This window comes from Haematobacter missouriensis, from assembly GCF_000740775.1.
GTDB lineage: Bacteria > Pseudomonadota > Alphaproteobacteria > Rhodobacterales > Rhodobacteraceae > Haematobacter > Haematobacter missouriensis.
In genome coordinates this window covers 1-51118 of sequence record NZ_JFGS01000029.1, presented here as the reverse complement: position 1 = coordinate 51118, position 51118 = coordinate 1, and the positions used below count along the sequence as shown (strand labels likewise).

The following is a 51118-nucleotide window of genomic DNA, read 5'->3' as shown; positions in this document are numbered from 1 at the left end:
CCTGGCCGGATAACCTCGGAATCTGCAAGCCAAACGAGCCATCGCCAATCCTCGTCTGGATCAAGCTGAAAAGGCCCGCCCACAGGCGCTCGTCAATGACATCGATTGTTGCAGGACGTGCCCCGTACTCACGATCCGTAAAATAGGTCGTCACCTTTTTCCCCCTCACTTCACAGAGCGGTTCACCCGATCGGCAATGCCTGCGCATCGCTCGATCAGAACCTCGAACGACTCCGCGTCCTCAAGCAATAACCCGTCCTCAATCATTTGCGCATAATCGGAGGCGAGTGCCGTGCGCGCTTCGCCGCCCGGCACGAGCTGCAACAATCCATTTACAGCAGCCTCATAGTCGACGGACGCGCCATCAGCCGCCTTCTCGGCGAAAAACATACTCTGTCTGGCCACTGCTTGGGCAAGATCTCGATCCGCCGATGCTGCTGCCGCAATCCCGGAACCATCCAAACGGACAATGTCATGCCAATGGCGTGCAAAGCGCTCCCCGCGAAGCCGCTCCTGTAAGCAGAAGACATGGATCGCGGTCGCTTTCTCCCAGAACGTTCGCTCGGCATGCATCACCCGCGGTGTCGCTGTCGGAAATGTCACACCGTCAACCAGACCGGCTGCATCGCAGATCACATCGCGCAGGCTGGCCGGTTCGCCCGTCGAGCGAGCTCCGAATTCCAACATGACGCTGGGCGCGACATAACCGGAACCGGCGGAGGTCGCCTCATAGTCGATGAAGAGCTTTTCACCCTCGACCCGCGTCACAGCCGAAACACCCTGCGCGCCAATGACGTCGGCGATCAATGGCTGCACTGTAGCTGAAATCCATTCCGGCAGCCGGTGGCGCACTGCTTTGGACCAGCGCCTTTCTTCGCTACGTGTTGTCGGCAGGCCCTCACCATTATCGCCGACCAGATCAGGCGCTATTGCCCGGATGTCATAGGTCAGATCGACATCTTCCGAGAAGCGCTGGATGATGCCATAGGCCTTTGAAAGCGAGGTTCCACCCTTGAAGGCAAGATGGTCGCCGAAGGCAGAACCGAAAATTGTCTGAAGCGCCCAGACGACCCAGACATCCTTTTCAAGCAGATGGGCGGGCCGTCCCGAGCGATCGGCGGCTACGCCCAATGCGTCGCGACGATCCTGGGCTGTCAAAGACAAAAAGGGCTCAGCCATGAGCAGCCTTGCTGACGCTTCGAGCCAGCCATGTCGGAAACTGAGGTGCAGCCGTCACCAATTCGCCAAACGCTGTTGGGGGCAATTTTCCTTTCAGGGTCTTAAGCGCCGTTTCTGCCTTCTCAGGGCCGAGCCAGGCCAAAGCGCGAACCGCTTGTCCTGCCGGTCGATCGGCCAGAGCGAGCTGCCAGCGCGGTGCATGCCGCAACTCCACAAGCTGCTTGCCCAGGGTCATGGTGCGGCTACGACCTGATGTCAGATAGACGGAGCGAACCGGGACCTGCGTCGTCAGCCCGAGCGCGTTTGCCGCAGCCGCGCCATTCGGTACGATAATCTCACCTCGTTGTGCCGCCAGAGCCTCGACCGCCTGCTCTATCGAAGGAGCGCGCGTGCCAAACCGACTCTTGATGGGGTGCAGATAAACGCCTCGTCCGGCGCGGATCAGTTGTCCGCGTACGGCAAGACGCGACAAGGCTTGATCCACCCCCGCGCGGTTGCCGAGATGGAGCAGGCTCTTCGCGGCCAGCGGCGTTCCTTCCGGAAGTCGCTCGGCATAGGCCAGTATCTGTTCGGTCAAATGTTGCACAGCAAAACTCCTGTCAGAAAGATAGGCAGTTTTCTGACAGTTTTCAATATGGAGTGTCCGACAAGGGAAACCTTGAGGGGAAAGCCTTCCCCTGCGGACGAGCCAATGTCTCGGCCGACCCCTTCTGCGGGGAGACCCCGCAACGCCCCCTTCAGAGTGAGAGTGCGGACGGATTTTCCGTGACGGGTTGATGGCTGGAGGAGAGGCTTCCGGCGCCCGTCGCGGAGATCATCCCGATGGCCAGACAGGGTCGTAACCTCGCGGAAGGTGGCGCGCGCAGCAACCTTTACGACGACATCACCAACAAGATCATCGCCGAGCTGGAGCAAGGGCGGTTGCCATGGGTCCAGCCTTGGGGTGCGTCGCCTGATACCGCCCCGCTGGGCCTGCCGAGAAATGCTTCAACCGGCCGGTCCTATTCCGGTATTAATATTCTGATCCTTTGGGGCGCTGTCATCCAGCACGGCTTCCCCGGTCAGGCGTGGCTGACTTTCCGCCAGGCCCTTTCGCTTGGCGGCAATGTCAGAAAGGGCGAACGTGGCACCACCGTCGTTTATGCAGATCGTTTCACCCCCGAGGACGAGAAACGCCGTGCCCGCGAGACGGGTGAAGATGCGCATGCCATACCGTTTCTGAAGCGGTTCACAGTCTTCAATGCCGCACAATGCGATGGTCTGCCCGATGACATCACGGCAGTCGCGCCGCCACCGCCGCCGGGCCTGATCGAACCTCGGGTCGAGGCGCTGATCCATGCCACCGGCATCGACTTCCGCATTGGCGGCGATCGCGCCTTCTACATGCCCTCGCTCGACTATGTGCAGGTGCCGCCTCCGCAAGCCTATTTCGAGCCGATCAACTGGCACAGAACGGCCCTGCACGAGCTGGGTCACGCCAGCGGCCATCATAGCCGTCTCAACCGCGATCTGACCGGCTCGTTCGGCTCGAAGAAATACGCCTTCGAGGAAATGATTGCCGAGCAAACCGCGGCTTTCAGCTGCGCCGCGCTCGGGATCGTGCCGACCGTCCGCCATGCCGATTACATCGGGTCGTGGCTGGAAGTCATGCGCGAGGATTCCCGCGCCATTGTCCGCGCGGCCTCGCAGGCCAGCAAGGCGGCGGACTGGTTGCTGTCGCATCTCCCTGCCGAGGACACCGGGGAGTCGGATGCGAGCGTAACCGACCGGAGGGCTGCGGCATGATCCTTCTGACCGGCGCACAGCGCGACCGCCTGTTGGCGAATGGACGCCAGCGCGATCAGGATCACATCCCGGTCGTGAAGTTCTTCAACCCCCTCGGCGAGGGCGTCTGGCTTGCCACCGAACTGGATGAGGATGGCGACATCATGTTCGGTCTGGCCGATCTCGGCTATCCCGAACTGGGGTCGTGGAGCCTGAGCGAGATTCAGTCAGTCCGGCTGCCCTTCGGCATGGAGATCGAGCGCGATCTGCTGTTCACCGGCGATTTCCCGATCTCGGTCTGGGCCGAGGCCGCCCGCGAGACCGGCAGCATCCGCGCCGCTGAACGTCTGCTCTACCGCGTCGGTGCGAGCTTTTCCCGTACATCCGCCGATACAGAAAACCGGAGTGCCTGATTTCCGGGTTTCAGGTTCTGCGGCTGGCGTCGCTCTCTTCAGAGGAAGAGGGCGGCGCTTCGCTTCGTGACGGGCTGATAGCCGGAGAGAGAGGCTCCCCGGCGTCCGTCATGGAGTAACTATGATGGCTACTGCCGCTCAGAAGATCACCCTGTCGTCCTCGCGCGATATTCCCTTCAACAAGCTGGTGCTTTCCCAGTCCAACGTCCGGCGCGTCAAGGCCGGGATCTCGGTCGAGGAGTTGGCCGAGTCCATCGCCCGTCGCGGCCTGATCCAGTCCCTGCATGTCCGCCCGGTGGTGGATGCCGAGGGCAAGGAAACCGGCATTTTTGAGGTGCCCGCCGGCGGTCGCCGCTTCCGGGCGCTGGAACTGCTGGTCAAGCAGAAGCGCCTCGCCAAGATCGCGCCGGTCCCCTGCGTGGTGTCGAAAGCCAGCGCCGATGTGCTGATCGACGAGATGTCGCTTGCCGAGAATATCGAACGCGCGCCGCTGCATCCGCTGGACCAGTTCCGCGCCTTCCAGGCCATGCGCGACAAGGGCATGTCCGAGGAAGCCATCGCCGCCGCCTTCTTCCTGGATGCCAAGGTGGTGAAACAGCGCCTGCGGCTCATTTCTGTCTCACCCGCGTTGCTCGAAATCTATGCCGAGGACGGCATGACGCTCGAACAACTCATGGCTTTCAGCGTCAGTTCTGACCATGCCCGTCAGGAGCAGGTCTGGGAGGCGATCAAGGATGGCTGGCAGAAAGAACCCTACCACATCCGGCGCCTACTGACCGAAACCACGGTGCGCGCCGCCGATAAGCGGGCGCTCTACGTCGGCATCGATGCCTATGAGGACGCTGGCGGCTGTGTGCTGCGCGATCTTTTCCAGCAGGACGATGGCGGTTGGCTCCAGGATCCGGTGCTGCTGGACCGGTTGGTCGGCGAAAAGCTGAAGGCCGAGGCCGAAACCATCGCCGCCGAGGGATGGAAATGGATCGAGGTCGCCATCACCTTTCCCTATGGTCACGACCATGGCCTTCGCCAGATTGTCGGCACCACGGTCGATTTGAGCGAAGAGGAGCGCGCCACCCGCGAGGCATTGCGCGACGAATATGACCGCCTTGAAGCCGAATATGGCGAGGCCGACGAACTGCCTGACGAGATCGACGCCCGCCTCGGTGAGATCGAACAGGCGCTGGAAACCTTCGAGCGCCGTCCGATGACCTTCGAGCCGGACCAGATCGGCATGGCGGGTGTCTTCATCAGCATCGACGCCGATGGCGCATTGCTGATCGAACGCGGCTATGTTCGCGCCGAGGACGAAACGCCTGCGGAACCGGAGGCCGAGATCGTTGACCCGGAAACTGGCGAGGTGATCCAGCGCGCCGAACCGGAGGCGAGCCGCATGCATGCGGTTATCACGCTGGGCGGCCAGCCGGTCGAAACCGAGGAGGAAGACGAGGCCGACACCATCAAGCCGCTGCCCGATCGTCTGGTCAGCGAGCTGACCGCGCATCGCACATTGGCGCTGCGGGATGCGGTGGCGGTGAACCCGCATGTCGCCATGACGGCACTGCTGCACCGGCTGGTCATGGATCGCTTCATGCCTCATTCCAGCAAGGGCTGCCTGGAAGCGCAGGTCCGAAAAGTGGATCTGCCCACACAGGCCGAAGATCTGCGCGATAGCGCCTCAGCCAAGGCCATTGCAGACCGGCACGAACGCTGGGGCGATCATGTCCCGGCAGACGATGCCGCCCTCTGGGATTGGCTGACCGATCTAGATGATGGGTCGCGCATGGATCTGCTCGCCCATTGCGTCAGCTACGGTGTCAACGCGCTCTATGAAAAACCCAACCCCTATAGCGGCGCGGGCGTCAGCCAGCATGGGCTGGACATCCGCCTGTCGCAGGCTGACCGGCTGGCCCGTTCGACCGGCCTCGACATGGTGGCCATGGGCTGGCGGCCGACGGTTCGCAATTATCTCGGCCGCGTGACCAAGCCGCGTATCCTTGAGGCCGTGCGCGAAGGGGCCAGCGACCGGGCCGCCGATCTGATCGGACACCTCAAGAAGGGCGACATGGCCAAGGAAGCCGAACGCCTGCTGGCCGATACCGGTTGGCTGCCTGAGCCGCTGCGCATGGTGGACGAAGGTATCGAAGTCGATCCGGCATCGGGCGTTGCGGCGGAAGCCGACGATCTGCCCGATTTCCTCTCCGGCGATGGCGAGGACGACCCGGCTGACGACGAGGAAGAACAGCATATGGTCGCTGCTGAATAGCACGCATGCGGGGCGGCCTCGGTCGCCCCGTTTATCACCCTCCGTTTCCGCAACTCGCCTGGTCCTCGTGATCGGGCTTTTTCTTTGGAGAGCCGCCATGGCTGCCAGCATCAGCATTGACGAAATCTTTGCGCAGGATCGGGAGAACCGTCCGATGGAGCGCACGCTGCCCTGGGAGGAAACCCGCGACGGCATCACCGTTGTCGTGGAACCAAAACCCCATTGGGCCGAAGACATGCGCGTGTTCCGCCTCGATGCACGTGAATATTGCCGCTACGCCGAATGGACCGCCCATGGCGGCCGTACGCGGTTCTATGGTCATATCGACACATCGGGCGACGATCTGATGATGAAAGCACGCGCGATGATCGCCCGAGAAATTGCCGATGGGCTTTGGAGCTGAAGACCCGATCACAGGGTATCGGGCCGTGAGGATGGGAGGTCTGCACCGGACGGGGCCATTCCGGCTTCACCATGCAATCCGCCGTCTCCTTCAGGACAAGCGGCAGCCATCTCTGGCCTGAAGGGAACACAATCCTGATGCCAGCATGGTGGCAAGGCTGGCGCGGCAGAGCATCTGCGACGGGTATCCGGCATCCAGTCGGATACGAAAAACCACCCCCGCTTCCATTCGCGAACCTTGGTCCGATCCGTCTCTTTGACATTCAACCCCAAAGGGGTCGGCTTACGCGCGCGTGCCGCCCTCGGGGATTCGGAAAAAGTCCGAACGCCCTCAGGTGATTGCAGATCCGGTCAGACACTTCGGGCGCCTGTCGCGCGGGGGATGGTCCCCCGCCTCCTAAGACAGGAGCCGGAACCCATGTCCTATGCAGATGCCACTGCCTTCGCCGCCAGCCTCGCCACCACGCTGATGGTTTCGATCGTTGTGTTCCAGGCCGGAGACGGCACCCACGCCGCTTGCCCTGCCGCCGAGTTCGACGGCGACGACGACATGGTGAAGCTGGAACTGGACCCGTGGGAATAAGGCGCGAAAGCGTCTCACCCCCGACGGCCCGAACGCGGCAGCCCGCGCTTCGGGCCTCCAGCCTTGCGATGATCCCCATCGCCGACAGCGGAACCGGGGGCGCGCGCCGGTCAGAGAGGAAGAGTGCGGGCCGTTCGGCCGTGACGGGTTGATGGCTGGAGAGAGAGGCTCACCGGCGCCCGTCATGGAGTGAGCCCGATGACCTTTGCCCGTTCCGAAACCTTCCGTTCCATCGGTCATATTCTGGCTGTCGATGTTCTGCCCGCGCTTTATCGGTCGCAGAAGCTGCCGCTGCGCATCTCGTGCCTCGGCGTCGCCAGCTATGACGCCAGTGACGTGGCGAACAGTTTCGACCGCATGATCCCGCTTGGCGAATGCCCGTCACCGGAAGAGGCCATCCTGGCCGCAGCCTTGCGCCTGTCGCGCGGTGATATTTGCACGGGGCCGGACGGCTTCCCGTATTTTCAGCCGCGCATCATGCTCATTCAGGACCAAGATCAACGTCTGGTCCTCGCTGGCGAAATCCGCGCCGGCATTATTCTCTGGCAACAGCCAGTCGCATCCGATGCCGAGGCACGCAGGATGGTGACCGAGGCCAGCCGCCTGCGCGGTATGGCGTTCCGGGCCTTGGACCCCGGTGATGCGAGACGGCTGCGTTACCGTGCCGCTGCGCTGGAGGCCCGGTTGGTCGATCCCTTCTGGCGCGAAACCTCGGCCGATCTGCTCCGCCTGCCGCAGGACGCCTGAGCTTTACCCATTTCATCCCATTCGGCTCGGCCATACGCCGGGCCATGTCATGTCCGGAGACCGTCATGGCCGATTATTACACGCACTTTTCCTGCCTGCTTGACGTGGGCACCCCCGAAAACGCCGCCCGTGCGCTCGAACTCTACAACGCGCTGGCGGATGATAATGCCACTGAGGCCCCACCATCGGACGGGTTCCTGCTGTCGATCCAACCCGAGCACGGCGGCACACAACTATGGATGCGCGATGACGTCACCGGCGATCCCGAGCATGTCGTTCAGTTTGTCAAACGCTGCGCTGCCGAGTTTGGCCTGAGCGGATTATGGGGTTTCCAGTACGCAAACAGCTGCTCGAAACCGCGTATCGACGGATTTGGTGGCGGCGCGCATGTCCTCGATCTCGCCACCGGCGAAACGGTGGACTGGATCTATACCGATGGCTGGCTTTCCACCGTGCTGGAGGGAGGCGATCCCTATGCCTGAGATCATCGAAACCACCGTCTATCGCTTGGACGAATTGTCCGAAGCGGCGAAGGACAAGGCGCGTGCTTGGTACCGCGAAGGCGGATTCGACTATGACTGGTACGATGCCGTCTATGAGGATTTCCAGCGCATCGCGGAAATCCTCGGGCTGAACCTCAAGACCCGCACCGTCCGATTGATGGGCGGCGGCACCCGGCAGGAACCCTGCATCTGGTTCCGCGGCTTCTGTTCACAAGGTGACGGTGCGTGCTTTGAATCGTGGTATTCCTACCGCAAACAGGCGCCGCACCTGATCCGAGAATACGCCCCGCAGGACACCGAACTGCACCGCATCGCCGATGCCCTTCAGGCGATCCAGCGCCGCAACTTCTATCAGATTCGCGCAGAGGCCAGCCATCGCGGCCATTATTATCACGAATACTGCATGTCGATCACGGTCGAGCGCGACAGCCCGACCTGGCAGGACATGACCGCTGATGCCGAGGAGTCGGTCATCGAGGCGCTGCGCGATCTGGCCCGCTGGCTCTACCGCCAGCTTGAGCGCGAGTATGATTATCTGTCCTCGGACGAGGCTGTCGATGAAACCATTGCCGCCAATGAATACACCTTCACCGCAGCTGGTCGCCGCTTCGGATGATCCCGAGAAGACACTGACAAGCGCCCCACCGTTCGGTCGGGGCGCTTTTTTTATGCTGCGCTTTGAGAGTCAGAGGCGGGCCGGAAGGGGTTAAGTCCGGGCGGTCGAGAGAGAGCGCTGTTCGGACTCTTCCATTTCTGCTCTCCTGAGGTTTCCGACATGAACATGGTGTTTCCCGTGGCCGATCCGGTCACGCCACTGGCGGCTGCGCCCGCGATTCTGGCTGCGGCTAATCTTTTGGTTCCGTCTCTCGAACGCGGTGAACGCATCGATGCCGCCACCTTGCGCCGTGCTATGGAAACGGCCTTCGGCGCGTCCGATGCCACAGGCGCCTGGGACTGGAAGCTGGCCTATGAGGCGTGCGAAGTCGCTACCGTCCTTTTCTTACGCAAATACGGAAAGGCGCTTTTCCGTAAAGCCGCGTCTCCGGCTGCACGGATTTCCGTGCTGGCAAAAATCGCGGGGCTGTTGCCCACGCAGACCCGGCGTTCCGAGGAAAGCCAGAACTTCCAGCAATTCTCGACGCCGATCCCGCTCGGTCTCGCCGCTCTGACGGCTGCCGCGATTACGCCCGATGACAGGGTGCTGGAACCATCGGCGGGCACCGGCCTTCTGGCGATCCTGGCGCAGACCATCGGTGGCTCGCTGATCCTCAACGAACTGGCCGAGACCCGCGCCGATCTGCTTGCCCAGATCTTTCCGGCTTTTGCCGTCACCCGCTTCGACGCCGCCCAGATCGATGATCATCTGGCTCCGGATGCTGTGCCGTCCGTGGTGCTGATGAACCCGCCATTTTCGGTCATGGCCAATGTCAGCGGGCGTGTCGCGGATGCGGCCTACCGCCATGTTGCCTCGGCGCTGGCCCGCCTTGCTCCCGGCGGCCGCCTCGTGACGATCACCGGCGCTGGCTTTGGCCCCGAAGCTCCGGCATGGCGGGACGCTTTCATCCGCTTGCAGGCCCGTGGCCGAGTGGTGTTCAGCGCCGCCGTCGATGGCGCGGTCTATGCAAAGCACGGAACCACAATCGATACGCGGCTGACCGTGATCGACAAACTGCCCGCCGACGATCCGGCCAGTTTCCCAGCCTCGCCGGGGATCGCGCCTGATGTTGCCACGCTGATCGAATGGATCGAGGCGCATGTCCCGCAGCGTTCGCCGGTATCATTGCCGAAGATCACGGTACCCGCTTCAACTGCCGCGCCGAAGACCGTGCGAGGTTATCTGGCCCGCGCGACAGCTGCGCGGCCTGCCGCGGCTACCGCCAATGATCCCGAGGGCGTCGAACTTGCCTATGACACCGTGGACTGGACGCCACCGGAAGGCACTCGCCTGTCCGATGCGATCTATGAGGAATATGCGCTGCAGTCGCTGCGCATCCCCGGTGCTGAGCCGCATCCGACCAAGCTGGTGCAATCCGCCGCCATGGCCTCGGTCACACCGCCCAAGCCTTCCTATCGGCCGATGCTGCCCGGCGACATCCGCCAGCATCTGTCCGATGCCCAGCTCGAGACGGTGATCTATGCCGGAGAAGCCCATGCCGATCATCTCGCGGATGCCTGGACCGTGGACGAGCATTTCGACAATGTGAGCGCCGCGCCCGAGGATGCTGTCGGATCGATCCGCTTTCGTCGGGGCTTCATGCTCGGTGACGGAACCGGCGCTGGCAAGGGCCGTCAGTCCGCCGCCATCATCCTAGACAATTGGCTGCGCGGACGCCGCAAGGCAGTCTGGATCTCCAAATCCGACAAGCTGATCGAGGACGCACAGCGCGACTGGTCGGCTCTCGGCATGGAGCGTCTGCTTGTGACGCCACTGTCACGCTTCCCGCAAGGCAAGCCGATCACGCTGTCTGAAGGCATCCTTTTTACCACCTACGCCACGCTACGCTCCGACGACAGGGGTGAGAAGGTTTCGCGCGTCAAACAGATCGTCGAATGGTTGGGGGCCGATTTCGATGGGGTCATCATCTTCGACGAGAGCCATTCCATGCAGAACGCCGGAGGCGGAAAGGGAGAACGCGGCGATGTCGCCGCTTCGCAGCAGGGACGCGCGGGGCTAAGGCTCCAGCACGCACTGCCCGACGCCCGCGTGGTCTATGTCTCGGCAACCGGTGCCACCACCGTTCACAATCTCGCTTATGCGCAGCGCCTCGGCCTCTGGGGTGGCGAGGACTTTCCGTTCCAGACCCGCGCCGAGTTCGTCGAAGCAATCGAGGCCGGAGGCGTTGCGGCCATGGAGGTCTTGGCCCGCGACCTGCGATCTCTCGGCCTCTATACCGCCCGCTCACTCTGCTATGATGGCGTCGAATATGAACTGATCGAGCATCAGCTCACGGACGAACAGCGGCATATCTACGACTCATATGCTGCCGCCTTCGCTGTCATTCATGGGAATCTGGACGCGGCCATGGAAGCCGCCAACATCACCGGCAGCGAGGGGACGCTGAACCGGCAGGCGAAGTCTGCTGCCCGTTCGGCGTTCGAGAGCACAAAGCAGCGCTTCTTCGGCCATCTGCTGACCTCCATGAAAACCCCGACCCTGATCCGGTCCATCGATGCCGATCTGGAAGCGGGCCATGCCGCCGTCATCCAGATCGTCTCTACTGGCGAAGCCCTGATGGAACGGCGGCTGTCCGAGATCCCGACCGAGGAATGGAACGATATTTCCGTCGATGTCACGCCGAGGGAATATGTCGGCTCGTATTTGCAGCATTCCTTTCCGGTGCAGCTCTACGAACCGTTCACCGATGGCGAAGGCAACCTCTCATCACGGCCGGTATTCCGTGACGGTCAGCCGGTGATATGCCGCGAAGCCGTAGCCCGGCGAGACGAAATGCTGGAGCAGCTTGGTTCGCTTCCACCCGTTCCGGGGGCGCTCGACCAGATCGTGCAGCGCTTCGGCACGGATATGGTGGCGGAAGTGACAGGCCGCTCGCGTCGCATCGTGCGGAAGGGCGATGGTGCATCGGCGCGTCTGGCGGTCGAAAACCGTGCACCGTCCGCAAATCTGGCGGAAACCTCCGCCTTCATGGATGATCAGAAGCGCATTCTGGTCTTTTCCGATGCCGGTGGTACCGGGCGCAGCTATCACGCCGAACTCTCGGCACGAAACCAGCGGCTGCGTGTGCATTACCTCCTAGAGCCGGGCTGGAAGGCAGATGCCGCCATTCAGGGGCTGGGCCGCACCAATCGCACCAATCAGGCGCAGCCGCCGCTGTTCCGGCCCATCGCCACGGATGTCAAAGCCGAGAAGCGCTTCCTTTCGACCATCGCCCGTCGCCTCGATACGCTGGGCGCCATCACACGCGGCCAGCGCCAGACCGGCGGTCAGGGGCTGTTCCGTCCCGAGGATAATCTGGAATCTGCCTATGCCCGCGATGCGTTGCGCCAGCTCTATCTGCTGATCGTGCGCGGCAAGGTCGAGGCTGCTCGCTCGAACGGTTTGAATCCGCCACTGGCCTGAAGCTGATGGACAGCAATGGTGTGAAGGACGAACTGCCGCCGATCACCACCTTCCTCAACCGCCTGCTGGCGCTGACCATCGAGTTGCAGAGCATCCTGTTCTCGGCCTTCGAACAGCTTCTGCAGGCGCGGATCGACGGGGCCATTGCATCCGGCACCTATGACATGGGGCTGGAAACGCTGAAGGCCGAAAGTTTCATCGTCAAAGACCGGCAGGTCATCCACACCCATCCCGGCACAGGGGCAGAAACCCGGCTTCTGACGCTCACCGAGCGCAAACGCAATCAGCCGGTCACGCTCAATGCAGCCCTAGCGGAACTGGATGATCCACGCGCAAGATTGCTCATCAACGAGCGATCCGGTCGTGCCGCCGTGCAGATCCCGGCCACCAGCGTCATGCTGGATGATGGCGAGATCGAACGGCGCGTGCGGCTGATCCGGCCCATGGAGGCGATGAACATTCCGGTTCGGGCGATGGGCGAGACCCACTGGATCGAGGCCGACCGTGCCGACTTCACCGTGGCCTGGAAGGCAGAACTGGCCGAGGTGCCGGAGTTCACCGACAGCATTCTGCATATGGTGACTGGGCTGCTTCTGCCGATCTGGAAACGGCTGCCGCAGGACTCCTCCCGCGTCTATCGGCTCCTGACCGACGAGGGCGAACGCATCATCGGTCGCCGGGTATCGCCGGCATGGGCCGCCAATGCCTCGGCCAGTGGCGTCACCAGCAGCCTGACACCGGATGCCGCCTATGCCGCGCTGATCGAAGGTCGCACGATCCTCGACCTTGCCGAAGGGCTGCAACTGCGCCGCGTCCGCGTCATGGGGGCCAACCGGATCGAGGTGACAGGGTTCTCGGAAGCGATGCGCGACCGGCTGCGGGCCTATGGCCTCTTCAGCGAGATCATCTCGTGGAAACTGCGCTTCTTCGTGCCCGTCGATGCAACGGGACCGAAGATCACCGGCAAACTGCTTGACCGCTTCCCGGCTCTGCGCATCGGTGAGCGGGAGGCCGCATAATGGCGCGTCTCAACGCTTCCGAACTGGCGCAGCGTCTCGGCCGACAGGCCGAGGCGGTGTGCCGCCACTACCTGTCGAATGGCCGCAAACAGGGCAATTACTGGCAGGTTGGCGATGTCCGAAACACGGCTGGCCGTTCCATGTTCGTCCGGTTGCACGACAGCGTGAAAGGCATTGCCGGTAAATGGCAGGACTCGGCCACGGGTGAATATGGCGATCTGCTGGACGTGATCCGGGATTCGCTCGGTCTGATCGACTTCGCAGACGTTGCCCATGAGGCCTGGCGCTTCCTCAGCCTGCCGCATCCTGAACCGCAGCCACCATCCCGCCCGTCCCGAACGCCAGCACCATCGGGATCATCCGAGGCCGCACGCCGCCTCTGGCGCATGACGCAGCCGCTGATAGGCAGTATCGCAGAAGCGTATTTACGCGGACGCGGCATTACGGATTTACGCCAGACCGCAAATCTGCGCTTCCACCCCAACTGCTACTGGCGGCCCGAGGACGATGGCCCGACCGAAACATGGCCCGCCATGATCGCCGCCGTCACCGACCTCGATGGCAGGATCACCGGCGTGCACCGCACATGGTTGGCCCCCGACGGCTCCGGCAAGGCACCTGTCGATCCGTCAAGGAAGGCAATGGGCGACCTGCTCAGACATGCAGTTCGTTTTGGGGATGCGCAGGATGTCATGGCAGCGGGGGAAGGTATCGAAACCATCCTGTCGCTACGTCAGGCTCTGCCCACCATGCCGATGGTTTCAGCACTCTCGGCCGGACACCTCGCTGCCATCCTGTTCCCGCCGCAACTGCGCAGGCTCTATATCGTCCGCGACAACGATCCGGCAGGTGACAGCGCCCGTGATAGCCTGGTGGGCCGGGCGCACGAGGCCGGGATCGAGGCTATCACGCTCTCAGCCATGATGGGGGACTTCAACGAAGATCTCGCAACTTACGGGCTGGATGCCGTTCGGGCAGAGATCCGGCTGCAAATCGCTCCCGAGGACGTCAGCCGCTTCATGGCTTCAATGGCATAGCCGGTGCAGTGCCGTGATCGGGGCGTTCCGACCCTGTCATGCGCATAGGCTGCATCCTGTCATCAGCAGAGGACCGCGCCTTGGCCTTCTGAGAGGGCGATCGGCCCACAAACGCTCCGGTCAGGCAATGGCGGCGCCCGACTGATTTCCGTCGGCGGGCAAGCCCGCCTTTACAGCGCGAAACAAATCAGCCGGGCTTTGCCATCAAGGCACTCGCCAGAGGCTCGCGCTGCCAGACCGGAGCGCCCGTGAGCTTTCGTCGCCATGAAGGCCGCGACGGTCGCGGTCCAACTGACGGAAGCATCCCATGTCCGCGCACGACGATTTCGAACCCGATCACAGCACGTCCCCGACCGGCCATGCCATCGAAGAACTCGAACTCTACGGCTACCGCCCCTCGGAAGACGAGACCGATCCCCGGATCACACCCGAAGATCATGTCATCCAGGGCGCAGTCTCCGACATCTTCGACGCCCTGATTTCCACCATGGCCGACACCAGCCTCGATTTCGACCTCGACGAGATCCTCTGGTCCACCGTCAACACCTTCCACCGCGCTGTCGAGCGGATCGAGACCAAACTCGACGATAACGAGCAGGCACAGAAGCGCCTTCAGCGCGAGCAGGACGGCAGCGAGGTCAAATCTGTCCAGCTCGAAACCCTGATCGGCGCGGGACAAAGCCTGATCGAGCGCCGCGACAGCATGGAAACCTTCTGCGATACCGCCGCCGACGTCTATCTGCGCACCACCGGAACGCCCTGGTCGCAACGCTCCGGCTCACGGGTCAACCATCGCCAGATGACCTCGGCCATGATCGACAGCCGCGACTTCATCGCCGCAAAACGCCGGGCCGACAACGAGGTGCTGCTGCCCGCCGGACCGAAAATCGCTTTCTCGGGCGGTGACACCACCGATCACCGGACGATCTGGGCCAAGCTCGATCAGGTCCACGCCAAGCACCCGGACATGGTGCTGATGCATGGCGGATCGCCCAAGGGCGCGGAACGCATCGCGGCCACATGGGCTAATAACCGCAAGGTCGCACAGGTCGCCTTCAAACCTGACTGGGCGAAACATGCCAAGGCAGCACCGTTCAAGCGCAACGACCAGATGCTCGACATCATGCCGATCGGGGTCATCATCTTCCCCGGCACCGGCATTCAGGACAACCTTGCCGACAAGGCCCGCAAGATGGGCATCCCAGTCTATCGCTTCGGGACCGGCAGCGCGTGAGCGCTGCCGGTTCGGCATAACGCCATTGCGCACTACTGCAAGAGCGCCAGGTCCTCCCAGCGAATCCGGAGATAACGGCCTGAGCGCTTTGGCAATTGCTTGCGGCTGACCATTCGCCCGGAGACCTGGAACTCCGCATTTATTTTGACCACGAGCAACTTGTTGAAATGCCTCGATGTATCCACCATCACTACGTCCTTGGTCTTGAAAGGTGTGATGGTTTTGATTTCGACATGATCGTTTTCGAGCCTGCCGTCCGAACCCTGCGCGTAGGTCTTGTTCAACTTGATGCCGTAGGTGATGGCACCGAACAGCTCACCGATGTCGCCATACACGGACAAATGCAGGCCCGTCTCCAGATGGTAGCTCTCAGCGAGTGAGATCAGGTCCTCAAAATACGGGATCATTGATCGGATGGCGTTTGGATACTTCGCTTCCCATTCCTTGTGGCGAAGCTGTTCGTCAATGTCTGACCAGCTTACCCATTCGCCATCGTCGTAAAATGCCCCATCTGACCAATCGACTTCTGCCATAAAGTTTAACCCGCATCCTTCCGCCCAACGATATGGTCATCGTAGAGGTGCAGCAGATACTGGTCCACCAGACGCATAAGGTTTCTCATTCAACCTGCTAGTTTTCGGACAGGCCTGGCCTCGAAAGCCATCGCTTCTCGCGCGGTGAGAGGAATGCTGCTATGCTGTGATTGCGCCATGGTGGTGGTGGAAGGCGCAGCCGTCCGACCTTTTGCACGGAGTCACCACCATGATCGTTCTCGGAATTATTGTTTCCATTGCAGCCATCGGGACCATGTGCTGGCTGCTGTTCAATCTCGCCGTTTTTGCCCTGCCGTTCTTTATCGGCCTGAACGCAGGCATATGGGCCTATGGCACGGGCGCTGGCTGGCTTGGCGGCATCCTCATCGGTCTTATCGCTGCGGGTCTGACAGTGGCGGTCGGTCAGGGCCTGCTCATGCTGGTTCGTCCGATCTGGGCACGGCTGCTGATCGCTTTGACCTTCGTTGCCCCGGCGGGCGTGGCAGGGTTTTACGCTACGCTCGGGATCGTCAAACACATGATGCCGTCCGAGACGTGGCAGATCATCTTTTCGGTAGTCGGTGCGGTCGCGGTGGGCGTGACGGCGTTCCTGCGCGTTGCAGGCATGGCGGCAACCGGCCCTGCGGACGGGAACCTTGCACGCACCTGAACTGGAGTGACCCGTAGAGGCAGTACTAGAAGCGGATACGGATCATCTGCCGTCTTCGTCAGGAGGCGGGTGGGTAGATAGCGTGTGGATCCCAGGGCAGCGTGAGGCACAGGCACGGTCCATAGGAGCGCAGGACGGTCAGTGCCAGCATTCGAGGACTGACCGAAAACCGGTTGGGGCAATGCCGATAGCACAGGCCGGAGAAAAGGATGTGCACGACCTGAAACGCGGGGGACCAGACAAGCCGGTGCGCCGGTCTGGTCATCCTGATGGAGCCTCGAGGTTGCCACCGTCCCCGTTCACCCCCGTGTCTCGACCGCTCCAAACGGCCTCTTCAATGGCCTGATCTGGCCGAAGAACAGCGCGATGCGCTTCGACCGCTTTAGCGCAACAGCGTCGTCACAACTTTCTTCCCCTGCCGGCAAAGCCGCCATTCCGCGCGGAACAAGAAAGTTCCTCCTGTGCTGTCCAGCCCCTTTGGGGTGCGCCAGCGTTCGTCTCCGGCCGGTCGATCGCCATAGAGGCCGCAATGGTGCGGGCTCGGAAACGGAAAGCGGAGACTTAAAATGGCAACCATCGGCACCTTCAAGAAGACCGGCTCGAACGAATTCACCGGCGAAATCGTCACCCTCAGCGTCCAGGCCAAGGGCGTGCGCATCATCCCCGACCTGCGCGCCACCGGCGAGAATGCCCCCAGCCACCGCGTTCTGGTCGGTCGCGCTGAAATCGGCGCCGCCTGGTCCAAGCGCTCCAACGAGGGCCGCGACTATCTGGGCCTCAAGCTGGACGATCCAAGCTTCAACGCTCCGATCTACGCCAACCTCTTCGACGAAGAAGACGGCGAAACCTTCTCCCTCATCTGGTCCCGCCCCAACGGTCGCCGCGGCGACTGAGGCGCGGAACAAAGGCTCCGACCGCAAGGTCGGGGCCTTTCCCGTGCCCGCGGGAAAGCCGCCAGGCCCGGTGACCTGACCGGGCTGGAACTGCTCAGCCGGGCAGGATCGGGATCATGGTTTTCACATGGGCGTCGATCCGTTCCAGCACGGGCGGGGGGACCACCTCGCGTTCCGGCAGTGTCCACCATTTCGCATCGATGCGTTTCACCGTCTCGACAACGGCCTTGAGCACGGCAGGCTCGGGAAGCCTTGCCCGATTGGCAAACGTCTTCCAGCGGGCCGGGGCCAGGCCCTTGAAGGCCCGCTCGCCGCCCAGAGACAGCGCCAGCCCATCTGCCGGAATATAGGGAATGGTCGAAAGCATGTCGTAGATCGGTGCAAGAGCGGGCGTGTCGCCGTCGCCCGGATAGATCAGTGACCAGTTCTTGAGGTGCATGTCGCCATTGCCCATGACCACCGAGAAGGTCAGCCGCCGGACAAACTCCAGCGCGGCGAACGGCGAGATTGCCACATTCAGTACAGAGGCGATGTCGTGGGAGGCGGCGCCATCATATTTGCGCGCCGGGTACAGGCCGAAAACCTGCGCGAAATCCTCGATATGGATGCGCTGCCCGTCTGCCCCGCGATCAAAACGCCGCACGAGCAGGACCAGCCCCTCGGCAAGTGTTTCGAACTCTTCGGGAATCCCCTCGAACTGCCCTCGGCTGACCAGTTCCCGCTCGGGCACGTCCATGCCGATGGCTTCGGCAAGCGCGAGGTTCGCGAACTCGTTTTCCGACACACCCGGAAAGGCGGTCGAGGGGAATTTTGCAATATACTTGCCCTCGTCATCCCCGAGCGGCAAGGTCAGCCCCCCGCCTTTGCCCGTGTTCTTCATTACCGAGAGCTTCATCTGCACGCCCGCCAGCGAGAAGCGGGCTTTGGGCCGCCCTTGGGCGGGCGCCGCCCCGATGCCCGGTTGACCGTCACTGGGCAGCACCCGAACGGCACCCGGCAGGTCCGCGCCCAGAGCTGCCAGGAGATCGAAATCATTCCCCGGCCGCACATTGCCCGCATGGTGTCTTTCCATCGCCTCGCGCAGCCGGTCTTCGGGCAGCAGGTTGGCAAAGAAGGGCGGCAGGCTGCCTGCGACAGGTCGCGGATCCTTGCGTAGCCCCCCTGATGCCGCGCGCAGCGACAGGCTCAGAACCGGAATGCCGCCGGTCGCGCGATAGGCCGGATCAAGGCTGAAGGCGTTGAAATCACCCGGCGTCCTGACGATCATGCCAACCTTCGCACTGTTCAGGAACACGTCCAGCGCGGTGATGGTCTCAGCGGTACGGACGGCTGTCATCGTCGCTCTCCGGTTGCGGGCTGAAGGCCGGATGATCATCCTCGGCCTCTGGGCGCAAAAGCGCCTCGATGGCGGGCACCATCGCCTGCGGGACCAGCATCATTTCCAGCCCAAGCGCCCTGGCAATGTTGATCAATGTCGTGGTGCGCGCAGCCGCCGCCCCCGTCTCGATGTCGCGGTAGCGCGGGCGCGAAATGCCCGCAAGATCGGCCACCTGCTCCTGGGTCAACCCCGCTGCAAGACGCGCGCGGCGAAAATGGTCGCCGATCAGCCTCAGTGTTTCTTCTTCCGCCTTCATGTGATGCCTTTACGGATCATTACTGTCGCATTGATCTGAATAGGTATCATATCCAGTGTAGAATGCAACGACAATGATCTCCAAACATATCACGATCATTTCCCGTGGAGCGTTTGGAGATCATCTTGCGCTGGTCGGCGCTACGGCCAGCACAAGCGCTGCAATTGTGACATACAGGCGAATCAGTCGGCTGCATGCTCAGCCGTGCAGATAACGCCCTGGCCAGATTCGACGATTTCGTATGGCGTATCAGGCGAAGGCGACTAAAATAGCCGTAGTTCTGGAATGCGCGCCGGTCGCGATGGGAGGTGATCATGCATGATCACCGCTCGACAGTCGCGGGCCGCACGCGCGTTGCTGGGTTGGACGCAGGAGACGCTCGCTGACAAGGCCCGAATATCGCTGACTGCCCTGAAACGCCTTGAGTCCGAGAACCGGCTCGAGGTGTATGAGACAACGCGGGATCAGGTGCGCCGGGCGCTTGAAGCAGCAGGGATTGTTCTCCTGTCCACGGATCGCGGGCAAGGAGTATTGCTGGTTCATGACCAAGACGAGAAGAGATACCGACAGATCCGTGACGCCTGACCGGCGCCGGCGACATCATCAATCCGCTGCGGCGGCCTATGCTCTGTGGCGACCCGCGACATGACATCTCCGGTTCCTCCCTTCGACGATATTGCACCTGTTAGCGACGAGCTGACCAAATATGATCGCGCGCATATCAAGCTCTATATGCGGCTGCTCGATGCCGCCGGTGATGGGGCGGAATGGACCGAAGCCGTCAATGTGCTGTTCGGAATTGACCCTGTTCGGGAACCTGAACGCGCCCGGCAGGTCCATGACGGCCATCTGGCACGGGCGCGCTGGATGACACAGAGCGGCTATCGTCAGCTGCTGCGTCATCCGACAGATCGGACCTGACCTCGCCGCCGTCGCACCAGTGATGCCTTCAGAGCATCACCCCATGTCTTTGTCCCGGCTTCCATCTCGGTAGAGGCGCCGCAATTCTTTCACGCTCCACCTGTGCAGTTTCAACCAGGACCGGAGCAATGAAGCCGGATACATCCCGCTGGCGAGACCAGAACCAGTATGAATTCTACGATGCGCTGCCCGTTGAGGGTGTCGCCTGGGAATGCCTGCGGCGTAACGCCTCCTACCAGGCCAGTTTCGATGATCTTGTAGCGCAAGGCGCCGGGCATCTTCCCTTTGCGGATGATGTCCAACATCGCTGGGGGTTGCGATTTCCCGGCAGACCCCGGCTTTTCCGCGCTCGACCAACCGGTCATCTGGTCGCCTGTTGCCAATCCGGACATGCTGATGCTCGGGGCAGCGCCCGATTTTCTTCCGCCTTCTCCGTCCGCCTTATCGGTAGATCTTGCTGATGCCATCTGCGGACCAGAGGGGACATATGGTGTCTGCGACGCCAGAGACGGCGTTCAATATCTGATCCTCGCCGACACCGATGCCAATTCGCAGCCGGCGATCATTCTGCCACTTGACGAAAATCTGCCGGATCGGCTCGAAGCCATTCTCAGGCTCTGGCACATGCTGGCCGGGAAACCCGCGCGCCGCGACCCCAGGATGACGCCGTATCAGCGCCGGCGGTTTCGCCTGATGATGCAAGCTGCCGACGGAAACGCCAACCACGCGACCTATCGTGAGATTGCCATCGCCATCTACGGAGAGGCGCGCGTTCGCGCTGAGCCGTGGAAGACATCGGCTTTGCGCGCCTCTGTCATCGCCCTTGTCCGATCTGCCGCCGCGCTGATCGACGGCGGTTATCAGGACCTTTTGCGCCATCGTCGCAAACCCTGACACTGACGTCTGATCGAGGGTGAGGATTCTACCCCTTCGATCTTCCTCATCCCCCATGCCGCCGCGCCTTCGCCACCGTGCGCATGTCATGCCGTTGATCGTCAGCGGCATCCTGCACAACCACGGAGGCCACCCCATGCGACCTGATCTCGCCGCCTTGCCGCCACGCTATCTGCGCACCAAGGAAGCCGCCGATTTCCTCAGTCTGTCCGCGCGCACGCTGGAAAAGCACAGAACCTACGGAACGGGACCTGCCTATCACAAGCTCGGCGGCCGCGTTGTCTATTCGGTCGAGGATCTCGCAGCCTGGGTTGCGCGCGGATCGGTTACCTCCACGTCGGACCCACGCGGACAAGTTCTCCCGGCGAAACCTATGCCGCCGACCGCATTCACCTCGCCCAAGCGCATCACGCGCTGAACACGGCGGTCAGCCCCTGATGGCAGCGCAGCACCCATCCGCCTCGGAACGCGGGCAACTCGATCTGTTTCGGGCGCTTCCCGGGGAATTCGCACCACGAGACGCGCAGGATCTCATGGCCTATCCTTTCTTTTCCCTTTCCAAATCGCACCGTATCCGCCCGATTGACTTTGCCTTGGGCAACGTCTCGATCCGTGTCGAAGCTGTTCCCGATCACGGTATGGCGACGATCTGGGACGCCGATATACTGATCTGGGCGGCCAGCCAGATCGTGGAAGCGCGGGACGCCGGTCTGCGCACGTCGCGCCTGATGGCGGCAACGCCTTATGAAATCCTGACATTCACAGGGCGCGGAACCTCCCTGAGGGACTATCAGCGCCTGAAGGCGGCGCTGGACCGGCTGCAATCGACCACGGTTGCAACCTCGATCCGCCAGCGCGCGAATGGACGGCGACATCGTTTTTCGTGGATCAACGAATGGCACGAGCGGACCGATGCCAATGGCCGTCCGGACGGCATCGAGATGATCGTGCCCGACTGGTTCTACAGTGCGGTTCTGGATGACGCCCTGATCCTCACCATCGACCGGGCCTATTTCAATCTGACCGGCGGGTTGGATCGCTGGCTCTATCGCCTGGTGCGCAAGCATGGTGGGCGACAGAAAAACGGTTGGCGGTTCGACTTCCGTCACCTGCACCAGAAATCGGGCAGTCTGTCGCCGTTCAAGCGCTTCGCCTTCGAGCTGCGCGACATTATCCGCCGCCAGCCACTGCCCGGCTACACCCTGTTCGCCGAGGTCGAAACCGGCGGCCGGATGCTGCTCGCTTTCGAGCCTGTCCCGGCCTGTGGAAAACCTGTGGATAGTCTCGTGCTATCGGGAACCCGGACTATCGTGCCATCAGGAACCGGAGGCTCGTGCTATCGGGAACCCAAACACCTCCTATCCTTCGGTAACAAAAGCGAAAATCGCGCCCTTAACTTAGAGTCTAACACAGAATCTAACTTTGAAGAGCGGCGGCGCGATGTGGAAAAGCTCATCGCGAAGGCTGGTGCGGCCCTCAGATCGGGTGCCCATAAAGGCAAGCTGACACCCCCAAAGCAAGGATCGCCCGCGTCAACAAGCACGCCTGAACTTCCTCTCGGCAAGCCGGGAGGACAGCGATGATCGTCGCTCTCCTCAATCAGAAAGGCGGTGTCGGAAAAACCACGTTGGCGCTGCATCTCGCCGGTGCGTGGGCTGCGGAAGGCAAACGCGTCATCCTGATCGACGCCGATCCGCAAGGCTCCGCACTCGACTGGTCGCAGCGGCGTGGCCATGAAGGGCTGCCAAGGCTGTTCAGTGTCATCGGCCTGGCCCGCGATACGCTGCACCGGGAAGCGCCGGAGCTGGCGCGTGACGCCGACCATGTCGTCATCGATGGTCCGCCCCGTGTCGCTGGTCTGATGCGCTCAGCGCTGCTTGCAGCCGATCTGGTGCTGGTCCCGGTGCAGCCATCTCCTTTCGACGGCTGGGCCTCCGCCGAGATGCTGGCGCTTCTGAACGAAGCACGCATCTATCGTCCTGAACTGGCCGCCCGTTTTCTGCTGAACCGATGCGCTGCGCGCACCGTCATCGCCCGCGAAACGGCTGAGACACTGGCGGACCAAGATCCGCCGTTGCTGGCCACGACCATCGGCCAGCGCGTCGCCTTTGCTGAAGCCGCACAAACTGGGCGACTGGTCTCAGAGACCGATGGCGGCGAACGGGCTGCACAGGAGGTCACAGCGCTGGTGGCCGAGATCGATAGCCTCGGGATCGGGAGGATTGTGCGATGACACGTCCACCCGCCAAATCCGGCTTCGCATCGCGTCCGGGTAATCCCGATAGCTGGGTCAGGGCCGCCGATGCGCCGGCAACCGGAAAGATGGCTGCCGAGGCGTTTACCGCCCGCCTGACCATCGACATCACACCCGAACTGCGCGGGCGCATCAAGGTCGCCGCTTTCCGGCGCGGCGTCACCGTCGCCGTGATGCTGCGCGAGCTGCTGGGCCGCGAGTTTCCACCCACCGAAGGAGACCGGCCATGACCGGCAAAACCGGGCGTGGTGCGCATGAACATCCGCTGGCGGACGGTCCAGCGCCCTTCACCACACTTGTCGAACTGGCCTTCCAGAAGCGGAAGGTTGAGCACTGGATACGCTTCGGCCACAAGAGCTTTGAGCAGATCATCGACCGCCGCCGCAGTCTCGTCGGCTTCGCACCCGAAAGCATCTTCGCCTTCGTCCGCTGGGCCTCCAACGACTACGGCACCATCGTTTCGCGGCTCGACATCCTGCGCGCTGTCGGGCGTGGCGAGCCGTTCCAGACCGTGCCCTTCGTTCGCCCCGGCGGCGAGATCCTGCTGCGGATTGATGGCTGGCCAAAGGTGCAGCAAGCGCTGGCCGCCATCGACGCCGTGGACGCGCTTGGCGTCGATCCTGCGAATGCTGCGCCGGACCATTGGCGGCACGTCCACAACCGCATGATCGCCGGTCAGGACCCCACCCCCTACACGCCGGAACGCCATGCCGCATGGGTCAGCCGCCGGAGGATCGCACCATGAGCCGCCGTCATATCCTCGCCGTGTCCATGTTGGCCGTCGGTACGCTTGTCGCCACGGCCGTTGCCGATCCGCCAACCAGGCTGATCTGGAATGCGACCGCCAGCGCGCCCATCGGCTTCTACACAGTTGTTCCTGCCGATGTGGTCGAAGTTCCTGAACTCGTCGTCATCGCGCCGCCCGAACCGCTGGAGCGGTTCATGGTCGAGCGCGGCTATATCGGGCGGGACGTGCCGCTGCTGAAACGCGTCCTCGGCTTGCCGGGACAGCGCGTCTGCCGCAGCGGTGCGACGATCACCGTCGATAACGTCGAGATGGGCGATGCACTGGAGCGCGACCGGATGGGACGCGATCTGCCGGTCTGGCAGGGCTGCCGCATCATCCGCGACGGCGAACTCTTCCTCATGAATTGGGAAATCCGGGACAGCCTCGACGGCCGTTACTTCGGACCTGTTCCCGCCAGTTCCGTCATCGGCCGGGCGCTTCCGCTCTGGACCGATGAGGAAGGCGATGGCCGCTACGAATGGCGGGCGGTCACGCATTGAACCCACGCCAAACCCACCAACACAGGAGACATACCATGCCACAGATCGGTCAATTTGCGCGTGACGCATCCGGCTTCGCCGGTCAGCTCGTCACGCTCACCATGAAGCGCGATCTCGTCATCGTGCCCGCTGAACATTCCGATGCGGAGAATGCGCCGGACTATCGCGTCCATTACATTGAGCATGACGGTCCCGAGGTCGGTGCTGCATGGAAACGCACCGGCGAAAAGGCTGGCGAATATCTCTCGGTGCTGCTCGACGATCCGGCATTACCGCACCCGATCCGCGCCAACCTGTTCCGCGACGACGATGCAGGCTCGTCATGGTCGCTGCACTGGAGCCGCCCGCGGCCCCGCGAAGATCGCGACTGAGATCATGCGATCCCGCACCTTTCTTCTCTTCACGGCCCTGCTGTCGGCTGGCAGCGGCTCGATGCCGGCCATGGCGCAGGTCACGCTTCAACCTGCGCCTGTCACCGCGCATCCCCATGCTGCGTTCATTGCCGAGGCGTCACAGCGTTTCGGCATTCCAGAGCACTGGATTCGAGCCGTGCTGCGCGTGGAAAGCGCGGGCGATGTGCGCGCAATTTCATCGGCGGGCGCGATGGGACTGATGCAGGTCATGCCCGATACCTGGGCGGGCCTGCGCCGCCGCCATGGTCTCGGGCGCGACCCTTACGATCCGCGCGATAACATCCTCGCAGGCACGGCGTATCTGCGCGAGATGTGGAACCGCTACGGCAATGTTGCGGCCATGCTTGCCGCCTACAATGCCGGTCCCGGTCGCTATGACGAGCATCTGGCGACGGGCCGTGTTTTGCCCGCAGAAACGCGCGCCTATGTCGCCACGCTCGCGCCGCTTCTTGGGCATGCGACTGCGCCCGATGTGCCGACAATCGTGCCGCCACCACCACCGGATTGGCGCGAAGCCCCGCTCTTCGTTGCGCAATCCGGCGGCATTTCAGCGGCGGCCAATCAGCCGTCGGGCGACATCCAGGCAACCGTTTCTCTGCGCGATCCCGCCGTTCAGGAACCGCAGGACAGCGGCATATTCGTGGCCCTTGCGGGCGATGGCGACAAGCCATGAGCATGGCGTTTTCGCGCTCGTTCGGTCCATTTGCGGTGTGCAGTCAGGCTTGGGGGCGCCTGGCAGCATTCCCGGCAGGAAGGGCAAAAAGGGAAGGAAAGGCGGAGGGCAAGATAAAGGAAACCGGCACCCTGTCGGGGCGGTTTCTGGGCAAGCCCTTGTCTGCACACTGTTTTGGGACGCGGGGCACGGCACCATGCTTTTGGGTTTCGCGTGCCGCGATTTGGCGCAAAGCCTTGGCTTCGCTGGGTTTTGACCGGCACTATAGCCGAATATATGTCGTTTGCGTGCCTACACGGCATGGGATGCGCTCATGAGCGCCGACGACGAGAACCGCTTTCGCCCGAAGCCTGGCCGCATCAGGTCGGACGTGCCGAAGGCGGGCAAGGCGAAGAGCTTTCTGACGCAGGCGAAGAAGCTGGCGCGTCAGCATAGCAACAGCCCCGGCAAATCATCTTCATTCGCATCACGGACATCCTCGTCGTCTTCATCTGGTTCTGCCGGAAAGATCGGGAAGGCGTCGCAGGCTGGCAAAGGTCCGGGCGTCAAGCGTGGTCGTGGTGCGGCCTTTGTCCGCGCCCGAACCCTGTCGAGCGGCTGGCGTCACAGTACGGCTGGCGCGCGTCGCGTCGTCGTCAAAACCCGATACGTTCAGAGCGCGGGGAAGAATGGCAAAGGTGCTGCCCATCTGCGCTACATCCAGCGCGACGGAACATCGCGTGATGGCGAGCGTGGTCAGCTTTATTCCGCCACCGACGATCGTGCCGATGGAGATGCCTTCCTTGATCGCGGCAAGGATGATCGCCACCAGTTCCGCTTCATCGTCTCGCCGGAAGATGCCGCCGATCTTTCCGATCTCACCGAGCACACCCGCGATCTGATGAGCCGCATTGAGGGCGATCTTGGCACGAAGCTCGATTGGGTGGCGGTCAATCACCACAATACCGGCCATCCCCATGTCCATGTCATCGTTCGGGGCAAGGACGATCTGGGCGAGAACCTGGTCATCAATGGCGATTATCTCGCCAATGGAATTCGTGAGCGGGCGAGCGAACTGACCACGCTGGAACTTGGACCCGCCACCGAGATCGAGCAGAGCCGCAAGCTGTCTGCCGAAATCGATCAGGACCGCTTCACGCGCATCGACCGCGCCATGACCGAGGAAGCCGACGAAAGGTTCCTCGATCTGCGCCACGAACCGGCAGATGCACGCCGCCAGTTCAACCGCACACTTCGCCTGCGCCGTCTCGCCAAGCTGGAAAAGATGGGGCTGGCTACGGAACATGCACCCGGCGTCTGGGAGCTTGGCGCGAAGATGGAACCGGCGCTGCGTGAACTCGGTGAGCGCGGTGACATCATCCGCAACATGCACAAGGCGCTGAAGGCCGATGGGCAGGAACGTGATCCGATGACCTTCCAGCTTCACGATGCCGCACCCGCGGCACCCATCACCGGCCGCGTCGTGGACAAATATCTCACCGACGAGATGGGCGAGAACCTGACGCTCGTGGTGGACGGCATCGACGGGCGAACACACCATCTTCCCGGCATTGATCCGGCCCGCGTTGAAGTTGCCCGGATCGGCAGCATCGTGGAAGTCGGTCCCGCCGATACAGCGCAACGTCCCTCTGATCGCACCATCGCTGCGATCTCGGAAAATGGTATCTACCGACCGAGCCGCCACCTCGAACAGGCGAAGTTCGAGGGACGTGTACCGGGCGGTGATTACGAGGGCTATTTGGATGCCCATGTCCGGCGACTGGAGGCGCTGCGCCGCGCCGGCATCGCTGAACGGATTGACGCCGACCAGTGGCGCATCCCCGAAGACTTCGAGAGCCGCGCCACCGCCTATGATGCCGGTCGCAACCGGCAGCCCAGCATCCGCGTCGTCTCGACCTTCGATCTGGAAAAACAGATCGGCGCCGATGGCGCGACCTGGCTGGACCGGCGATTGGTCACACCGGACGCCTCGGACCTTACCCCGGCAGGGTTCGGCCAGCAAGTGCGCGAGGCTATGGACCAGCGGCGTGAACACCATATCGCACAGGGCGCTGCCACGCGACAGCAGAATGGACGCATCCTCTATCGGCGCAACCTGCTCGCCAATCTGCGAGAAAGGGAAGTGGCCCGCGTCGGTGCGGAAATGGCCAGCAGCAAAGGCTTGCCGTTCCGGGCGGCTGCCGATGGCGAAAATATCAGCGGCAAGTTCACCGGGATCGCACATCTATCGAGCGGCAAGTTCGCCATTGTCGAAAAGAGCCACGAGTTCACTCTTGTCCCATGGCGGCCAGTGATCGACCGCCAGCTCGGCCGCGAGGTTGCGGGCATCGTGCAGGGTGGATCGGTATCGTGGCAAATGGGGCGAACACGAGGGCTCGGGATTTGAGCCTTTGCCGATCTGGCACCTCGCAAATTGTTCTGTCGACATCGGCATCTGAAAGGGCCTGTCCGATGTGCCGCCGATAGTATCCGGCAACACGGCACCCCTGCTTTTCCTGTTGCCGCTTTCGAAAACGTCTATTCTTTGATCGGCTCCGACTCTCTTGCCGATTGGAGCCTGTATGCGTGGTGGCCGAATACTCTGGGGCCAGATCATTGTCGTATTCACCATTGTCCTGGTGATGGTCTGGACTTCGACACAATGGGTGGCCTTCCGCCTTGGCTTTCAGCCCCAGCTCGGCAATCCGTGGTTCGATGTTGCGGGATGGCCGGTCTATTATCCTCCGGCCTTCTTCTGGTGGTGGTTTTCCTATGACGCCTATGCGCCCGGTATTTTCACCGAAGGCGCGTTCATCGCCACGTCCGGGGCGTTGTTCGCTATCGCCGCCGCTTTTTTCATGTCGATCATCCGGGCGCGCGAGGCGCGCAACGTCGCCACCTACGGTTCTGCGCGATGGGCCGAGGACAAGGAAATCCATGCTGCCGGACTGCTCGGTCCCGATGGCGTGGTCCTTGGCAGGCACAGCAAGGACTATCTCCGGCACGACGGCCCCGAGCATGTCCTTTGTTTCGCGCCCACCCGATCAGGCAAAGGCGTCGGTCTCGTTGTGCCGACGCTGCTGACCTGGCCGGGAAGTTGCATCGTGCACGACATCAAGGGTGAGAACTGGAATCTGACGGCTGGCTTCGGTCCCATCACGGCCGTGTCCTGCTGTTCGATCCGACCAATGTGCATTCCGCAGCTTACAACCCGCTGCTGGAAGTCCGTCAGGGGGAGTGGGAAGTCCGCGATGTCCAGAACATCGCGGATATTCTGGTCGATCCCGAGGGCAGTCTCGACAAGCGCAACCATTGGGAAAAGACCAGCCATTCGCTACTGGTCGGCGCCATCCTGCATGTTCTCTATGCCGAGAAGGACAAGACGCTGGCGGGGGTCGCGAGCTTTCTGTCCGATCCGCGCCGTCCGGTCGAGGCGACCTTGCGCGCCATGATGGACACGCCGCATCTGGGCGAAGCCGGTGTGCATCCCGTCATCGCCTCATCGGCACGCGAGCTGTTGAACAAATCCGAGAACGAACGCTCCGGCGTGCTGTCCACGGCGATGTCCTTTCTCGGTCTCTACCGAGATCCGGTCGTGGCCCGCGTGACGGCCCGCTGCGACTGGCGCATTGCCGATCTGGTCGGAGCAAAAGAACCGGTCAGCCTCTACCTCGTCGTACCGCCCTCGGACATCAACCGGACCAAGCCGCTGATCCGTCTGATCCTCAATCAGGTCGGGCGGCGGCTGACCGAGGAACTGGAAACCACCGGAAAACGCCATCGTCTCCTGTTGATGCTGGACGAGTTCCCCGCGCTCGGGCGGCTTGATTTCTTTGAATCGGCGCTCGCCTTCATGGCCGGCTACGGCCTCAAAGCGTTCCTGATCGCGCAGTCGCTCAACCAGATCGAGCGGGCCTATGGACAGAACAACGCCATTCTCGACAACTGCCATGTGCGTGTCGCCTTTGCCGCAAACGATGAACGCACCGCCAAGCGGATCAGTGATGCGCTCGGCACGGCCACGGAAATGCGCGATTCCACCAACTATGCGGGCCATCGCCTCGCGCCCTGGCTCGGGCATCTCATGGTTTCGCGGCAGGAAACAGCGCGGCCGCTCCTGACACCGGGCGAGATCATGCAGCTTCCGCCAACCGACGAGATCGTCATGGTAGCGGGTGTGCCGCCCATCCGCGCCGCCAAGGCGCGTTACTATGCCGATGCGCGGCTTCAGGAACGGGTGCTGCCGCCGCCCGATCTGCACAAGCAGTCGGTGAAGATGGAAACATCGGCACCAGACGACTGGACGAGCCGTGTTGTTGCGGCCGCGGCCGGCCACGGACCCGCGTCGAACAGGTCCGACGACGATCCTGCCAATGCCGGTATCCGTCTTGAGCCGGAGCTTCCCGAGCATGAGGAAATCATCCCGCCACCACCGCCGCCATCGCAGGAGTTCGATTTTCTCGATGATGAGCCCGACGTCGATGCCGCCAAAGCCCGTGCCATGCGTCAGCGGATGCGCATGGTCGCGCGGCAGGCGTCACTCGACCCAAATGACGGCATCGAGCTTTGAGAAGGAAGACAGGCATGACGAGTCGCACCCGCATGAATGTCTACTTCTCCCCGGATCTGCTGAAGCAGGTCGAGGGTCTGGCGCTGCGTCGCAATGTTTCAAAATCCGCAGTGATCGAGGCTGCGGTAGCATCCTTCCTGTCCGGTGACACGACCGAACGGCTGGAAGCCGCAATGTCGCGACGCCTGGATAAGCTTGGCCGCCAGTTCGATATGCTGGACGAAGATGTCGCCATCCTCGGCGAGACGCTTTCGCTGTTCGTACAATTCTGGCTCACCATGACGCCGCCGCTGTCAGATAGCGCGAAACAGTCGGCACGCATCAAGGGCAACGAGCGCTTCGAAGGCTTCATGCAGACGCTGGGCAAGCGCCTGGCTTCCGGCGACAGATTCCTGAAAGAGTTGTCGCGGGATATCGATTCGCTTCACGATCTTTCGTCACAAGGCCAGTCCGAAGCGGATGGAAACCAGCTCTGATCTTTCGATCCATCCTATTTACCGCCCTGCGCCGCCGATGCCCGCACACGCGTAAACATCTGTTGAAACGGCCCTAAATCAGGTTCTTTTAATCGACCCCAATCCGGGGTCCGTCTTTTGCGCGTCCCGCCATGAACGGGGCCGCCATGACCGCATCACATCAGAAACCCGAGACGATTGCGCGTGGTGCGCGGATGCTGCGCACCGCGCTCGGTACATCGATTGCCCGGTTTCTGGAAGATCCAGCTGTGGTCGAGGTGATGCTGAATCCCGATGGCCGCATCTGGGTGGATCGGCTCTCCGAAGGGCTGGCCGATACGGGGGAGAGGCTGTCGGCTGCCGATGGCGAGCGGATCGTCAGGCTGGTCGCCCATCATGTCGGCGCCGAGGTTCATGCCCGCAATCCGCGTGTGTCGGCTGAACTGCCCGAGACCGGAGAGCGCTTCGAAGGGTTGCTGCCGCCTGTCGTCACGGCGCCGACCTTTGCCATCCGCAAGCCTGCCGTCGCGGTGTTCACGCTCGACGACTATGTAAACGCCGGGATCATGACCAGTGCTCAGGCCGAGGTGCTGCGCCTGAACGTCGCCACGCGCGCCAATATCCTTGTCGCGGGCGGCACCTCGACCGGAAAAACCACGCTGACCAACGCGCTGCTGGCAGAAGTCGCCAAGACTTCGGACCGCGTCGTGATCATTGAAGACACGCGCGAACTGCAATGCGCCGCGCCCAATCTGGTCGCGATGCGCACCAAAGATGGCGTGGCGACGCTCTCCGATCTGGTGCGTTCGTCGCTACGCCTGCGCCCGGATCGCATCCCGGTCGGCGAGGTGCGCGGGTCCGAAGCTCTCGACCTCCTTAAAGCCTGGGGCACCGGCCATCCGGGCGGGATCGGCACCATCCATGCCGGTTCCGGCATTGGCGCGCTGCGACGCCTCGAACAGCTCATCCAGGAAGCCGTCATCACCGTCCCGCGCGCCCTGATTGCCGAGACAATCGACCTCGTCGCCGTTCTTGCCGGACGCGGCTCTTCCCGCCGGCTGGTCGAACTCGCCCGCGTCGATGGGCTGGGGCCGGACGGCGATTACGCCATCACGCATCCCATCACTTTGGCAACCACCCCGAAAGGAAACCCTTCATGATCCGCACGATTTCACGCGGCTGCCGCATCATGGCAACCGCCGCTGCCACTGTTTCCATCAGTCTGATGCTGGCGCCTGCCGCACACGCCTCCGGCTCCTCCATGCCCTGGGAGGCCCCGCTTCAGTCGATCCTCCAGTCGATCGAGGGTCCTGTCGCCAAGATCATCGCCGTTATCGTCATCATCGCCACCGGCCTGGCGCTGGCCTTCGGTGATACCTCCGGCGGCTTCCGCCGCCTGATCCAGATCGTCTTCGGCCTGTCCATCGCCTTCGCCGCGTCGAGCTTCTTCCTGTCGTTCTTCTCGTTCGGCGGCGGGGCGCTCATCTGATGGCGGGCGGGTTTGAACAGCTCGATGCGGTGCCGGGCTTCTCCATCCCGGTTCACCGGGCGCTGACCGAGCATATCCTGCTCGGCGGCGCACCGCGTTCGATTGCCATCGTCAACGGCACGCTGGCCGGCGCCGTCGGCCTCGGCCTTCGTCTCTGGCTGGTTGGCATCGCCATCTGGGCGGTCGGTCATTTCCTCGCGGTATGGGCTGCCAAACGCGATCCGCTTTTTGTCGAGGTGGGCCGTAAGCATCTGCGCATACCCGGTCATCTGTCGGTGTGAGGGCGCAGCCATGATGAACCTCACCGAATATCGCCGTACCGCTACCCGCCTCGCGGATTTCCTGCCCTGGGCCGCGCTGGTTGGCTCGGGCGTCGTGCTGAACAAGGACGGCAGTTTCCAGAGGACTGCGAAGTTTCGCGGGCCGGATCTAGATTCCGCTGTTGCCGCCGAACTGGTCGCGGTCGCCGGGCGTATCAACAACGCCGTGCGCCGCCTCGGCTCCGGCTGGTCGATCTTTGTTGAGGCACAACGAAGCGAAGCCGCGACCTATCCCGGCAGCCAATTTCCTGATCCGGCCTCCGCTCTTCTCGATGCCGAGCGCAAAGCTGCCTTCGAGGAAGCGGGCACGCATTTCGTGTCAGGCTACTTCCTGACCTTCCTCTGGCTGCCACCCGCCGAAGATGCGGCTCGCGCCGAGACCTGGCTCTACGAGGGCCGTGAGCAATCCGGCGTCAATCCATGGGAGCTGATGCGCGGCTTCATCGACCGCACCGACCGCGTGCTGGCGCTGCTCGACGGCTTCATGCCCGAATGCCACTGGATCGATGACGCGGGCACGCTGACCTATCTCCATTCCACGATTTCCACGAACCGCCATCGTGTTCGCGTGCCCGAAGTGCCCATGCACCTCGATGCGCTGCTGGCCGATCAGCCGCTGACTGGCGGGTTGGAACCGCGCCTTGCTGACAAGCATCTGCGCGTCCTGACCATTATCGGCTTTCCGACAGCGACCACGCCCGGCCTGCTCGACGAGATGAACCGGCTCGCGTTCCCGTATCGCTGGTCCACCCGCGCCATCCTGATGGACAAGACGGACGCGACGAAACTCCTCACCAAAATCCGCCGTCAATGGTTCGCCAAGAGAAAATCCATCGCCGCGATCCTCAAGGAGGTGATGACCAACGAGCAATCGGCGCTGGTGGACACCGATGCGTCCAACAAGGCGCTCGATGCCGACATGGCCTTGCAGGAACTGGGCGCTGACGTCGCCGGCATGGCCTATGTCACAGCAACCGTCACCGTCTGGGACGCCGACCCCCGTATCGCCGACGAGAAGCTGCGTCTGGTCGAGAAGATCATTCAGGGCCGTGACTTCACGGCCATGCCGGAAACTGTCAATGCCGTCGATGCCTGGCTAGGCTCGATCCCCGGACATGCCTACGCCAATGTCCGGCAGCCGCCGATCTCGACGCTCAACCTCGCCCACATGATCCCTCTATCGGCCGTGTGGGCGGGGCCGGAACGGAACGAACATCTCGGAGCGCCCCCCTTGCTGTACGGCAAGACCGAAGGTTCGACTCCGTTCCGGCTTTCCCTTCATGTCGGCGACGTGGGCCATACCCTCGTCGTCGGCCCGACCGGCGCGGGCAAGTCCGTGCTGCTGGCGCTGATGGCGCTGCAATTTCGCCGCTATGATCGCAGCCAGATTTTCGCTTTCGATTTCGGGGGATCGATCCGGGCATCCGCGCTCGCCATGGGTGGCGACTGGCATGATCTCGGCGGTGGATTGACCGAGGGATCGGAGGTTTCCGTTTCCCTGCAACCGCTGGCGCGGATCGATGATGCCTATGAACGGTCATGGGCCGCTGACTGGATCGCCGCGATCCTGATGCGTGAAGGCATGATCATCACGCCGGAGGTGAAGGAGCACATCTGGACGGCGCTGACATCGCTGGCATCCGCCCCGGCGGGGGAACGGACCATCACCGGCCTTGCCGTGTTGCTGCAATCCAACGATCTGAAACAGGCGTTGCGCCCTTACTGCATTGGCGGCGCCTATGGCCGGTTGCTCGACGCCGAGGCCGAACATCTCGGATCAGCCGATGTACAGGCCTTCGAGATCGAGGGGCTGGTCGGCACTGGGGCTGCGCCTGCCGTCCTGTCCTATCTGTTTCATCGGATTGGCGACCGGCTCGACGGTCGGCCAACCCTGCTCATCATCGACGAAGGCTGGCTGGCGCTCGATGACGAGGGGTTCGCCAACCAGCTGCGCGAATGGCTGAAGACACTCAGGAAGAAGAACGCTTCCGTCATCTTCGCCACGCAATCGCTCTCGGACATTGACGGCAGCAATATCGCGCCCGCCATCATCGAAAGCTGCCCGACGCGGCTGCTTCTCCCGAATGAACGCGCCATCGAGCCGCAGATCACGGCAATCTACCGCCGCTTCGGCCTCAATGACCGGCAAATCGAGATCCTCGCGCGGGCCACGCCAAAGCGGGACTATTACTGCCAATCGCGGCGCGGCAATCGCCTGTTCGAGCTTGGCCTCAGCGAAGTCGGCCTCGCGCTCTGCGCCGCATCATCCAAATCCGATCAGACCCGTATCGCCGAACTCGTCGCCGAGCATGGGCAGGACGGTTTTCTCGCGGCCTGGCTGCGCCATCGCGGCGTCGAATGGGCCGTCGATCTGATCCCGAACCTCACAAATCTTGTCGAACGGACAGAGCCCGCTCGGCCGGTCGAGCCAGACCAAATCCATCCAGATGACAGCCAAGAAAAGGAGACCCTGCCATGATCCGTATCCCCGTTTCCCGATATGTCAGTGCATCCGTGCTGGCGCTGACGCTCGCCATGCCTGTTGCACTGTCGCCCATGCTGGCAAGCCCCGCTCACGCTTTTGGCTTCGGCCGCATCGTCTATGATCCGACCAACTATGCGCAGAACCTTCTGACTGCCGCACGTACGCTGGAGCAGATCAACCACCAGATCACCTCGCTTCAGAATGAAGCGCAGATGCTCATCAATCAGGCGAAGAATCTCGCCAGTCTGCCATATTCCTCGCTCCAGACTTTGCAGCAGAATGTCCAGCGCACGCAGCAGCTTCTGGCCCAGGCGCAGAACATTGCCTTCGACGTGCAGAACGTCGATCAAATGTTCCAACAGAAATACGGCAAGGTTTCGCTGTCCGCGACCGACGCCCAGCTCGTCGCCGATGCGCGGTCCCGCTGGCAGAATACGGTCGGCGGTTTGCAGGACGCCATGCGCGTGCAGGCTGGTGTCGTCGGAAATATCGACACCAACCGCGCTGAAATGTCCGCCCTTGTCGGGCAGAGCCAGAACGCCACCGGCGCGTTACAGGCGACACAGGCGGGCAATCAGCTTCTCGCGCTCCAGTCGCAGCAGCTTTCCGACCTGATCGCGCTGATGTCCGCCAATGGTCGCTCCGAAGCCCTGATCGAAGCCGAGCGTGCCACCGCCGCCGAACAAGGCCGCATCCAGCGCGAGCGCTTTCTGACGCCGGGATCGGGCTATCAGCCCGGCAATGCCCGGATGTTCGGCAACGGCAACAACTGACCGGACAGGAGGGGCGCGACATGGACGGCAAGATGCTGGCCCGGCTGGGCGCGATCATATTCGTGGCCATCGCCATCACCGCGACGGTGATCGAAATGACACGCGAGGACGAACCAGCACAGCCCCGCGCGGCGCCGGCGCTTCAGGCGCCTGCCGATCCGCTGCGCCAGAGCCTGCGCCACTGCCAGCAGTTAGGCGAGGCCGCCGTGAACGATCCCGGCTGCCTCGCCACCTGGGCCGAGAACCGCGACCGGTTCCTCGGCCGGACGCCGGTGCCCGCCGCCCCGCATCAGAACGGGGGACAGTGAACCATGGGCGGCACCGGCGTCATCGACAACTTTCTGGGTGTTTTCACCAGTTACATCGACAGCGGCTTCGGCCTGCTTGGCGGCGAGGTCGCCTTCATCGCTACCACCCTGATCGTCATCGACGTGACGCTCGCGGCACTGTTCTGGTCCTGGGGTGCGGATGACGACATCATCGCCCGGCTGGTCAAGAAGACGCTCTTCGTCGGGGTCTTCGCATACCTGATCGGCAACTGGAACAATCTCGCCCAGATCATCTTCGACAGCTTCGCCGGTCTTGGCCTGAAAGGTTCGGGCACCAGCTTTTCCGCCGCCGATCTGCTGCGGCCCGGCAAGGTGGCGCAGACTGGCCTCGATGCCGGTCGCCCGCTGCTCGAATCCATCTCGGACATGATGGGTTATTGGTCGTTTTTCGAGAACTTCATCCAGATCGCTTGCCTGATGTTCGCCTGGGCGCTGGTACTGCTGGCCTTCTTCATTCTCGCCGTGCAGCTCTTCGTCACGCTGATCGAGTTCAAGCTGACCACGCTGGCGGGCTTTGTCCTCATTCCCTTCGGCCTCTTCGGCAAGACCGCCTTCATGGCCGAGCGCGTTCTTGGCAATGTCGTCTCCTCCGGCATCAAGGTGCTGGTGCTCGCCGTCATCATCGGCATCGGCTCGACATTGTTCTCGCAGTTTACGGCCGGTTTCGGCGGCGTGACGCCGACCATCGACGACGCCATGGCGATCGTGCTGGCCGCACTTTCCCTTCTCGGCCTCGGCCTCTTCGGTCCCGGCATCGCTTCCGGTCTGGTTTCTGGCGGCCCGCAGCTTGGCGCAGGTGCAGCAGTTGGAACCGGTCTCGCCGCTGGCGGCATGATGCTTGCTGGCGGCGCTGCCGCAGGCATGGCCGCGAAGGGAGGGGCAGCGGCGCTGTCGGGTGGAGCTGCTGCCGTCCGTGGCGGTGCTGCTGCCGCAGGTGCGGCGAGCGCCGCCTATAGTGTCGGATCGCTCGGCCAGTCAGGGGCTGCCGGTGTTGCCTCCGGCCTCGGCGGTGTTGCCCGCGCGGCAGGCTCAGCCGCAGCATCGCCCCTGAAGCGGACGGCATCGAAAGCAGCGGAAAGCGCCAAATCCAGCTTCTCCGATGGCGCGCGCGCCGGGCTCGGCGTCACCGGTGGATCGTCCTCGCAGGGAACCATTGGTGGTGCGAGCGTGGCCGGTGCCGCACCCGCCTCCGCACCGGCGGGCGGACCGCCTGCATGGGCGCAGCAGATGCACCGCCGCCAGGCGCTCAATCACGGCACGACCATGGCCGCCCATGCCGTCCGCTCCGGTGACAGCCACGGCGGCGGCTCTTCCGTCAACATTTCCGAAAGTGACCGCTCATGAACATCTTCAGACGTCCAGCGACCCATTACGGCAAATCGCCCGAACCCGAGACGCCTTACCAGAAAGCCGCGCAAGTCTGGGACGAGCGTATTGGCACGGCTCGCGCGCAGGCCAAGAACTGGCGCTATATGGCCTTCGGCTCACTGATCCTCTCGGCGGGCTTCGCTGCCGCGCTCGTTCTGCAATCGGCGCGAGGGACCGTCGTGCCCTGGGTGGTGCAGGTCGATAATCTCGGCCAGGCCCAGACCGTCGCCTCAGCCACGGCCGATTACCGTCCGACCGATCCGCAGATCGCCTTCCATCTCGGCCGCTTCATCGAGCAGACGCGCTCGATCCCGGCGGACGCCATCATCGTGCGCCAGAACTGGCTGCGCGCCTATGAGTTCACCACAGATAGGGGAGCGGCCGCGCTCAACGACTATGCCCGCGCCAACGATCCGTTCACCCGTGTCGGCCGCCAGCAGATCGCAGTCGAGGTTTCCAGCGTCATCCGCGCCTCGAACGACAGCTTCCGAGTCGCCTGGACCGAGCGCCACTACGAGAACGGGCAGCTTTACACGACCGAGCGCTGGACCGCGATCCTGACCATCGTGATCCAGACTCCGCGCGATGCCGAGCGTCTGCGCGCCAATCCGCTCGGCATCTACGTCAATGCAGTTTCATGGTCGCGGGAGATGAGCCAATGACCATCGCGTTTCCCCGCAATTCCGCCTTGCCGGTTTTCCGTAAGCCCGCCCTCGCGGCTTTGATGCTCTCGGCCACCATGCTGGCAGGCTGCGCCACCAACAAGACGCCGCAGTTCAGCTATGATGCCAATGTTCCGGCTCTACCGACCGTGCAGGCCACCGTTACGGATGATCGGCCCCGACCGCTTCACACGCCGCCAGCCTGGACGGTTGCGCGTGGTGGGACCGCAGCGGGAACACCGGCAGGCCGGGTCGAGAACGCCAATGCCGCCGCCCGCGTCGAACCGCGCCGCGAGGGTTACTATAACGCCATCCAGATCTATCCCTGGTCGGAAGGCGCGCTCTATCAGGTCTATGCAGCACCAGGACAGATCACCAATATCGCGCTGGAGCCGGGCGAAAGCCTGACCGGCGCGGGACCGATCGCGGCGGGAGACACCGCTCGCTGGATCATTGGCGATACCGAGAGCGGGAGCGGTACGTCGCGCCGGGTCCATATTCTCGTCAAACCATCCCGATCCGACATCTCAACCAATCTCGTGGTGACGACCGATCGACGCACCTATATGATCGAGCTGCGCGCCCGCGAGGCGCTCTATATGCCGTCCGTATCTTGGTCTTATCCGGCGCTGCCTGCCGGTCAGCGCCAGACCGTTCCCGCAGCACCCATCATCCCGGTCGAGGCGGCACGCAACTATCGTTACGGCCTGACCGGAGATACGCCGCCATGGCGGCCGATTTCCGTCTTCGACGATGGCCGCCGTGTCTATGTCGTTTTCCCGCGCGGCATCGTGCAGGGAGAGATGCCGCCGATCTTCGTCATCGGTTCCAAGGGCGAGACCCAGATCGTCAATTCCCGTGTTCACCAGAACATCTTGATCGTCGATCGGCTGTTCGGAGCGGCTGAGCTGCGTCTTGGTAGCGGCAAGCAGCAGCAGACGGTCAGGATCGTTCGCATCGAGCAAAGGCAAGCTGCCCAGCCCGCCAAAACCGGGGAGCAACCGTCATGAGTGAAGAGGCCACCACCAACCCAACGCCGATGCGTCTGCGTGCCGAGCCGCCGCACGTCACGCGCCTGTCGCGCAAGATGCTGGCCGGTGCCGGGGCTGTTGCGCTCCTCGGCATCGGCGGGGCGCTGATCTATGCGCTCCAGACGCGCGACATGAGCGGAAACGGTGAAGAACTCTATTCGACCGAGAATCGCGCCACGGCAGATGGACTGGCGGGTCTGCCGAAGGATTATACCGGGCCGGTCCTGGGGCCGGCATTGCCGGGCGATCTCGGTGGCCCGATCCTGGATGCCCAGAACCGGGGTCAGCCCGTCACGCCGCCCGCCATGGCGACGCCTGCCCGCGATCCTGCCGAAGAGCGCCGGCTTGCCGAAGAAGAAGCTGCGCGTCTCAGTACAGTGTTCTTCCAGTCCGGGCCAAGAGTGGCGACGACGCCTGGCTCCAATATGCCGGGCCTTGCTGGCCTTGACCTTGGTGGCCAGCCCGCAACACAGGACCGCCACACGGCATTTCTGAATGGGCCGGTGGAACGGCAGACCGTTGCCATGGATCGGATCATGGCGCCAGCCTCGCCCTACATCCTTCAGGCAGGGGCCGTAATCCCGGCGGCGATGATTACCGGCATCCGCTCGGACCTTCCCGGCCAGATCACCGCGCAGGTCACGGAAAATGTCTATGACAGCCCGACCGGCAGCCTGCTGCTAATCCCGCAGGGAACGCGCATCATCGGTCAGTATGACGCCGGTGTGCAGTTCGGTCAGCGCCGCGTGCTGCTGGTCTGGAACCGCCTGATCCTGCCCAACGGCCGCTCTATCGTGCTGGAGCGCCAGCCCGGTGCGGACGCTTCCGGCTATGCCGGGCTGGAAGATGGCGTTGATTACCACTGGTGGGATCTCATGAAGGCGGCGGGGCTGTCCACGCTGCTCGGCATCGGCACGGAACTGGCGACCGACGACGAGGATCGTCTGATCCGGGCCATCCGCGACGGAGCGCAGGATACCATCAATCAGGCAGGGCAACAGATCGTCCAGCGCCAGTTGCAGGTCGCGCCGACCCTCACGATCCGGCCGGGCTACCCGGTCAGGGTCATCGTTACCCGCGATCTCGTACTCGAACCTTATAGGAACTGACCATGACGAAGCTGAAGCTCGGGCCTCTCATCGAAGACAAACCCGTGAAGGTGGCGGTGGAACTGCCGGGGCCGCTGCACCGCGATCTTGCCGCCTATGCCGAAGTGCTGGCTCGCGAAACCGGCCAGCCCGCTGCCGATCCTGTCAGGCTGATTGTGCCGATGCTGGAGCGGTTCATTGCGACAGATCGGGGCTTTGCCAGCGCCCGAAGATCTCGCTCATGAGGTGCCGCGCGTGCCATTGCGCGTCGCGGCGATGATTTCCATCAACGTATCGACGGCCTTTCGTGTCGCGTCCCATTTGGCGGGCTGATCCATTTCCCGGTTCTGAAGGGTGAGGCTTACCGCACCATGTACCGTTGACCAGAACATGAAGCTGTAGCGACTCAGATCCATGCCGCGCAAAAAACCTTCCGGTAGCGTCCGAGGAGCTGGTGTAATTTCAGTGCCGTCCACGGTGTGATCCTGGGTGGCCATCGAGGTGTATGGTCGAGGTGGAGTTTGCCGACTTCAACCCCGGACCACATGGAGACCCCGATGACCAAGACGAACATGGACCTGTCCGACCTTCTGGCCAAGCACGATCAGGGAGACTTTCTGCGCAGCATTGCCGAGGCCGTCCTGCAGCTGATCATGGAGGCGGATGTCGAAGGCCTGATCGGCGCTGGCAAGCACGAGCGCAGCGGCGAACGCACGACGTGGCGTAACGGGTATCGAGAGCGCGCTCTCGATACCCGTCTGGGCACGCTGAACCTGCGGGTTCCCAAGCTGCGTCAAGGCAGTTACTTCCCGGGCTTTCTCGAAGCGCGCAAGACCTCGGAGCAGGCGCTGGTGGCCGTCATCCAGGAGGCGTGGATCAGTGGCGTATCGACCCGCCGCGTCGATGAGCTGGTGCAGGCCATGGGGCTGAGCGGCATTTCGAAGAGCACGGTGTCGAAGCTGTGCAAGGACATCGACGAACGTGTCGGCGAGTTCCTGAACCGCCCGCTCACCGGCGAATGGCCCTATCTCTGGCTTGACGCCACCTATCTGAAGGTGCGCCAGGGCGGAAGGATCGTACCAGTCGCGGCAATAATCGCCGTGGCCGCCAACACCGAGGGACGCCGTGAGATCATCGGCCTCGGTATCGGCCCGTCCGAGGCCGAGACATTCTGGACCGAGTTCCTTCGATCCCTGCGTGTTCGCGGCTTGGGAGGCGTCAGACTGGTCATCAGCGACGCGCATACAGGGCTCAAAGCCGCCATCGCCCGGGTCTTCGAAGCAACCTGGCAACGCTGTCGCGTGGGGCTGTTGAAGAAGTCAGCCTCACGTGATTCGATTCATTTGGGATTGATTCTCTGGGTGCACCGGCATGTTGGGACATAAGGAACGCGGTCAGCTCGAGCTGTTCATGACGGGTTCGCTTCGACAGCTCATCCCCGACGACTACATTCTCGCCAAAGTGGATCGTGTCCTCGACCTCACGTGGCTCAGGGCAGAGGTTTCCGATCTCTACTGTGAGCATAACGGACGACCTGGGATCGATCCGGAGGTCGCCGTCCGGCTAATGCTTGCGGGCTTCCTGCTCGGGATCGTTCACGATCGTCGCCTGATGCGGGAGGCGCAGGTCAACCTCGGGATCAGGTGGTTTATTGGCTATGGCCTGCACGAGGCACTACCTGATCATTCGTCTCTGACGCGGATACGGCAGAGATGGGGGGTGGAGCGCTTTCGAAGGATTTTCGAACGCACGGTGGAGGCCTGCATCGCAGCAAAGATCGCGAAGGGGGACGTGGTGCATGTCGATGCCTCACTCATTCGCGCGGATGTGAGCTGGGAAAGCCTTGCGGTGCGCCACGTTGAGGCGGTTGCCGAAGCGAACGAAGATGCTTCCGTCGCTGAACGCGATAGCCGCAAGACTGGGAAGTTCAAGAAGGTCTGCGTCACCGATCCCGATGCGACGATGGCGACGAGCGGGCGCAACCGTCGGCTTGAACCCTCCTTCAAGCAGCACGCTGTCGTCGATGACGTCTGTGGCGTGGTTCTCGACGTCGAGGTAACCACCGGCGAAATCAACGAAGGTCAGGTCATCATCGAGCGCATCGACGCGACCGTTGAGACCACGGGCGTAGATGTCGAGATCGTCACGGCCGATGCAGGCTATGCCTATGCGAGGGTCTTCGGCGGGTTCGAGCGGCGGGGCATCAGCGCCGTCATCCCAACGAAGGCGGAGCCGATCCGCAGCCCAGTGCCGATGCGCCGATTTCGCTACGACGCAAAGAACGACACCCTAAAGTGCCCGCGTGGAAAGACCCTCAGACCGACCCGACCGATCAAGCACGGTCGGTTCTTCTATTCCAAGGCATCGGACTGCCGGGGATGCGATCTGGCAAGGCTGTGCCTCTCGAAGGGGCGGGCAAACAAGGCCGTCGTTGTAGGGGACGATTACCCGGCGCTCCTGCGAGCCCGAAGACGCCGTGAGAAATGGACCGAGGAAGACCGGCGTCTGTACCAGCGGCATCGCTGGCGCTCAGAGGGGTTTCATGGCGAAGCGAAGAGCTGGCACGGACTCGCCCGCGCCGTTCGGCGCGGACTCTCCAACATGAAGATCCAATCCTACCTCACGGCCGCCGCCATAAACCTGAAGCGGCTCGCGGTAGCCCTTTTGCGACTGTTCTTGCTCGTGACTTCACCCCAGGCAACCATCTGCGAGCTGAGGAACGCTTTCAGCCGCATTCTACTCCCGCAGAGGTTCATTAACGCGCGAGGTGCTGCCTGATCGGCCATCGGCGACTTCTTCAACAGCCCCCGCGTCCACTGGATGCGCAACGCCCTGGCCCATGTCTCGCGTGGCCAGCATACCGTCGTCGCCGCTGCCATCCGGCAGGCCTTCGATCAACCCGACCGCACCCATGCCGGCGAAACCTGGCGAAAGGTCGCAGAGCAACTGCGCCCGCGCTGGCCAAAACTGGCTGATCTCATGGATGCCAGCGAGCACGACGTGCTGGCCTACATGTCATTCCCGCGCCAGCATCGCACCAAGCTGCACAGCACGAACCCAATTGAACGCCTGAACAAGGAGGTCAAGCGACGCGCCGATGTCGTCGGGATCTTCCCCAATGAGGCATCCATCACGCGTTTGATCGGCGCCGTACTGTTCGAGCAAAATGACGAATGGCAGACATCAAGCCGCTACATGATGGTCGAGGCATTCGCACAGATCGACAAGGAGGAGATCGATCCCATCCTCAGCATAACCACAAAAGCCGCCTGATCATGCCCTCAGGCCATCCAGAAAATTACACCAGCTTGACGGCCGTGACCAGGGTTTCTACCGCTACCCCGTCGGCAACTGACCCACCTCAAAGGAGATTCGCATGGAATACAACAGCGGCAATTTCTACGCCTTCGCCCGCCCCCGCAAACCCGCAGGGGTGGATGGCAAGACCGCCTGGTTCGTCGGCTCGGGCCTTGCGGCGCTTTCGGGCGCGGCCTTCCTGATCCGCGACGGCCACATGGCCGGCGAGAGGATCACCATCCTCGAGCGGCTGGCGCTGCCGGGCGGCGCGCTGGACGGCATCGAGGAGCCGGAAAAGGGCTTCGTGATCCGCGGCGGGCGCGAGATGGAGGACCATTTCGAATGCCTCTGGGACCTTTACCGCTCCATCCCCTCGCTGGAGATCGAAGGGGCCAGCGTGCTCGACGAGTTTTTCTGGCTCAACAAGGACGACCCCAACTATTCGCTGCAACGCGCCACCGTGAACCGGGGGCAGGACGCGCAGACCAACGGCCTTTTCACCCTGACCGAGAAGGCCCAGAAAGAGGTCATCAAGGTCTTCTTCGCCACCCGGGAGGAGATGGAGAACAAGCGCATCGACGAGGTCTTCGGCAAGGAATTCCTCGACAGCAACTTCTGGCTCTACTGGCGGACGATGTTCGCCTTCGAGGAGTGGCATTCAGCGCTGGAGATGAAGCTCTACCTGCACCGCTTCATCCACCATATCGGCGGGCTGCCGGATTTCTCGGCGCTGAAATTCACCAAGTACAACCAGTATGAATCGCTGGTCCTGCCGCTGGTGAAATGGCTGCAGGACCACGGCGTCAACTTCCGCTACGGGATCGAGGTGACGGATGTCGATTTCGACATCCAGCCGGGCCGCAAACAGGCGACCCGCATCCACTGGCTGGAGAACGGCAGCGCGGGCGGCGTGGATCTCGGCCCCGACGATCTGGTGTTCATGACCATCGGCTCGCTGACCGAGAACTCGGACAGCGGCGACCATCACACGCCTGCGCGGCTGGACGAAGGCCCCGCCCCGGCCTGGGATCTGTGGCGCCGCATCGCGGCGAAGGATCCGGCTTTCGGGCGGCCCGACGTCTTCGGCGCGCACATCCCCGAAACGAAGTGGGAGTCGGCGACGGTCACCACGCTCGACGCGCGCATCCCTGAATACATCCGCAAGATCGCCAGGCGCGATCCGTTCAGCGGCAGGGTGGTCACCGGCGGCATCGTCACCGCGAAAGATTCGAGCTGGCTGCTGAGCTGGACCGTCAACCGCCAGCCGCATTTCAAGAAACAGCCGAAAGACCAGATCGTTGCCTGGGTCTATTCGCTGTTCGTCGACGTGCCGGGCGACTATGTGAAAAAGCCGATGCAGGACTGCACCGGCGAGGAAATCACGCAGGAATGGCTCTACCACATGGGCGTTCCGGTAGAGGACATTCCCGAACTCGCCGCGACCGGGGCGAAGACCGTGCCGGTGATGATGCCCTACGTGACCTCCTTCTTCATGCCGCGCCAGGCGGGCGACCGGCCCGACGTGGTGCCGGAGGGCGCCGTCAACTTCGCCTTCATCGGCCAGTTCGCCGAATCCAGGCAGCGCGACTGCATCTTCACCACCGAATACTCGGTGCGCACGCCGATGGAGGCGGTCTATACCCTGCTGGACATCGAGCGCGCCGTGCCGGAGGTGTACAACTCGACCTACGACATCCGCAAGCTGCTGGCCGCCACCGGCCGCCTGCGCGACGGCAAGGAACTGGACCTGCCCGGCCCGGCCTTCATCCAGAAGCTGCTGCTGCGCCGGATCGAGGGCACGCAGATCGGCGAATTGCTGAAGGAATTCCATCTGGTTTCCGGCGAGTGAGCAAAGCCGAGGGGGTGCGGTCGACGCTCGCCCCCTCGCGCCATGCTGCCGGCACCCTCTCGGCCCCTTGATCGTGGGCACCTCCCGCCGTTTGGAGGCCGGGCGTAGCGCGCCCGCCCTGTGGGCACAAACCCACACAACGGCCCGATTGGGGCCCACGTCGTACACTGGAGGGTGCCCACGCCCCGCCAAAGCCGCCAGAGCCCCATGAATGCCCCCGTCGATGTCTCCTTCTTCCCGCGCGCTGCCAAGCCGCTGACCAGCTACCGGCCGTACTGGGCCAGGCGCTTCGGCACGGCGCCGTTCCTGCCGATGAGCCGCGCGGAAATGGACCAGCTCGGCTGGGACAGTTGCGACGTGATCCTGGTCACCGGCGATGCCTACGTCGACCACCCCAGCTTCGGCATGGCCGTGATCGGCCGCGTGCTGGAAGCGCAGGGCTTTCGCGTCGGCATCATCGCCCAGCCCGACTGGCAGAGCAGCGAGCCTTTCAAGGCGCTGGGCCGCCCCAACCTGTTCTGGGGCGTGACGGCGGGCAACATGGATTCGATGATCAACCGCTACACGGCCGATCGCAAGATCCGCTCCGACGACGCCTACACCCCCGGCGACGTGGGCGGCAAACGTCCCGACCGCGCCGCCATCGTCTACAGCCAGCGCTGCCGCGAAGCCTACAAGGGCGTGCCCATCGTGCTCGGCGGCATCGAGGGCAGCCTGCGCCGCATCGCCCACTACGACTACTGGAGCGACAAGGTGCGCCGCTCCATCGTGGTGGACAGCAAGTGCGACATCCTGCTCTACGGCAACGCCGAGCGCGCGCTGGTCGAGGTGGCCCACCGCATCGCCCGGCGCGAGCCGGTGGACAGCATCACCGACGTGCGCGGCACCGCTTTCGTGCGCCGCGCGCCGGCGCCGGACTGGTTCGAGGTCGACTCCACCACGGTCGATGAGCCCGGCCGCGTCGAGCCGCCGATCAACCCCTACCTGAGCACCAGCGAGCAGGCCGCCGCCCAGGGCCAGAGCTGCGCACTACCCGGACTTCATTGTACGGATCGAAGCGGAGGGCCGCTCGCTGCCCGGATATGTCCGCGAGGCGTTCGATGCCTACCTGCGTTGCGGCGTGCTCGAGCACGGCTTCCTGCGGGTGGTGTGCGAGCACTGCCGTGCAGAGAGGCTGGTGGCCTTCTCCTGCAAGAAGCGCGGGTTCTGCCCGAGTTGCGGCGCGCGACGCATGGCCGAGAGTGCGCGGCACCTGATCGAGGAGGTGTTCGGCCCGCGGCCTGTGCGGCAATGGGTGCTGAGCTTTCCGTACCCCTTGCGTTTCCTGTTCGCCAGCAAGCCAGAAGCCATTGGCCCGGTGCTGGGCATCGTGCAGCGCGTGATCGCCGGCTGGTTGGCCGATCAAGCCGGCATCGACCGCGCCAGCGCCCAGTGCGGCGCGGTGACGCTGATCCAGCGCTTCGGCAGCGCGCTGAACCTGAATGTTCACTTCCACATGCTGTGGCTCGACGGCGTGTACGACGCGAACGTCGAGCCCCCGCGGCGCAAGCCGCGCCTGCGCCGCGCCCGTGCCCCCACCTCTGCGCAACTGACGCAGCTCGCCAACACCATCGCGCATCGCGTCTGCCGGCACCTGACGCGCAAAGGCTGGCTGGAAGGCGAAGACGAATCCGTGTTCCTGTCCGACAGCGCGGGTAGCGACGACGGCATGGATGGGCTGCGGATGAGTTCGATGACCTACCGCATCGCCACCGGTCGCGACGCTGGCCGCAAGGTCGTCACGCTGCAAACATTGCCCGGTGACGCAGGCTCGCTGGAGGGCGACGCCGGCAAGGTCGGCGGCTTCTCGCTGCATGCCGGCGTGGCCGCGGAAGCACACGAAAGCCACAAGCTCGAAAAGCTGTGCCGCTACATCACGCGCCCGGCGATCAGCGAGCAGCGGCTGTCGATCTCACCGCAGGGTAGGGTGCGGTATCAGCTCAAGACGCCGTGGCGAAATGGGACCACGCATGTCGAATGGGATGCGGTGGACTTCATCGCCAAGCTGGCGGCACTGGTCCCGCCACCTCGCGCGCATCTCACCCGCTTCCACGGCGTATTCGCCCCGAATGCAAACCTGCGTGCGCAGCTGACGCCCTCGGGGCGCGGCAAGCGGCCTGCGGGCGATGCGGCGCCAGTGGACGTCAGCGCCCACGACGAGCCGCGCAGCCCCGAGCAGAAGCGCCGTGCGATGAGCTGGGCGCAACGGCTCAAGCGGGTCTTTTCCATCGACATCACCACCTGCGCCCACTGCGGCGGCGCGGTACGGATCGTCGCCAGCATCGAGGAACCCACCGCCATCCGCGCCATCCTCGCCCACTTCGAGAAGCACGGCGCGCTGGAGCAAGCGCACTACCGGCCCGCAGCGCGCGCGCCGCCGCCGGCCGCGTGACGAGGTGCCGGCCACACAGCCGGCAGCCAAGCCAGAGTCCGATCCGATGCGGCCACGACCCCGCAGGGCTGCGCTCGGCCCTGTGCCGGGATTCGGTGAGAAATGGCTACGCACTGAGCCGCTGCGTGGCCCCGCGATGTCGAAAACCCACGCATGAACCCCCGATCTGTGCCCGATCTGTGCCCAAAGCGGCGCTTGCGCGGCCGCTTCCTACCCGCCAGACTCGCAAAAAAGGGCGGTTGAACTTCCTATACCCACAAGGGCAAGCTGGGCCGCGCCTCGGGCGAGGGCTTCCTCCTGAGAGCAGCGAAGCCCCGTCAGAAACAGATTGAATATCTGGCTCCCGGTTTCGCTCGACCACGGGTCATCGCTGACCCCGAGCTTCGGCGGCGGTGTGAACATCAGCCGATATAGCGTGGGGTTTTCCAGGGCAAAGCGGACATAGGCATAGCTGCCATCACGCAAATAGCCGAATGGATTGCCGCGCATCTGTTCGAAGATGGCCAGCTTTTCCCTGTATAGGCGGTTGAACCCTTCTTCCCGAACGGCGCGCAGCAAGGCGCTTTTGTTGCGGAAATGGCCGTAAAGCGCTGGTGCTGTGCAACCGATGGCATGCGCGACCGCAGTCAACGGTACGTCGAGGTCGCCACGCTCTGACAGCAGCCGGATCGTTTCGTCGATCGCACGACGAGCAATATCAAGTTCTTGCTCTTTCCGGGGACGGGCCATTCCGATGCCTGTTGCAACTTGTCGTGAAAACTAAACGACATTTACTTTTTTCGTTGACGGGACGGAAGTCAAGAAGCAGCATTCGGTAACTGAACGTCGTTTAGTTTGAGGATGTGCGGAGAGCTGATGAACGCACACAGATCGATTTTCGCGTTGATGATGGCGGGGTGCCCGTCAGAAGCCGAACGCTGTTTCGGATGATGCACCATGGCTGTGATCGGGAACAATCAGACCTCGCCTGATGATAGCCTCACAAAGGTCGTTGAGGGGAAACCCGGTACATCTGCGGTCCGGCTGAACCAGTTGCGATATTTTGTTGCCGCCGTCGACTATGGGAGTTTTCGCAAGGCTGCTGCCGCGCTTTCTGTGCAGGAATCCTCCATCAGCCGACGAATCCGTGATCTCGAAGATGAACTCGGGGCGTCGCTTTTCATGCGTCATGCTGGCGGGGTGCGGTTGACCGTTGCCGGGCGGGAATTCGTGCGCAACGCTCGTCATGCTCTTCGCCAGATAGACATTGGGGTGACCAAGGTGGCGGCGGTTGGCCGGGCGGAGCAAGGGCTGATCAAGGTCGGGATATTTTCGTCCCTTGCGTCAGGATTTCTGTTCGATCTGTTGCGTGCCTTCGGCATGCGCCACCCGAACGTGCAGGTCGACCTTATTGACGGCAATCCGCCCGAGCACATCGCGGCTGTCCGGAAACTTTGTCTGGACGTCGCGTTCGTCACGGGAACGGCGGCCTGGGATGCCTGTGAAGCAGAGCATTTATGGTGTGAGAAGGTCTTCGTGGTACTGCCCGATAACCACCCCTTGGCGGGCAAGCCCGCATTTGGGTGGGGCGATTTGGCATCCGAGCGGTTCATCGTGAGCGACGTTGCGCCGGGACAGGAGATTCACGACTACCTGGTCGCTCACCTTGCCGGTCTCGGCCGCCAGCTCGATATTCAGTCTCAGCAGGTCGGCCGCGACAACATCCTATCTCTGGTCGCTCTCGGTCGCGGCCTCACTCTGACAAGCGAAGCGACGACCGTCGCCCAGTTTCCTGGGATCACCTACCGGGAACTTGCGGACGAGGTGCTGCCGTTCAGCATGGTCTGGTCCGCGCAAAACGATAATCCAGCATGTCGGCGGTTATTAAGCTTGGCCCGGTCGATGGCGGGACCGGCCGGGAGAAAGTAGGATTTGTCGGCACATGCGTAAGCGTTCGCAGGTCATCACGGTCGTCTTAGCTTGACGGCTTGAAGCTCCATGGCAGCAGGTCGTCGAGGCGGCTTTGCGGATGACCGTTGGCGATGGCGGTGAGCGTGGCCTTAAGGTAGGCGAAGGGTTCGACGCCGTTGATCTTGCAGGTCTCGATCAGCGAGGCGATGCGGCCCCAGGCGATGCCGCCTTCGTCGTGGCCGGCGAAGAGCGCATTCTTGCGATTGAGGGCGATGGGGCGGATCAGGTTCTCGACCCGGTTGCTGTCGATCTCGACGCGGCCGTCGGTCAGGAAGGTTTGCAGCCCGTGCCAGTGGTTGTGGATGTAGGCGAGCTTTTCGCCCAAGCGAGATTTGGCAGAGATCTTGCGGCGCTGCGCCTGCAGCCATTCGCCGAAGGCGGCCACCAGAGGCGCGGTGCGGGCTTGGCGGGCTGAGAGGCGCTGACTTGGCGAGACGCCGCGGATGTCGGCCTCGACGGCATAGAACTCGGCGATGCGGCGCAGGCCTTCGGCCGCGATCTCCGACCCGTCGCGGTCGAAGACCTCTTTCAATTTGCGCCGTGCATGCGCCCAACAATGCGCCACGCGAATGGGCGTGCCGCCCTTGCGCGAGGGTTTGGTCAGCCTATTGTAGCCGGTATAGCCGTCGACCTGCAGGATGCCGTCGAAGCCGGTCAGGAAGGTTTCGGCATTCTCGCCGGCACGACCAGGGGCGTAGAAATAGACCACGCCGGGCGGGTCCTCGCCACCCCAGGGCCGGTCGTCGCGGGCCAGCGCCCAGAGATATCCGGTCTTTGTTGCCCCGCGCCCCGGATCCAGCACCGGGGCGGTGGTTTCATCCATGAACAGCTTGGGCGACCGCTTCAGATGTTCGGCCAGCCGGTCGACGACGGGCTTCAGATGGAACGCCGCCTTGCCGACCCAATCGGCCAGCACGGCGCGGTGCAGATCAAGACCCGCCCGTGCCAGGATCTGGCTCTGGCGATACAATGGCAGGTGATCGGCATATTTGCTGACCAGCACATGGGCGAGGGTCGCCTCGGTCGGCAGGCCGCCGATGATCAGGTGGCTCGGCGCCGGTGCCTGGGTCACCCCATCGGTGCAAGCCCGGCAGGCATATTTCGGGCGCACGGTGACGATCACGCGCAGTTGGGCGGGCACGATGTCCAGCCGGTCCGTGCGGTCCTCGCCAATCTTGTGCATGACGCCGCAGCCGCAGGGGCAGACCAGGCTGTCCGGTTCGATGACGACCTCGACGCGCGGTAGCCCGGCCGGCAGATTGCCGATGGTGCGCTTTGGCGCAGGCCTGGTCGTTCCGTCCCCCGGTTTGGCGGCACGCGTTTCCTGTTCCGCCTCAACCTCGGCCAGGGCGATGGACAGGTCCTCGAACACCAGCTGCCTCTCGTCCTCGGACAGCTTTTCCGACCGCTTGCCATGCAGGGCATGGTTCAGTTCGGCGATCAGATGCTCTTGCCGCCGGGTGATGTCCGTCAGCACTGCCACCTGATCCATCAACGCCAAAACCGCCGCGCGTTGCGCGGCAGGAATGGCGGAAAGGTCAAGGATGGGGGCAGCCTGCATGGGCTGAATCTATCACAAACCTCCAGTAAAAACACGCAAAATCAAGCTGATGATTCATTCTGCCGCAGCCGGTGGACGGGTTTCCAG

Annotated in this window: 48 protein-coding genes and 7 pseudogenes; 46 read left to right on the top strand and 9 right to left on the bottom strand. The window is 63.1% G+C overall.

Annotation, left to right across the window (positions count from 1 at the left end):
- Window positions 1-165: 165 nt before the first annotated feature.
- The gene (locus tag CG51_RS14990; protein ID WP_035746353.1) at window positions 166-1179 is read right to left on the bottom strand and encodes a nucleotidyl transferase AbiEii/AbiGii toxin family protein; all 1014 of its coding nucleotides are present in this window, start codon (window positions 1177-1179) and stop codon (window positions 166-168) included.
- A complete protein-coding gene (locus tag CG51_RS14985; RefSeq protein ID WP_035746352.1) occupies window positions 1172-1765 on the bottom strand; it encodes a DUF6088 family protein in 594 nt (197 codons plus the stop codon). The genes CG51_RS14990 and CG51_RS14985 overlap by 8 nt, the downstream gene beginning before the upstream one ends.
- 236 nt (window positions 1766-2001) lie before the next feature.
- Here CG51_RS14985 and CG51_RS14980 point away from each other — a divergent pair, with 236 nt between their 5' ends.
- From CG51_RS14980 to CG51_RS14935, 11 genes and pseudogenes are all read left to right on the top strand, one after another.
- Window positions 2002-2964 (top strand): ArdC family protein, encoded by a 963-nt coding sequence (locus CG51_RS14980; RefSeq protein ID WP_035746351.1) that lies wholly within the window; start codon window positions 2002-2004, stop codon window positions 2962-2964.
- Window positions 2961-3356: a DUF2958 domain-containing protein gene (locus CG51_RS14975; protein ID WP_035746350.1), complete on the top strand. Its 396-nt coding sequence runs from the start codon at window positions 2961-2963 to the stop codon at window positions 3354-3356. The genes CG51_RS14980 and CG51_RS14975 overlap by 4 nt, the downstream gene beginning before the upstream one ends.
- A 124-nt stretch (window positions 3357-3480) precedes the next feature.
- Window positions 3481-5619: a Spo0J and enkurin domain-containing protein gene (locus CG51_RS14970; RefSeq protein ID WP_035746364.1), complete on the top strand. Its 2139-nt coding sequence runs from the start codon at window positions 3481-3483 to the stop codon at window positions 5617-5619.
- A 97-nt stretch (window positions 5620-5716) separates the two neighbouring features.
- Window positions 5717-6022, top strand: coding sequence for a hypothetical protein (locus tag CG51_RS14965; RefSeq protein WP_035746349.1), 306 nt, complete (start codon window positions 5717-5719; stop codon window positions 6020-6022).
- 417 nt (window positions 6023-6439) lie between these two features.
- Entirely contained in the window at window positions 6440-6604 is a 165-nt protein-coding gene (locus CG51_RS20180; RefSeq protein ID WP_010335706.1) for a hypothetical protein, read from the top strand.
- A 198-nt stretch (window positions 6605-6802) separates the two neighbouring features.
- Window positions 6803-7351 carry a hypothetical protein gene (locus CG51_RS14960; RefSeq protein WP_035746348.1) on the top strand — a complete coding sequence of 183 codons (549 nt, stop codon included), beginning with the start codon at window positions 6803-6805 and terminating at the stop codon, window positions 7349-7351.
- A 65-nt stretch (window positions 7352-7416) separates the two neighbouring features.
- Window positions 7417-7833: a hypothetical protein gene (locus tag CG51_RS14955; protein WP_035746347.1), complete on the top strand. Its 417-nt coding sequence runs from the start codon at window positions 7417-7419 to the stop codon at window positions 7831-7833.
- Entirely contained in the window at window positions 7826-8470 is a 645-nt protein-coding gene (locus CG51_RS14950) for a hypothetical protein (protein ID WP_035746346.1), read from the top strand. The genes CG51_RS14955 and CG51_RS14950 overlap by 8 nt, the downstream gene beginning before the upstream one ends.
- Window positions 8471-8629: 159 nt before the next feature.
- Window positions 8630-12951: pseudogene (locus CG51_RS14945) on the top strand (strawberry notch-like NTP hydrolase domain-containing protein).
- A complete protein-coding gene (locus tag CG51_RS14940) occupies window positions 12951-13988 on the top strand; it encodes a DUF7146 domain-containing protein (protein ID WP_035746345.1) in 1038 nt (345 codons plus the stop codon). The pseudogene CG51_RS14945 and the gene CG51_RS14940 overlap by 1 nt, the downstream one beginning before the upstream one ends.
- A 307-nt stretch (window positions 13989-14295) precedes the next feature.
- Window positions 14296-15222: a DUF2493 domain-containing protein gene (locus CG51_RS14935; protein WP_035746344.1), complete on the top strand. Its 927-nt coding sequence runs from the start codon at window positions 14296-14298 to the stop codon at window positions 15220-15222.
- Between the two features lie 32 nt (window positions 15223-15254).
- Here CG51_RS14935 and CG51_RS14930 read toward each other — a convergent pair whose 3' ends face one another.
- Window positions 15255-15755 (bottom strand): hypothetical protein, encoded by a 501-nt coding sequence (locus tag CG51_RS14930; RefSeq protein ID WP_035746343.1) that lies wholly within the window; start codon window positions 15753-15755, stop codon window positions 15255-15257.
- A gap of 229 nt (window positions 15756-15984) precedes the next feature.
- Here CG51_RS14930 and CG51_RS14925 point away from each other — a divergent pair, with 229 nt between their 5' ends.
- Together CG51_RS14925 and CG51_RS14920 are read left to right on the top strand one after the other, a co-directional pair.
- Complete coding sequence (locus CG51_RS14925) at window positions 15985-16425, top strand: hypothetical protein (protein ID WP_009450559.1); 441 nt, start codon at window positions 15985-15987, stop codon at window positions 16423-16425.
- Window positions 16426-16991: 566 nt separating this feature from the next.
- A complete protein-coding gene (locus tag CG51_RS14920; RefSeq protein WP_009450558.1) occupies window positions 16992-17318 on the top strand; it encodes a DUF736 domain-containing protein in 327 nt (108 codons plus the stop codon).
- A gap of 94 nt (window positions 17319-17412) precedes the next feature.
- Here the strand turns inward: CG51_RS14920 and CG51_RS14915 are convergent, their stop codons facing one another.
- The gene (locus CG51_RS14915) at window positions 17413-18654 is read right to left on the bottom strand and encodes a type II toxin-antitoxin system HipA family toxin (protein WP_035746342.1); all 1242 of its coding nucleotides are present in this window, start codon (window positions 18652-18654) and stop codon (window positions 17413-17415) included.
- Window positions 18632-18952, bottom strand: coding sequence for a helix-turn-helix domain-containing protein (locus CG51_RS14910; RefSeq protein ID WP_009450556.1), 321 nt, complete (start codon window positions 18950-18952; stop codon window positions 18632-18634). Before CG51_RS14910 ends, CG51_RS14915 begins: the two co-directional genes overlap by 23 nt.
- Before the next feature lie 318 nt (window positions 18953-19270).
- Between CG51_RS14910 and CG51_RS14905 the strand changes: the two genes are divergently transcribed.
- From CG51_RS14905 to CG51_RS14850, 12 genes and pseudogenes are all read left to right on the top strand, one after another.
- Window positions 19271-19537, top strand: coding sequence for a helix-turn-helix domain-containing protein (locus CG51_RS14905; protein ID WP_035746341.1), 267 nt, complete (start codon window positions 19271-19273; stop codon window positions 19535-19537).
- A gap of 60 nt (window positions 19538-19597) precedes the next feature.
- Window positions 19598-19873: a DNA -binding domain-containing protein gene (locus tag CG51_RS14900; RefSeq protein WP_035746340.1), complete on the top strand. Its 276-nt coding sequence runs from the start codon at window positions 19598-19600 to the stop codon at window positions 19871-19873.
- Between the two features lie 128 nt (window positions 19874-20001).
- Window positions 20002-20139 (top strand): annotated as a pseudogene (locus tag CG51_RS21170) (transcriptional regulator domain-containing protein); the annotation flags it as partial.
- Window positions 20140-20167: 28 nt separating this feature from the next.
- On the top strand, window positions 20168-20767 hold the full coding sequence (locus tag CG51_RS14890; protein WP_229825714.1) for a DUF2285 domain-containing protein: 600 nt from the start codon (window positions 20168-20170) through the stop codon (window positions 20765-20767).
- A 136-nt stretch (window positions 20768-20903) separates the two neighbouring features.
- On the top strand, window positions 20904-21185 hold the full coding sequence (locus CG51_RS14885; protein WP_035746363.1) for a helix-turn-helix transcriptional regulator: 282 nt from the start codon (window positions 20904-20906) through the stop codon (window positions 21183-21185).
- A gap of 115 nt (window positions 21186-21300) precedes the next feature.
- Window positions 21301-22350, top strand: a complete 1050-nt coding sequence (locus tag CG51_RS14880; protein ID WP_035746362.1) for a replication initiator protein A — start codon at window positions 21301-21303, stop codon at window positions 22348-22350.
- Window positions 22347-23000, top strand: a complete 654-nt coding sequence (gene parA, locus CG51_RS14875; protein WP_035746336.1) for a ParA family partition ATPase — start codon at window positions 22347-22349, stop codon at window positions 22998-23000. The genes CG51_RS14880 and parA overlap by 4 nt, the downstream gene beginning before the upstream one ends.
- On the top strand, window positions 22997-23251 hold the full coding sequence (locus CG51_RS14870; protein ID WP_009450548.1) for a hypothetical protein: 255 nt from the start codon (window positions 22997-22999) through the stop codon (window positions 23249-23251). Before parA ends, CG51_RS14870 begins: the two co-directional genes overlap by 4 nt.
- Window positions 23248-23766 (top strand): DUF2840 domain-containing protein, encoded by a 519-nt coding sequence (locus CG51_RS14865; RefSeq protein WP_035746334.1) that lies wholly within the window; start codon window positions 23248-23250, stop codon window positions 23764-23766. Before CG51_RS14870 ends, CG51_RS14865 begins: the two co-directional genes overlap by 4 nt.
- The gene (locus CG51_RS14860) at window positions 23763-24308 is read left to right on the top strand and encodes a S26 family signal peptidase (RefSeq protein ID WP_035746360.1); all 546 of its coding nucleotides are present in this window, start codon (window positions 23763-23765) and stop codon (window positions 24306-24308) included. Before CG51_RS14865 ends, CG51_RS14860 begins: the two co-directional genes overlap by 4 nt.
- Window positions 24309-24343: 35 nt before the next feature.
- Window positions 24344-24679, top strand: coding sequence for a DUF736 domain-containing protein (locus CG51_RS14855; protein WP_009450545.1), 336 nt, complete (start codon window positions 24344-24346; stop codon window positions 24677-24679).
- Window positions 24680-24683: 4 nt separating this feature from the next.
- Entirely contained in the window at window positions 24684-25394 is a 711-nt protein-coding gene (locus CG51_RS14850) for a lytic transglycosylase domain-containing protein (protein ID WP_035746332.1), read from the top strand.
- A 487-nt stretch (window positions 25395-25881) separates the two neighbouring features.
- Here CG51_RS14850 and CG51_RS20790 read toward each other — a convergent pair whose 3' ends face one another.
- On the bottom strand, window positions 25882-26346 hold the full coding sequence (locus CG51_RS20790) for a hypothetical protein (RefSeq protein WP_233141320.1): 465 nt from the start codon (window positions 26344-26346) through the stop codon (window positions 25882-25884).
- On the opposite strand from CG51_RS20790, the gene CG51_RS20785 reads away from it, so the two are divergent.
- From CG51_RS20785 to CG51_RS14780, 14 genes and pseudogenes are all read left to right on the top strand, one after another.
- Window positions 26275-27780, top strand: coding sequence for a DUF3363 domain-containing protein (locus tag CG51_RS20785; protein WP_345995664.1), 1506 nt, complete (start codon window positions 26275-26277; stop codon window positions 27778-27780). The genes CG51_RS20790 and CG51_RS20785 overlap by 72 nt on opposite strands.
- 175 nt (window positions 27781-27955) lie before the next feature.
- Window positions 27956-29943 (top strand): annotated as a pseudogene (locus CG51_RS14840) (conjugal transfer protein TraG).
- A gap of 14 nt (window positions 29944-29957) precedes the next feature.
- On the top strand, window positions 29958-30419 hold the full coding sequence (locus tag CG51_RS14835) for a ribbon-helix-helix domain-containing protein (protein WP_015740163.1): 462 nt from the start codon (window positions 29958-29960) through the stop codon (window positions 30417-30419).
- A gap of 194 nt (window positions 30420-30613) precedes the next feature.
- The gene (gene trbB, locus CG51_RS14830) at window positions 30614-31558 is read left to right on the top strand and encodes a P-type conjugative transfer ATPase TrbB (protein ID WP_425319666.1); all 945 of its coding nucleotides are present in this window, start codon (window positions 30614-30616) and stop codon (window positions 31556-31558) included.
- On the top strand, window positions 31555-31887 hold the full coding sequence (locus CG51_RS14825) for a TrbC/VirB2 family type IV secretion system protein (RefSeq protein ID WP_009450539.1): 333 nt from the start codon (window positions 31555-31557) through the stop codon (window positions 31885-31887). The genes trbB and CG51_RS14825 overlap by 4 nt, the downstream gene beginning before the upstream one ends.
- On the top strand, window positions 31887-32168 hold the full coding sequence (locus CG51_RS14820; RefSeq protein WP_035746326.1) for a VirB3 family type IV secretion system protein: 282 nt from the start codon (window positions 31887-31889) through the stop codon (window positions 32166-32168). Before CG51_RS14825 ends, CG51_RS14820 begins: the two co-directional genes overlap by 1 nt.
- Before the next feature lie 10 nt (window positions 32169-32178).
- Complete coding sequence (gene trbE, locus CG51_RS14815) at window positions 32179-34686, top strand: conjugal transfer protein TrbE (RefSeq protein ID WP_035746324.1); 2508 nt, start codon at window positions 32179-32181, stop codon at window positions 34684-34686.
- Entirely contained in the window at window positions 34683-35465 is a 783-nt protein-coding gene (gene trbJ / locus CG51_RS14810) for a P-type conjugative transfer protein TrbJ (RefSeq protein ID WP_009450535.1), read from the top strand. The genes trbE and trbJ overlap by 4 nt, the downstream gene beginning before the upstream one ends.
- A gap of 20 nt (window positions 35466-35485) precedes the next feature.
- On the top strand, window positions 35486-35773 hold the full coding sequence (trbK-alt, locus tag CG51_RS14805) for a putative entry exclusion protein TrbK-alt (protein ID WP_035746321.1): 288 nt from the start codon (window positions 35486-35488) through the stop codon (window positions 35771-35773).
- Window positions 35774-35776: 3 nt separating this feature from the next.
- Window positions 35777-37138, top strand: a complete 1362-nt coding sequence (gene trbL / locus CG51_RS14800; RefSeq protein WP_035746319.1) for a P-type conjugative transfer protein TrbL — start codon at window positions 35777-35779, stop codon at window positions 37136-37138.
- Entirely contained in the window at window positions 37135-37824 is a 690-nt protein-coding gene (gene trbF / locus CG51_RS14795; protein ID WP_035746318.1) for a conjugal transfer protein TrbF, read from the top strand. Before trbL ends, trbF begins: the two co-directional genes overlap by 4 nt.
- Window positions 37821-38834: a P-type conjugative transfer protein TrbG gene (gene trbG / locus CG51_RS14790; RefSeq protein WP_015740170.1), complete on the top strand. Its 1014-nt coding sequence runs from the start codon at window positions 37821-37823 to the stop codon at window positions 38832-38834. The genes trbF and trbG overlap by 4 nt, the downstream gene beginning before the upstream one ends.
- Window positions 38831-39964 (top strand): TraB/TrbI/VirB10 family type IV secretion system protein, encoded by a 1134-nt coding sequence (locus CG51_RS14785; RefSeq protein ID WP_035746316.1) that lies wholly within the window; start codon window positions 38831-38833, stop codon window positions 39962-39964. Before trbG ends, CG51_RS14785 begins: the two co-directional genes overlap by 4 nt.
- Window positions 39965-39966: 2 nt before the next feature.
- Window positions 39967-40188, top strand: coding sequence for a DUF2274 domain-containing protein (locus tag CG51_RS14780; RefSeq protein WP_015740172.1), 222 nt, complete (start codon window positions 39967-39969; stop codon window positions 40186-40188).
- Here CG51_RS14780 and CG51_RS20170 read toward each other — a convergent pair.
- Window positions 40183-40419, bottom strand: coding sequence for a hypothetical protein (locus tag CG51_RS20170; protein WP_233141321.1), 237 nt, complete (start codon window positions 40417-40419; stop codon window positions 40183-40185). The genes CG51_RS14780 and CG51_RS20170 overlap by 6 nt on opposite strands.
- An 81-nt stretch (window positions 40420-40500) precedes the next feature.
- On the opposite strand from CG51_RS20170, the pseudogene CG51_RS14775 reads away from it, so the two are divergent.
- The 6 genes and pseudogenes from CG51_RS14775 to CG51_RS14750 form a co-directional block, all read left to right on the top strand.
- Window positions 40501-41265 (top strand): annotated as a pseudogene (locus CG51_RS14775) (IS256 family transposase); the annotation flags it as partial.
- A gap of 49 nt (window positions 41266-41314) precedes the next feature.
- Window positions 41315-42721: a transposase gene (locus CG51_RS14770; protein WP_416171669.1), complete on the top strand. Its 1407-nt coding sequence runs from the start codon at window positions 41315-41317 to the stop codon at window positions 42719-42721.
- Window positions 42722-42751: 30 nt separating this feature from the next.
- Window positions 42752-43216: pseudogene (locus CG51_RS20165) on the top strand (transposase); the annotation flags it as partial.
- Window positions 43217-43319: 103 nt separating this feature from the next.
- Window positions 43320-45089, top strand: coding sequence for an oleate hydratase (locus tag CG51_RS14760; protein WP_003168742.1), 1770 nt, complete (start codon window positions 43320-43322; stop codon window positions 45087-45089).
- A 207-nt stretch (window positions 45090-45296) separates the two neighbouring features.
- Window positions 45297-45995: pseudogene (locus CG51_RS19655) on the top strand (hypothetical protein); the annotation flags it as partial.
- A gap of 118 nt (window positions 45996-46113) precedes the next feature.
- Window positions 46114-47520, top strand: a pseudogene (locus CG51_RS14750) (ISCR element clade Ia family transposase); the annotation flags it as partial.
- A 210-nt stretch (window positions 47521-47730) separates the two neighbouring features.
- Here the strand turns inward: CG51_RS14750 and CG51_RS14745 are convergent.
- Window positions 47731-48249, bottom strand: coding sequence for a TetR/AcrR family transcriptional regulator (locus tag CG51_RS14745; protein WP_233141322.1), 519 nt, complete (start codon window positions 48247-48249; stop codon window positions 47731-47733).
- A 207-nt stretch (window positions 48250-48456) separates the two neighbouring features.
- On the opposite strand from CG51_RS14745, the gene CG51_RS14740 reads away from it, so the two are divergent.
- On the top strand, window positions 48457-49428 hold the full coding sequence (locus CG51_RS14740; protein WP_035746310.1) for a LysR family transcriptional regulator: 972 nt from the start codon (window positions 48457-48459) through the stop codon (window positions 49426-49428).
- A 46-nt stretch (window positions 49429-49474) separates the two neighbouring features.
- Here the strand turns inward: CG51_RS14740 and tnpC are convergent, their stop codons facing one another.
- A complete protein-coding gene (gene tnpC, locus CG51_RS14735; protein WP_035746309.1) occupies window positions 49475-51031 on the bottom strand; it encodes an IS66 family transposase in 1557 nt (518 codons plus the stop codon).
- Window positions 51032-51118 lie beyond the last annotated feature (87 nt).

Coding starts and splice junctions, on each gene's coding strand:
- CG51_RS14905 (WP_035746341.1), top strand. CDS start 19,271: ATGATCACCGCTCGACAGTCGCGGGCCGCACGCGCGTTGCTGGGTTGG.
- CG51_RS14960 (WP_035746348.1), top strand. CDS start 6,803: ATGACCTTTGCCCGTTCCGAAACCTTCCGTTCCATCGGTCATATTCTG.
- trbB (WP_425319666.1), top strand. CDS start 30,614: ATGCTGCGCACCGCGCTCGGTACATCGATTGCCCGGTTTCTGGAAGAT.
- tnpC (WP_035746309.1), bottom strand. CDS start 51,031: ATGCAGGCTGCCCCCATCCTTGACCTTTCCGCCATTCCTGCCGCGCAA.
- CG51_RS14900 (WP_035746340.1), top strand. CDS start 19,598: ATGACATCTCCGGTTCCTCCCTTCGACGATATTGCACCTGTTAGCGAC.
- CG51_RS14925 (WP_009450559.1), top strand. CDS start 15,985: ATGATCGTTCTCGGAATTATTGTTTCCATTGCAGCCATCGGGACCATG.
- trbG (WP_015740170.1), top strand. CDS start 37,821: ATGACCATCGCGTTTCCCCGCAATTCCGCCTTGCCGGTTTTCCGTAAG.
- CG51_RS14880 (WP_035746362.1), top strand. CDS start 21,301: ATGGCCTATCCTTTCTTTTCCCTTTCCAAATCGCACCGTATCCGCCCG.
- CG51_RS14910 (WP_009450556.1), bottom strand. CDS start 18,952: ATGAAGGCGGAAGAAGAAACACTGAGGCTGATCGGCGACCATTTTCGC.
- CG51_RS20785 (WP_345995664.1), top strand. CDS start 26,275: ATGAGCCGCATTGAGGGCGATCTTGGCACGAAGCTCGATTGGGTGGCG.
- CG51_RS14770 (WP_416171669.1), top strand. CDS start 41,315: ATGTTGGGACATAAGGAACGCGGTCAGCTCGAGCTGTTCATGACGGGT.
- CG51_RS14870 (WP_009450548.1), top strand. CDS start 22,997: ATGACACGTCCACCCGCCAAATCCGGCTTCGCATCGCGTCCGGGTAAT.
- CG51_RS14885 (WP_035746363.1), top strand. CDS start 20,904: ATGCGACCTGATCTCGCCGCCTTGCCGCCACGCTATCTGCGCACCAAG.
- CG51_RS14850 (WP_035746332.1), top strand. CDS start 24,684: ATGCGATCCCGCACCTTTCTTCTCTTCACGGCCCTGCTGTCGGCTGGC.
- parA (WP_035746336.1), top strand. CDS start 22,347: ATGATCGTCGCTCTCCTCAATCAGAAAGGCGGTGTCGGAAAAACCACG.
- CG51_RS14970 (WP_035746364.1), top strand. CDS start 3,481: ATGGCTACTGCCGCTCAGAAGATCACCCTGTCGTCCTCGCGCGATATT.
- CG51_RS14820 (WP_035746326.1), top strand. CDS start 31,887: ATGGCGGGCGGGTTTGAACAGCTCGATGCGGTGCCGGGCTTCTCCATC.
- trbE (WP_035746324.1), top strand. CDS start 32,179: ATGATGAACCTCACCGAATATCGCCGTACCGCTACCCGCCTCGCGGAT.
- CG51_RS14860 (WP_035746360.1), top strand. CDS start 23,763: ATGAGCCGCCGTCATATCCTCGCCGTGTCCATGTTGGCCGTCGGTACG.
- CG51_RS14745 (WP_233141322.1), bottom strand. CDS start 48,249: ATGGCCCGTCCCCGGAAAGAGCAAGAACTTGATATTGCTCGTCGTGCG.
- CG51_RS14835 (WP_015740163.1), top strand. CDS start 29,958: ATGACGAGTCGCACCCGCATGAATGTCTACTTCTCCCCGGATCTGCTG.
- CG51_RS14930 (WP_035746343.1), bottom strand. CDS start 15,755: ATGGCAGAAGTCGATTGGTCAGATGGGGCATTTTACGACGATGGCGAA.
- CG51_RS14940 (WP_035746345.1), top strand. CDS start 12,951: ATGGCGCGTCTCAACGCTTCCGAACTGGCGCAGCGTCTCGGCCGACAG.
- CG51_RS14740 (WP_035746310.1), top strand. CDS start 48,457: ATGGCTGTGATCGGGAACAATCAGACCTCGCCTGATGATAGCCTCACA.
- trbJ (WP_009450535.1), top strand. CDS start 34,683: ATGATCCGTATCCCCGTTTCCCGATATGTCAGTGCATCCGTGCTGGCG.
- CG51_RS14935 (WP_035746344.1), top strand. CDS start 14,296: ATGTCCGCGCACGACGATTTCGAACCCGATCACAGCACGTCCCCGACC.
- CG51_RS14980 (WP_035746351.1), top strand. CDS start 2,002: ATGGCCAGACAGGGTCGTAACCTCGCGGAAGGTGGCGCGCGCAGCAAC.
- CG51_RS20790 (WP_233141320.1), bottom strand. CDS start 26,346: ATGGCCGGTATTGTGGTGATTGACCGCCACCCAATCGAGCTTCGTGCC.
- CG51_RS14855 (WP_009450545.1), top strand. CDS start 24,344: ATGCCACAGATCGGTCAATTTGCGCGTGACGCATCCGGCTTCGCCGGT.
- CG51_RS14760 (WP_003168742.1), top strand. CDS start 43,320: ATGGAATACAACAGCGGCAATTTCTACGCCTTCGCCCGCCCCCGCAAA.
- CG51_RS14785 (WP_035746316.1), top strand. CDS start 38,831: ATGAGTGAAGAGGCCACCACCAACCCAACGCCGATGCGTCTGCGTGCC.
- trbK-alt (WP_035746321.1), top strand. CDS start 35,486: ATGGACGGCAAGATGCTGGCCCGGCTGGGCGCGATCATATTCGTGGCC.
- CG51_RS14950 (WP_035746346.1), top strand. CDS start 7,826: ATGCCTGAGATCATCGAAACCACCGTCTATCGCTTGGACGAATTGTCC.
- CG51_RS14915 (WP_035746342.1), bottom strand. CDS start 18,654: ATGACAGCCGTCCGTACCGCTGAGACCATCACCGCGCTGGACGTGTTC.
- CG51_RS14920 (WP_009450558.1), top strand. CDS start 16,992: ATGGCAACCATCGGCACCTTCAAGAAGACCGGCTCGAACGAATTCACC.
- CG51_RS14965 (WP_035746349.1), top strand. CDS start 5,717: ATGGCTGCCAGCATCAGCATTGACGAAATCTTTGCGCAGGATCGGGAG.
- CG51_RS14865 (WP_035746334.1), top strand. CDS start 23,248: ATGACCGGCAAAACCGGGCGTGGTGCGCATGAACATCCGCTGGCGGAC.
- CG51_RS14780 (WP_015740172.1), top strand. CDS start 39,967: ATGACGAAGCTGAAGCTCGGGCCTCTCATCGAAGACAAACCCGTGAAG.
- trbF (WP_035746318.1), top strand. CDS start 37,135: ATGAACATCTTCAGACGTCCAGCGACCCATTACGGCAAATCGCCCGAA.
- CG51_RS14955 (WP_035746347.1), top strand. CDS start 7,417: ATGGCCGATTATTACACGCACTTTTCCTGCCTGCTTGACGTGGGCACC.
- CG51_RS14975 (WP_035746350.1), top strand. CDS start 2,961: ATGATCCTTCTGACCGGCGCACAGCGCGACCGCCTGTTGGCGAATGGA.
- CG51_RS14825 (WP_009450539.1), top strand. CDS start 31,555: ATGATCCGCACGATTTCACGCGGCTGCCGCATCATGGCAACCGCCGCT.
- CG51_RS20180 (WP_010335706.1), top strand. CDS start 6,440: ATGTCCTATGCAGATGCCACTGCCTTCGCCGCCAGCCTCGCCACCACG.
- trbL (WP_035746319.1), top strand. CDS start 35,777: ATGGGCGGCACCGGCGTCATCGACAACTTTCTGGGTGTTTTCACCAGT.
- CG51_RS14990 (WP_035746353.1), bottom strand. CDS start 1,179: ATGGCTGAGCCCTTTTTGTCTTTGACAGCCCAGGATCGTCGCGACGCA.
- CG51_RS14890 (WP_229825714.1), top strand. CDS start 20,168: ATGTCCAACATCGCTGGGGGTTGCGATTTCCCGGCAGACCCCGGCTTT.